The organism is Pseudomonas sp. SDO524_S393 (assembly GCF_054071875.1).
In genome coordinates this window covers 1-57,671 of the sequence record NZ_JBSVVZ010000005.1, presented here as the reverse complement: position 1 = coordinate 57,671, position 57,671 = coordinate 1, and the positions used below count along the sequence as shown (strand labels likewise).

The 57,671-nt window shown below is 62.0% G+C and carries 49 protein-coding genes (1 of these 49 running past the window's edge); 29 read left to right on the top strand and 20 right to left on the bottom strand.

Annotated elements, in window-relative coordinates; genetic code table 11:
- Positions 1-258: the final stretch of a D-hexose-6-phosphate mutarotase gene (locus tag ACW9IB_RS03940; RefSeq protein ID WP_457412464.1), read on the top strand. The gene continues 642 nt to the left of window position 1, outside the view; only the last 258 of its 900 coding nucleotides appear in the window; the start codon falls outside the window, past its left edge; the stop codon is at positions 256-258.
- A gap of 117 nt (positions 259-375) precedes the next feature.
- On the opposite strand, the gene ACW9IB_RS03935 is transcribed toward ACW9IB_RS03940, so the two are convergent.
- From ACW9IB_RS03935 to purE, 4 genes are all read right to left on the bottom strand, one after another.
- Positions 376-912: a DUF3299 domain-containing protein gene (locus ACW9IB_RS03935; RefSeq protein WP_016971682.1), complete on the bottom strand. Its 537-nt coding sequence runs from the start codon at positions 910-912 to the stop codon at positions 376-378.
- 78 nt (positions 913-990) lie between these two features.
- Positions 991-1,236, bottom strand: coding sequence for a GlsB/YeaQ/YmgE family stress response membrane protein (locus ACW9IB_RS03930; RefSeq protein ID WP_017253508.1), 246 nt, complete (start codon positions 1,234-1,236; stop codon positions 991-993).
- Between the two features lie 105 nt (positions 1,237-1,341).
- A complete protein-coding gene (locus tag ACW9IB_RS03925) occupies positions 1,342-2,427 on the bottom strand; it encodes a 5-(carboxyamino)imidazole ribonucleotide synthase (RefSeq protein WP_457412462.1) in 1,086 nt (361 codons plus the stop codon).
- An 11-nt stretch (positions 2,428-2,438) separates the two neighbouring features.
- Positions 2,439-2,930: a 5-(carboxyamino)imidazole ribonucleotide mutase gene (purE, locus tag ACW9IB_RS03920; RefSeq protein WP_003213411.1), complete on the bottom strand. Its 492-nt coding sequence runs from the start codon at positions 2,928-2,930 to the stop codon at positions 2,439-2,441.
- Positions 2,931-3,309: 379 nt separating this feature from the next.
- Between purE and ACW9IB_RS03915 the strand changes: the two genes are divergently transcribed.
- Positions 3,310-3,945 carry a hypothetical protein gene (locus tag ACW9IB_RS03915; RefSeq protein WP_457412460.1) on the top strand — a complete coding sequence of 212 codons (636 nt, stop codon included), beginning with the start codon at positions 3,310-3,312 and terminating at the stop codon, positions 3,943-3,945.
- Positions 3,946-4,001: 56 nt separating this feature from the next.
- Here the strand turns inward: ACW9IB_RS03915 and ACW9IB_RS03910 are convergent, their stop codons facing one another.
- Positions 4,002-4,913: a LysR substrate-binding domain-containing protein gene (locus ACW9IB_RS03910; protein WP_457412459.1), complete on the bottom strand. Its 912-nt coding sequence runs from the start codon at positions 4,911-4,913 to the stop codon at positions 4,002-4,004.
- A gap of 181 nt (positions 4,914-5,094) precedes the next feature.
- Here ACW9IB_RS03910 and aspA point away from each other — a divergent pair, with 181 nt between their 5' ends.
- The 7 genes from aspA to ACW9IB_RS03875 all read left to right on the top strand — a co-directional run bounded on the left by aspA (position 5,095) and on the right by ACW9IB_RS03875 (position 17,509).
- Positions 5,095-6,519: an aspartate ammonia-lyase gene (gene aspA, locus ACW9IB_RS03905; RefSeq protein ID WP_457365558.1), complete on the top strand. Its 1,425-nt coding sequence runs from the start codon at positions 5,095-5,097 to the stop codon at positions 6,517-6,519.
- Positions 6,520-6,987: 468 nt separating this feature from the next.
- Complete coding sequence (locus ACW9IB_RS03900) at positions 6,988-8,433, top strand: alanine/glycine:cation symporter family protein (protein ID WP_457412457.1); 1,446 nt, start codon at positions 6,988-6,990, stop codon at positions 8,431-8,433.
- A gap of 80 nt (positions 8,434-8,513) precedes the next feature.
- Positions 8,514-9,491, top strand: a complete 978-nt coding sequence (locus tag ACW9IB_RS03895; RefSeq protein ID WP_457412455.1) for an asparaginase — start codon at positions 8,514-8,516, stop codon at positions 9,489-9,491.
- Positions 9,492-9,598: 107 nt separating this feature from the next.
- Positions 9,599-14,200 carry a hypothetical protein gene (locus tag ACW9IB_RS03890; RefSeq protein ID WP_457412454.1) on the top strand — a complete coding sequence of 1,534 codons (4,602 nt, stop codon included), beginning with the start codon at positions 9,599-9,601 and terminating at the stop codon, positions 14,198-14,200.
- Between the two features lie 65 nt (positions 14,201-14,265).
- Entirely contained in the window at positions 14,266-15,258 is a 993-nt protein-coding gene (locus ACW9IB_RS03885; protein ID WP_457412453.1) for an AraC family transcriptional regulator, read from the top strand.
- 122 nt (positions 15,259-15,380) lie between these two features.
- Positions 15,381-16,421: a histone deacetylase family protein gene (locus ACW9IB_RS03880; RefSeq protein ID WP_457412451.1), complete on the top strand. Its 1,041-nt coding sequence runs from the start codon at positions 15,381-15,383 to the stop codon at positions 16,419-16,421.
- Positions 16,418-17,509, top strand: a complete 1,092-nt coding sequence (locus ACW9IB_RS03875; protein ID WP_457412450.1) for a polyamine ABC transporter substrate-binding protein — start codon at positions 16,418-16,420, stop codon at positions 17,507-17,509. The genes ACW9IB_RS03880 and ACW9IB_RS03875 overlap by 4 nt, the downstream gene beginning before the upstream one ends.
- A gap of 7 nt (positions 17,510-17,516) precedes the next feature.
- Here ACW9IB_RS03875 and ACW9IB_RS03870 read toward each other — a convergent pair whose 3' ends face one another.
- Both ACW9IB_RS03870 and pdxR read right to left on the bottom strand, forming a co-directional pair.
- Positions 17,517-19,811 carry a hypothetical protein gene (locus ACW9IB_RS03870; protein WP_457412448.1) on the bottom strand — a complete coding sequence of 765 codons (2,295 nt, stop codon included), beginning with the start codon at positions 19,809-19,811 and terminating at the stop codon, positions 17,517-17,519.
- A gap of 84 nt (positions 19,812-19,895) precedes the next feature.
- A complete protein-coding gene (gene pdxR / locus ACW9IB_RS03865; protein ID WP_457412446.1) occupies positions 19,896-21,440 on the bottom strand; it encodes a MocR-like pyridoxine biosynthesis transcription factor PdxR in 1,545 nt (514 codons plus the stop codon).
- An 87-nt stretch (positions 21,441-21,527) separates the two neighbouring features.
- On the opposite strand from pdxR, the gene ACW9IB_RS03860 reads away from it, so the two are divergent.
- The 5 genes from ACW9IB_RS03860 (at position 21,528) to ACW9IB_RS03840 (ending at position 27,794) form a co-directional block, all read left to right on the top strand.
- The gene (locus ACW9IB_RS03860; protein WP_457365549.1) at positions 21,528-22,166 is read left to right on the top strand and encodes an FMN-binding negative transcriptional regulator; all 639 of its coding nucleotides are present in this window, start codon (positions 21,528-21,530) and stop codon (positions 22,164-22,166) included.
- Positions 22,163-22,609 (top strand): N-acetyltransferase family protein, encoded by a 447-nt coding sequence (locus ACW9IB_RS03855; protein WP_457365548.1) that lies wholly within the window; start codon positions 22,163-22,165, stop codon positions 22,607-22,609. Before ACW9IB_RS03860 ends, ACW9IB_RS03855 begins: the two co-directional genes overlap by 4 nt.
- Before the next feature lie 10 nt (positions 22,610-22,619).
- Complete coding sequence (locus ACW9IB_RS03850) at positions 22,620-23,291, top strand: GNAT family N-acetyltransferase (RefSeq protein ID WP_457412445.1); 672 nt, start codon at positions 22,620-22,622, stop codon at positions 23,289-23,291.
- A gap of 218 nt (positions 23,292-23,509) precedes the next feature.
- A complete protein-coding gene (locus ACW9IB_RS03845; RefSeq protein WP_457412444.1) occupies positions 23,510-26,395 on the top strand; it encodes an autotransporter outer membrane beta-barrel domain-containing protein in 2,886 nt (961 codons plus the stop codon).
- A 109-nt stretch (positions 26,396-26,504) separates the two neighbouring features.
- Entirely contained in the window at positions 26,505-27,794 is a 1,290-nt protein-coding gene (locus tag ACW9IB_RS03840) for an autotransporter outer membrane beta-barrel domain-containing protein (protein WP_457412443.1), read from the top strand.
- A gap of 95 nt (positions 27,795-27,889) precedes the next feature.
- Here the strand turns inward: ACW9IB_RS03840 and oadA are convergent, their stop codons facing one another.
- On the bottom strand, positions 27,890-29,698 hold the full coding sequence (gene oadA, locus ACW9IB_RS03835; protein WP_457365543.1) for a sodium-extruding oxaloacetate decarboxylase subunit alpha: 1,809 nt from the start codon (positions 29,696-29,698) through the stop codon (positions 27,890-27,892).
- An 11-nt stretch (positions 29,699-29,709) separates the two neighbouring features.
- Positions 29,710-31,125, bottom strand: a complete 1,416-nt coding sequence (locus ACW9IB_RS03830) for an acetyl-CoA carboxylase biotin carboxylase subunit (RefSeq protein ID WP_457365542.1) — start codon at positions 31,123-31,125, stop codon at positions 29,710-29,712.
- A gap of 196 nt (positions 31,126-31,321) precedes the next feature.
- Here ACW9IB_RS03830 and ACW9IB_RS03825 point away from each other — a divergent pair, with 196 nt between their 5' ends.
- Positions 31,322-32,296: a LysR family transcriptional regulator gene (locus ACW9IB_RS03825; protein ID WP_457365541.1), complete on the top strand. Its 975-nt coding sequence runs from the start codon at positions 31,322-31,324 to the stop codon at positions 32,294-32,296.
- On the opposite strand, the gene ACW9IB_RS03820 is transcribed toward ACW9IB_RS03825, so the two are convergent.
- The 3 genes from ACW9IB_RS03820 to ACW9IB_RS03810 form a co-directional block, all read right to left on the bottom strand.
- Entirely contained in the window at positions 32,226-32,423 is a 198-nt protein-coding gene (locus ACW9IB_RS03820; protein ID WP_457365540.1) for a PA3496 family putative envelope integrity protein, read from the bottom strand. The genes ACW9IB_RS03825 and ACW9IB_RS03820 overlap by 71 nt on opposite strands.
- A 222-nt stretch (positions 32,424-32,645) precedes the next feature.
- On the bottom strand, positions 32,646-33,512 hold the full coding sequence (gene hexR, locus ACW9IB_RS03815) for a transcriptional regulator HexR (RefSeq protein WP_457365539.1): 867 nt from the start codon (positions 33,510-33,512) through the stop codon (positions 32,646-32,648).
- 162 nt (positions 33,513-33,674) lie between these two features.
- Positions 33,675-36,548 carry an EAL domain-containing protein gene (locus ACW9IB_RS03810; RefSeq protein WP_457412442.1) on the bottom strand — a complete coding sequence of 958 codons (2,874 nt, stop codon included), beginning with the start codon at positions 36,546-36,548 and terminating at the stop codon, positions 33,675-33,677.
- 279 nt (positions 36,549-36,827) lie between these two features.
- Here ACW9IB_RS03810 and uvrD point away from each other — a divergent pair, with 279 nt between their 5' ends.
- From uvrD to ACW9IB_RS03795, 3 genes are all read left to right on the top strand, one after another.
- Positions 36,828-39,014: a DNA helicase II gene (gene uvrD / locus ACW9IB_RS03805; RefSeq protein ID WP_457365537.1), complete on the top strand. Its 2,187-nt coding sequence runs from the start codon at positions 36,828-36,830 to the stop codon at positions 39,012-39,014.
- Positions 39,015-39,218: 204 nt separating this feature from the next.
- Positions 39,219-40,088, top strand: coding sequence for a Tim44 domain-containing protein (locus ACW9IB_RS03800; RefSeq protein ID WP_457365536.1), 870 nt, complete (start codon positions 39,219-39,221; stop codon positions 40,086-40,088).
- Positions 40,089-40,224: 136 nt separating this feature from the next.
- On the top strand, positions 40,225-40,632 hold the full coding sequence (locus ACW9IB_RS03795) for an SMI1/KNR4 family protein (protein ID WP_457365535.1): 408 nt from the start codon (positions 40,225-40,227) through the stop codon (positions 40,630-40,632).
- 114 nt (positions 40,633-40,746) lie between these two features.
- Here the strand turns inward: ACW9IB_RS03795 and ACW9IB_RS03790 are convergent, their stop codons facing one another.
- Complete coding sequence (locus ACW9IB_RS03790) at positions 40,747-42,510, bottom strand: cation:proton antiporter (RefSeq protein WP_457365534.1); 1,764 nt, start codon at positions 42,508-42,510, stop codon at positions 40,747-40,749.
- Positions 42,511-42,802: 292 nt separating this feature from the next.
- On the opposite strand from ACW9IB_RS03790, the gene ACW9IB_RS03785 reads away from it, so the two are divergent.
- Positions 42,803-43,288, top strand: coding sequence for an acyl-CoA thioesterase (locus ACW9IB_RS03785; RefSeq protein WP_457365533.1), 486 nt, complete (start codon positions 42,803-42,805; stop codon positions 43,286-43,288).
- An 83-nt stretch (positions 43,289-43,371) separates the two neighbouring features.
- Here ACW9IB_RS03785 and pdxY read toward each other — a convergent pair whose 3' ends face one another.
- A complete protein-coding gene (gene pdxY / locus ACW9IB_RS03780) occupies positions 43,372-44,244 on the bottom strand; it encodes a pyridoxal kinase PdxY (RefSeq protein WP_457412441.1) in 873 nt (290 codons plus the stop codon).
- 117 nt (positions 44,245-44,361) lie between these two features.
- Here pdxY and ACW9IB_RS03775 point away from each other — a divergent pair, with 117 nt between their 5' ends.
- Entirely contained in the window at positions 44,362-44,757 is a 396-nt protein-coding gene (locus ACW9IB_RS03775) for a DUF3301 domain-containing protein (RefSeq protein WP_457365531.1), read from the top strand.
- On the opposite strand, the gene ACW9IB_RS03770 is transcribed toward ACW9IB_RS03775, so the two are convergent.
- From ACW9IB_RS03770 to dksA, 4 genes are read right to left on the bottom strand one after another with little or no spacing between them, the layout of a single operon-like run.
- Positions 44,751-45,713: a CobW family GTP-binding protein gene (locus ACW9IB_RS03770; RefSeq protein WP_457412440.1), complete on the bottom strand. Its 963-nt coding sequence runs from the start codon at positions 45,711-45,713 to the stop codon at positions 44,751-44,753. The genes ACW9IB_RS03775 and ACW9IB_RS03770 overlap by 7 nt on opposite strands.
- 44 nt (positions 45,714-45,757) lie before the next feature.
- Positions 45,758-46,402 carry a DUF1826 domain-containing protein gene (locus ACW9IB_RS03765; RefSeq protein ID WP_457365529.1) on the bottom strand — a complete coding sequence of 215 codons (645 nt, stop codon included), beginning with the start codon at positions 46,400-46,402 and terminating at the stop codon, positions 45,758-45,760.
- A complete protein-coding gene (gene zigA, locus ACW9IB_RS03760) occupies positions 46,402-47,610 on the bottom strand; it encodes a zinc metallochaperone GTPase ZigA (protein WP_457365528.1) in 1,209 nt (402 codons plus the stop codon). Before zigA ends, ACW9IB_RS03765 begins: the two co-directional genes overlap by 1 nt.
- A 26-nt stretch (positions 47,611-47,636) precedes the next feature.
- Positions 47,637-48,041, bottom strand: a complete 405-nt coding sequence (gene dksA, locus ACW9IB_RS03755; RefSeq protein WP_457412439.1) for an RNA polymerase-binding protein DksA — start codon at positions 48,039-48,041, stop codon at positions 47,637-47,639.
- Positions 48,042-48,168: 127 nt separating this feature from the next.
- On the opposite strand from dksA, the gene ACW9IB_RS03750 reads away from it, so the two are divergent.
- Entirely contained in the window at positions 48,169-48,537 is a 369-nt protein-coding gene (locus tag ACW9IB_RS03750; protein WP_457365526.1) for a glutamine synthetase, read from the top strand.
- Here ACW9IB_RS03750 and ACW9IB_RS03745 read toward each other — a convergent pair.
- Positions 48,534-49,745, bottom strand: coding sequence for an N-acetylmuramoyl-L-alanine amidase (locus ACW9IB_RS03745; RefSeq protein WP_457365525.1), 1,212 nt, complete (start codon positions 49,743-49,745; stop codon positions 48,534-48,536). The two genes, ACW9IB_RS03750 and ACW9IB_RS03745, sit on opposite strands and share 4 nt — an antisense overlap.
- Before the next feature lie 128 nt (positions 49,746-49,873).
- On the opposite strand from ACW9IB_RS03745, the gene folE2 reads away from it, so the two are divergent.
- From folE2 to ACW9IB_RS03710, 7 genes are read left to right on the top strand one after another with little or no spacing between them, the layout of a single operon-like run.
- Complete coding sequence (gene folE2, locus ACW9IB_RS03740) at positions 49,874-50,770, top strand: GTP cyclohydrolase FolE2 (protein WP_457412438.1); 897 nt, start codon at positions 49,874-49,876, stop codon at positions 50,768-50,770.
- Positions 50,767-51,435, top strand: coding sequence for a metal ABC transporter ATP-binding protein (locus ACW9IB_RS03735; protein ID WP_457412436.1), 669 nt, complete (start codon positions 50,767-50,769; stop codon positions 51,433-51,435). The genes folE2 and ACW9IB_RS03735 overlap by 4 nt, the downstream gene beginning before the upstream one ends.
- Entirely contained in the window at positions 51,435-52,301 is an 867-nt protein-coding gene (locus ACW9IB_RS03730) for a metal ABC transporter permease (protein WP_457412434.1), read from the top strand. Before ACW9IB_RS03735 ends, ACW9IB_RS03730 begins: the two co-directional genes overlap by 1 nt.
- Before the next feature lie 11 nt (positions 52,302-52,312).
- A complete protein-coding gene (locus ACW9IB_RS03725) occupies positions 52,313-53,191 on the top strand; it encodes a metal ABC transporter substrate-binding protein (protein ID WP_457365521.1) in 879 nt (292 codons plus the stop codon).
- Positions 53,188-53,613, top strand: coding sequence for a phosphoribosyl-AMP cyclohydrolase (hisI, locus tag ACW9IB_RS03720; protein ID WP_457365520.1), 426 nt, complete (start codon positions 53,188-53,190; stop codon positions 53,611-53,613). The genes ACW9IB_RS03725 and hisI overlap by 4 nt, the downstream gene beginning before the upstream one ends.
- Positions 53,610-54,170 carry a gamma carbonic anhydrase family protein gene (locus ACW9IB_RS03715; protein WP_457365519.1) on the top strand — a complete coding sequence of 187 codons (561 nt, stop codon included), beginning with the start codon at positions 53,610-53,612 and terminating at the stop codon, positions 54,168-54,170. The genes hisI and ACW9IB_RS03715 overlap by 4 nt, the downstream gene beginning before the upstream one ends.
- Before the next feature lie 3 nt (positions 54,171-54,173).
- On the top strand, positions 54,174-55,511 hold the full coding sequence (locus ACW9IB_RS03710) for a dihydroorotase (protein WP_457412433.1): 1,338 nt from the start codon (positions 54,174-54,176) through the stop codon (positions 55,509-55,511).
- Here ACW9IB_RS03710 and ACW9IB_RS03705 read toward each other — a convergent pair.
- Positions 55,508-56,029 (bottom strand): DUF3617 domain-containing protein, encoded by a 522-nt coding sequence (locus ACW9IB_RS03705; protein WP_457365517.1) that lies wholly within the window; start codon positions 56,027-56,029, stop codon positions 55,508-55,510. The genes ACW9IB_RS03710 and ACW9IB_RS03705 overlap by 4 nt on opposite strands.
- 130 nt (positions 56,030-56,159) lie before the next feature.
- On the opposite strand from ACW9IB_RS03705, the gene cls reads away from it, so the two are divergent.
- Positions 56,160-57,599, top strand: coding sequence for a cardiolipin synthase (gene cls / locus ACW9IB_RS03700; RefSeq protein WP_457365516.1), 1,440 nt, complete (start codon positions 56,160-56,162; stop codon positions 57,597-57,599).
- Positions 57,600-57,671: the final 72 nt, after the last annotated feature.

Here is a 57,671-nt window from a genome sequence, read left to right as displayed (position 1 = left end):
TACCTCGACACGCCGTCCCAGTTGAACATCATCGACAAAGACTGGCAGCGCCGCATCCAACTGACCGCCGAGAGTTCGAACTCCACCGTGATCTGGAACCCCTGGACCGAACGTGCCAAGGCGTTCGACGACATGGCCGATGACGGCTGGCAGGGCATGCTGTGCATCGAGACGGCGAATGTGCTGGATGATGTGGTGGCCTTGGCGCCAGGCGAAAGCCACACCCTTGGTGTAAGCATTGCCGCCATTGCCCTGTAAACGCCGATAAAAATGTGGGAGCTGGCTTGCCTGCGATGCAGGCACCTCGGTGTATCAGTGATACCCGGATGATGCTATCGCAGGCAAGCCAGCTCCCACATGGGTTATATGCCGGGTTTAGAGATCCGACTCTTTGACTACCCGCACTTTTCCGGCATCCAACGCATACGCCGCGTCCGCCAGGTCGTTGTTGACCTTTTCAACCTTGAGGGTGCCGGTCACCCACAGCGGTGTATAGATATCATCCAGCTTCAGCCCCTTGGGGTAGCGCACCAGCACCAGTTGATTAGGCGGCGGTGGCGGCACATGGATGCACGCGCCCGGGTACGGCACGAGGAAGAACAAGGTGCTGCGGCCCTTGGCGTCGGTTTCCAGCGGCACCGGATAACCGCCAATGCGGATGTTCTTGCCGTTCATGGCCGCCACGGTCTTGGTGGAATACATCACCGCCGGCAGCCCCTTGCTCTGTTTCAAGCCACCTTTTGCGGTGAACGTGCCCTGGGCTTCGGGAGAGTTGTGGTCGATCTCGGGCATGGCTTCGAGGGCTTTCTGGTCCGAAAGCGGCATCAGGTCGAGCCAGTCGGTTTCCGGCAGTTCGCCGGCGTGTGCCAGGCCAGAGCCCAGCAGGAGGAGAGTCAATAGAAGACGGCGCATGGAGAGGCTCGACAAATACAGGTGGCGAGCATTCTAGCCCTCTGCGCCTGCGCAGCGCAGAGGGCTTTGTCGCTTAACTCATTTCTTTTTGATCAGGCCGTAGATCACCAGCAGCACGATGGCGCCGATCAGCGCGCCGATAAAACCGGCGCCCTGGCCCGCCTGGTAGATACCCAGCGCCTGGCCCCCGTAAGTGGCGACCAGAGAACCTGCGATACCCAGCAGGATGGTCATGATCCAGCCCATGCTGTCGTCGCCGGGCTTGAGGAAACGCGCCAGCAGGCCGACGATCAGGCCGATAAAGATGGTTCCGATGATACCCATGGCATTTCCCTCTGAATGTAGGTGAGCTATGCCAAAGCCTAGTCAGGCTTTGGCATCCTGCAATCAGAGAGACGACGGTTGCCAATGGTTCCCGTCGGACTTGGCTTATTGCCCGGCGATCAGCGCTTCAACCTTGAGGATCTGCGCTTCAAGCGTCGCGCGGTCCTTGCAACGCAGGTTGGCGTGGCCGACCTTGCGCCCGGCCTTGAAGGCCTTGCCGTAGTGGTGCAGGTGGCAGTCGTCGATGGCGATGACTTTCTCCACCGCCGGCACCGTGCCGATGAAATTGAGCATGGCGCTCTCGCCAACCTTGGCCGTGGAGCCCAGCGGCAAACCCGCCACCGCCCGCAGGTGGTTTTCGAACTGGCTGCACTCGGCGCCTTCGGTGGTCCAGTGCCCGGAGTTGTGCACGCGTGGGGCGATTTCGTTGGCCTTGAGGCCACCGTCGACTTCAAAGAACTCGAAGGCCATCACGCCGACGTAATCCAGTTGCTTGAGTACGCGGCTGGAATAGTCTTCGGCCAGCGCCTGCAACGGATGATCGGTGCTGGCCACGGACAGCTTGAGGATGCCGCTGGCGTGGGTGTTGTGCACCAACGGGTAGAAGCGGGTTTCGCCATCACGGGCACGCACGGCAATCAGCGAGACTTCGCCGGTGAACGGCACGAAGCCTTCCAGCAGGCAGGCGACGCTGCCCAGTTCGGCAAAGGTGCCAACCACATCGGCGGCGGTGCGCAGGACTTTCTGGCCCTTGCCGTCGTAACCCAGGGTGCGGGTTTTCAGCACCGCCGGCAGGCCGATGCTGGCGACGGCGGCGTCGAGGTCCGCCTGGGACTGGATATCGGCGAAGGCCGGGGTCGGAATGCCCAGGTCCTTGAACATGCTCTTTTCGAACCAGCGGTCGCGGGCGATGCGCAAGGCTTCGGCGCTCGGGTACACCGGCACGAACTGCGACAGGAAAGCCACGGTTTCAGCCGGGACGCTTTCGAACTCGAAGGTCACCAGGTCGACTTCGTCGGCCAGTTGGCGCAGGTGATCCGGGTCGCTGTAGTCAGCGCGCAGATGTTCACCCAGGGCGCCCGCGCAGGCGTCCGGCGCAGGGTCCAGGAAAGCGAAGTTCATCCCCAGCGGGGTACCCGCCAGGGCCAGCATGCGGCCCAGTTGGCCGCCACCGATTACACCGATTTTCATCGTCTACACCCTCAGGCGATGCGTGGATCTGGATTGTCCAGCACGCTGTCTGTCTGTTCAGCCCGGAATTTTTTCAGCGCCGCATGGAACTGCGGGTGCTTGGCGCCCAGGATGCTGGCGGACAACAGTGCAGCGTTGATCGCACCGGCCTTGCCGATCGCCAGGGTCGCTACCGGAATGCCGGCGGGCATCTGCACGATGGACAGCAGCGAGTCCACGCCCGAGAGCATCGACGACTGCACAGGTACACCGAGTACCGGCAGGTGGGTCTTGGCCGCACACATGCCCGGCAAGTGGGCAGCGCCACCCGCACCGGCGATGATCACCTCGATGCCACGGGATTCAGCCTCATCGGCATACTGGAACAGCAGATCCGGGGTACGGTGAGCGGAAACCACCTTCACTTCATACGGAATGCCGAGTTTTTCCAGCATATCGGCGGTGTGGCTAAGGGTGGACCAATCGGACTTGGAGCCCATGATCACGCCAACCAATGCACTCATCGTCGTGCCTCTTCTCTCTGGGCGCCCGCAGGCGCGTCAAAAAACAACAAGCCACGCGGGAAATCCGGCGTGGCTTGTTGTACGAAATTTGGCCGGTTGGACCGGCCGAAGGCCGCGCAGTATACCGTAATAATGCAGATAAACAGCCCCTTGGATGACCATCTGTCTAGCGCAGCGCTCAAAGTGATTTACTGACTCAAAAGTCAGCCGATTTCTGTTTAAACCCATAAAAAAAGCCACACGGATAACCGAGTACCTTACAAAACCAGGCACAGTTTCCCACTGACTGTTCAGACAATTTAGCACCTGATGAAAACGCACAAACGATACGCTTGTCCCTCGCAACTCAATTTTCAAACGAAACACGAGGGTTATATCCGTGAACACTCATTCCATCTTCGACTTCTATCGATTCGTTTCACAAGGCACTCCAACAATAACGGAAAAATCCGAGCGTCCCCCCAAACAACCAATCTATGTGAATGTGGTTTTCCACAAGGACTTGGGCCATACCACCGAGCGGGAATACGAGCAAACTCATTTAGCCCTGGCCAAGAAACATATTGAGAAAATTTCCGGCCGAGAAGTTGTTATTAATGTGGTTCGCGATCCGAAAATGCGGGACTTCAATTACAAATCGGACAATGATGTCGAATACGGTCTTCGCGAACACTGGAATAGAAACGAGCACCCAAGTCGCGATCACCAATCGAAAAAATCCAAGCTTGAGAAAACGTTATTTGTAACGCCGGATCATTTAAGATTCAGCGAACCTGCCAAGGCCGACCCCGGCCGTGAATTTGGAATGACTTCGCACAAAAATCCTCGAGGCGCCGCGCACGCACTTGGACTTTTGCTGGGTGCAACGCGTGGGGATGGGGATATCACCTATGACGGTTGGTGGAATGATACGTTTATGACATACAACGGCGAGTCCTTTCTGCGCGGTAATGACTTGAACTACTCCGACGCGAACAAAAAAAACATTCGCAACTACCTGGATAAGTTCGACTGAGCCATCCTCCCAGTCAATGTCAACAGGCCACAATTGCCCTGAGTTTCATCCGCCGTTCACAGTGTTGCGCTGGCCGCCCCACCTTCCAACTTGCGCCACAACAACCGCACGTTCGCCTTGCGTACCAGCGCACAGCGATACAGGCGGATCTCCAGCGGCACATGCCATTGCGGGCCACCGCATACCACCAGTTCGCCTCGGGCCAACTCCGCTCGCACACTCAACTGCGGCACCCAGGCGATGCCCAGGCCTTCCAGGGCCATGCTCTTGAGGCTGTCGGCCATGGCGGTTTCGTACACGGTGGTGAAACGCAGGGCGCGCTGGCGCAACAGCAAGTGCACCGAACGGCCAAGGAACGCGCCGGCGCTGTAGGCCAGCAGCGGCACGCTGCCCTCGCCTTCCAGGTCGAACAGCGGCTTGCCATTGGCGTCGGCGGCACACACCGGAAGCATTTCGGTATTGCCCAGGTGCAAGGACGGGAAAATTTCGGCGTCCATCTGCATGGCCGCGTCCGGATCGTAGAACGCCAGCATCAAGTCGCAGCCGCCTTCGCGCAAGGCGTGCACAGCGTCACCTACGTTAGTGGCGACCAGTCGCGTAGCGATGTTCAAACCTTCGTTGCGCAACTGCGCGATCCAGCGTGGAAAGAAGCCCAGTGCCAGAGAATGCGCCGCCGCCACTTGCATGACTTCGCCCTGGCCGCCCTCCAGGTGATGCAAGTGGCGCAGCACTTCACCGAGTTGCTCGACCACGGTGCGCGCGGTCACCAGGAACAGCTGTCCCGCCGCCGTCAGCTCCACCGGCGTGCGCGAACGGTTGACCAACGTCAGCCCCAGTGCGGCTTCCAGGCTGCGGATACGTCGACTGAAGGCCGGCTGGGTGACAAAGCGCCGCTCCGCCGCCTGGGAAAAGCTGCGGGTGGCCGCCAGGGCGCTGAAGTCTTCCAGCCATTTGCTCTCAAGGTTCATCACGTTCTCCCACGGTACGCACCATTTTGGCACACACGCCCGCCATGATAGCCGGGTCACACTCACATTATGCCGTTTATGCATAGGTCAGTGTTTAACAGCATTGGCCCTGAATCTTCCACAAGCCTAGCATTCACAGCGTTCCGGCAAAGCCCGGGTCCATATCGAGATGATTTCCGTCATGTCCTCCGCTGCATCATTCCGCACAGAAAAAGACCTGCTTGGCGTACTCGAAGTACCGGCTCAAGCGTACTACGGCATCCAGACCCTGCGAGCGGTGAACAACTTCCGTCTCTCCGGCGTTCCGATTTCGCATTACCCGAAATTGGTGGTCGGCCTGGCAATGGTCAAGCAAGCAGCCGCTGACGCCAACCGCGAGTTGGGCCAGCTCAGCGAAGCCAAGCACGCCGCCATCAGCGAGGCCTGTGCCCGTCTGATCCGTGGTGATTTCCACGAAGAGTTCGTGGTGGACATGATTCAAGGCGGCGCCGGCACTTCAACCAACATGAATGCCAACGAAGTCATCGCCAACATCGCGTTGGAGGCCATGGGCCACAACAAAGGTGAATACCAGTACCTGCACCCCAACAACGACGTGAACATGGCGCAGTCGACCAACGACGCCTACCCGACCGCGATCCGCCTGGGTCTGCTGCTGGGCCATGACGCGCTGCTGGCCAGTCTCGACAGCCTGATCCAGTCGTTCGCCGCCAAAGGCGAAGAGTTCGCCCACGTCCTGAAAATGGGCCGTACCCAACTGCAAGACGCCGTGCCGATGACCCTCGGCCAGGAATTCCGCGCGTTTGCCACCACCCTGGGTGAAGACCTGGCCCGCCTGAAAACCCTGGCGCCAGAGCTGTTGACCGAAGTGAACCTGGGTGGCACCGCCATCGGCACCGGCATCAACGCCGACCCGCGCTACCAGGCCCTGGCCGTAGAGCGCCTGGCCTTGATCAGCGGCCAACCGGTGGTTCCGGCGGCCGACCTGATCGAAGCCACCTCCGACATGGGTGCCTTCGTGCTGTTCTCCGGCATGCTCAAGCGTACCGCCGTGAAGCTGTCGAAGATCTGCAACGACCTGCGCCTGCTGTCCAGCGGCCCGCGCACCGGCATCAACGAAATCAACCTGCCGGCGCGCCAGCCAGGCAGCTCGATCATGCCCGGCAAGGTCAACCCGGTCATTCCGGAAGCCGTGAACCAGGTGGCGTTCCAGGTCATCGGCAACGACCTGGCCCTGACCATGGCAGCCGAAGGCGGCCAACTGCAACTGAACGTGATGGAACCGCTGATCGCCTTCAAGATCTTCGACTCGATCCGCCTGCTGCAACGCGCCATGGACATGCTGCGCGAACACTGCATTGTCGGTATCACCGCCAACGAAGCGCGCTGCCGTGAACTGGTGGAGCACTCCATCGGCCTGGTCACCGCACTGAACCCGTACATCGGCTACGAAAACGCCACCCGAATCGCTCGTATCGCCCTTGAAAGCGGCCGTGGCGTGCTGGAACTGGTGCGCGAAGAAGGCCTGCTCGACGACGCCATGCTCGACGACATCCTGCGCCCCGAAAACATGATTGCCCCGCGCCTGGTCCCCTTGAAGGCCTAAGCGCTTGTTGCACCGCTCACCAGGTTGAGGGACTAGACACCTCTCACCTTTTGAGGGCCTGAAGGCTCGCTCTTCAGGCCCTTTTTTTTGCCTGAAATACGCTCGACCGAACACCGAAGGACCTTGTGGGGGCCGGGTTTGCCCGCGATGAGGCCGGGTCAGATGACAGCACCGTTGCCTGACACACCGCTATCGCGGGCAAGCCCGCTCCCACAGTAAAACGGGGATCACCCGTCGCATTGGGTGAAACCTTTAATCAGCCCGGGCAGACGGATCACGTTCGCCTAGGTATAGTGCCGCCCCTCTTCGCGTCTGAGGCTGTCGGTAACGAGGCCCGGTACAGCGCGAAACCGCATGAATAACAACCCGCAAAAGGAACGGGGTCGAAGCGTCGCGCACTGCCTGGTGCCATGCGACATGCCGGACCGTCCTGCGTTTGCCATTAGAAAAATCAGCGAGGAACACTCCATGCTCGAAGTCATCAACGACTTCCTCTCAGGGAAAGTACTGATCGTGCTCATTGTCGGGCTCGGCGGTTATTTCACGATCCGCTCGCGTTTCGTCCAACTGCGTCACTTTTTCCACATGTTTTCGGTGTTTCGCGACAGCCTGAAAAACAGCTCCGACCAGCTCAGCTCGTTCCAGGCGCTGATGCTCAGCCTCGCCGGCCGCGTAGGCGCCGGTAACATCGCCGGGGTCGGCATCGCCGTGACCCTGGGCGGCCCCGGTGCCGTGTTCTGGATGTGGGTCACCGCGCTGGTGGGCATGTCGTCCAGCTTTATCGAGTGCGCCCTCGGCCAGCTCTATAAACGCAGCGATGCGGAAGGCCAGTTCCGTGGCGGCCCGGCTTACTACATCCAGCACGGCCTGCAAAAGCGCTGGCTGGGCATGGTCATGGCCTTCCTGCTGCTGGTGACTTTCGGCTTTGCCTTCAACGGCCTGCAAGCCCACGCCGTGACCCACTCGCTGAACAACGCTTTCGGCCTTGACACCACCTACACCGGCCTGGCCCTGGCAGTCTTGCTGGGCCTGGTGTTCATCGGCGGGATCAAGCGCATCGCGTCGATCGCCGACCTGCTGGTACCGGTCAAGACACTGATCTACATCGCCGTGACCCTGTACGTGATCGTGCTTCAGTTCGACCACGTACCGGCCATGCTGGCGACCATCGTCAAGAGCGCCTTTGGCCTCGACCAGGCCTTCGGCGGCCTGGTGGGCAGCGCGATCATCATGGGTGTGAAACGCGGCGTGTTCGCCAACGAAGCCGGCCTGGGCAGCGCGCCCAACGTGGCGGCAGTGGCGGCGGTCGAACACCCGGTGGCCCAAGGTGTGGTGCAAGCGTTCAGCGTGTTCCTCGATACCTTCGTGATCTGCACCTGCACCGCGCTGCTGATCCTGCTGTCGGGCTTCTACACCCCGGGCTTCGAAGGCGATGGCATTGCCCTGACCCAGAACTCCCTGGCCGCCGTCGTAGGCGACTGGGGCCGCATGTTCATCTCGGTGGCCCTGGCGTTGTTCGTGTTCACCTCGATCATGTACAACTACTACCTGGGCGAGAGCAACCTGCGCTTTCTGGTGGGCAACAACCGCAAGATGCTGATGGCTTACCGCACGCTGGTGCTGGTGCTGATCTTCTGGGGTTCCATCGAAAACCTGAGCACCGTGTTCGCCTTTGCCGACATCACCATGACGATGCTGGCGTTCGTCAACCTGTTCGCCCTGGCGTTCCTGTTCAAGATCGCCATGCGCATCCTGAAGGACTACGACGATCAACGCGCCTCGGGCATCAAGGTTCCGGTGTTCGATTCCAGCCAGTTCCCTGACCTGGACCTGGACCGCAAGGCCTGGCCGGCCAACCCGGCAACACCGGACGCAGCGGCTTCGGCAGCACTGAACGCTCAGACACAACGCTGAGCGCCGGTCGATAGATGACACGCCGCCCGGCCTTGGGCATGCTCTGGGCCCGGCGGCGTTTTTCGTTCAGGAGAATCTCAATGTCAGCATCCAACAACGTCATGGTGCTCTACACCGGCGGCACCATCGGCATGCAGGCCAGCGCCAACGGCCTGGCCCCGGCCTCCGGTTTCGAAGCGCGCATGCGCGAACAACTGGCGAACCAGCCGTTGCCGGCGTGGCAATTCCGCGAAATGGCGCCGCTGATCGACAGCGCCAACATGACCCCTGCGTACTGGCAGCGCCTGCGTGCGGCGGTGATCGAGGCCGTGGATCAAGGCTGCGATGGCGTGCTGATCCTGCACGGCACCGACACCCTGGCCTACAGCGCAGCGGCCATGAGCTTCCAGTTGCTGGGCCTGCCGGCGCCGGTGGTGTTCACCGGCTCCATGCTGCCGGCCGGTGTACCGGACAGCGATGCCTGGGAAAACGTCAGCGGCGCGCTGGCCGCCCTGGGCGCAGGCTTGGCGCCCGGCGTGCAGTTGTATTTCCACGGCGCGCTGATGGCGCCGACCCGCTGCGCGAAGATCCGCAGTTTTGGGCGCCATCCGTTTGCTGCCCTGCAACGTAATGGCGGTGTGGCCCGGGCGGACGCCATTCCGGCGGCCCTGGATTACCGACATCCCAAGACCCTGGCCACCGTCGGCGTATTACCGCTGGTGCCGGGTATTGCAGCCGTGCAACTGGATGCGCTGATCGACAGCGGCATCCAGGCACTGATCCTCGAATGCTTCGGCAGCGGCACCGGGCCCAGCGATAACCCGGCGTTCCTGGCCAGCCTGCAACGGGCGCAGGCCAATGGGATCGTGGTCGTGGCCATCACCCAATGCCATGAAGGCGGCGTGGAGCTGGACGTCTACGAAGCCGGCAGCCGTCTGCGCGGCGTCGGGGTGTTGTCCGGCGGTGGCATGACCCGCGAGGCCGCGTTCGGCAAGCTCAATGCGCTGATCGGCGCCGGACTCGACACCGCGCAAGTGCGCCGTCTGGTGGAACTGGACCTGTGCGGCGAGTTGCAGTGAATACCCGCCTTACATAAGCACCACCGCACCCGGTTCGACGCTTCCTAGCATGGCAACGCCCAGGTTTTTAATGGGTCTGTTGCCATTCTTTCGTGCAAGGAAGCGTCATGACTGCATCCCCTTCAACCGAACCTCATCAAAGCCTCACTGACGCGCTGATCGCGCAAATGTCCACTGGCCCCGCGTTTCGCGAAGTGGCCGCCACCTTGCTGCGTGAGCAATTGCAGGCGCTGTACCCCACGCTCGATATCGACCCGAATACCGCCGTCGTCGGTACTCCGCTGTGGGACATCGAGGATGACCAGGTCGTACCGGCCGGCCGCCATTACCAGGTGCTTACCGACGTGCTCGCCGTGCAATCCGTGTTGGCAGTGCCCACGCTCTACATCGAAGGCCAGCATTTTCTGACCCAACTGCCCGTTATTGAGCCAGCGATCCACCTGCCGGTGCGCATCCTCGATATCGCCAGTATCCTCAATACCCTGGCACCCGTGATGTTGCGCGGCTACCAACAGGCCCAACTGGAGTACTGGAACACCATCGAAAGTGACAGCGGCCCACGCTGGCACGGGTTATCGACCATGCTGCGCGACCACTGGAACCTGATACAAGTGCCTGGCTGGACCACGGCTGATTGCCAAATGGCACGCCAGCTGTTTCAAACCCCGGACGCGGCCACTCGCAAGCAACAAAACCCAAATGGCGTTCGAGCCTATGTGGTGGATGTCGACCAGATTGATGACGCGGGCAATACTTCCCACCTTGATGAAAACCTGATCAGCGTGCTTGTCGGCAAACCGGAAGGCACCGAGGTGGTCCTCACCCATTCGTTGATGTCGGGTTTCAAGAAGTACCGGTCCCTCGACGAACTGGGCAAGGACCTGTCACTGCCGGTGATGTACAAAAAACTCGAGTGGCGCCTGGTCGAACCTGATGGTGATTTTTTCGACTACCTGGCCAGTGCTTTCATCGGCATCCAGACCAAGGCGATCGGGGCTATCGACTTTTCCTACCTGCGCGAGCCGAACGTTTCACAGCACGTCCTGGCGCAACCGCCAACCCCCCGCGCCAAACGAAGCGCACCGGCCCTGCTCGATTACATCCAAGCGCTCCCCGAGTGGCTCACCAGCGCCACTGCGGCAGACCAGGCGGCGTACTCACGCCACCTCAAGGACCTGGCAGCCCTGCATAACGCCAACGAGGGCCGTACTTATGACGAAGGCATCAGCCCTCTCCCTCAATACACGCTCGAACGGCTCAGCGCGGAAATGCTCAAGGACCACCCCGACGCACTCACGCAGTGGCTGAGCGACCTCGACATCGTCGTGCGCAGCCCCGTGGTCTGGGGCACATTCGCGGTGCCGGGGCAAATCGACACCACGGTGTTCAGCCTGGTGGAACTGGCCCTGCAAAACCTGATTGCCTTGCCACTGGGCATCAAGTCCCTGCGCCTGCGAAACCCACACCCGCTGCCGGACTGGCTGACCGTCGAGTACCTGGAAGGCTTGATCAGCCGCGTGGACATCGGCAGCACCTACCTGGCGCTGATACGCCGAACGCTGCTGGATAACGCTCAAGAGTCCGCACGCCGGCGCTCGCTCTACGCCCAGCACTTGCGCATTCAACTGCCGTTACTGGCTTTGCAGTGCAAGTTGCGCCACGAAAATGGCATCGATGAACAAGGCTATGCGTATGTAAAGGCCGTGACACAGGCCGAGACCGCCGAACGCCAGGTACAGGGCCAGCGCATTGTGATGCGAGCGCTGGCGTTCGTGCCGACCCGTCGGCAGGGCAACATTGCCGACCAGGTCACCAATATGTTCGTGATCGGGCCGGAAGACCCGACCGCCGGCCCCTGCCTGCTGTACCGGCCGCTGCTGGACAAACCCCTTTCCCAGTTCCCTTCGCAAAACAACCTGCTCTATGCCTTGCAGCAGTCCAGAAGCCTGCGCGATTCGGTGCTGGCGTGGCTGCCGGATGACGTGCGCGATGATTATGCCCAATACGTGTTTCCCGGCGACCTGCCGTCGCCCTGGGCCGTGGTCGAATTCCTGGCAGACCCGTTCAAGCTATGGATCATGGGCGGGCCGCTGGCGCTCGGCCAGGAGGCTATCGAGGGCGACCTGCCCGGCGTACTGTACGATGCCAATGCCAACGCCCTGATCACTCTCGCCGACCGGCAATCGGTGTCCAACGCCGAAGCGCGCTGGGCCACGTTCAAACGCGCCGGCTGGCTGATCTTCAATAGCGCACTGCCGTTTCTGGGGCGCACCGTCGGTGCGGCGGCCTGGATCTGGCAAATCATGGATCAGCTGCAAACCGTGGTCGACACCCGGGAGCATCCCGAGCAGCGATCCACTTGGGCCGCACTCGCCGAATTGCTGCTCAATCTCGGCACGGCCCTGACCCTGCACAGTGTTACCCGCACCACACCACGCCGACTAACGCCCGGCAACACTGTGGTGGTGCCAAAACAACCCTCCCCTCCAACGCCCGTCAGCATCACTCGACTGACGCCGATTGCTTCAGACGCGCTGATCGCCCATGACCAGCCCTTGCACGTCAGCGGCGCAATCAACCGGGCACCTGCCCGCCTGGCCACCGTGCTGGACAGCTTCATGGTGGTCAAACCCGACGCGCTGGGAGAAGTACACAACGAACCTGGGGCTTATCATTTTCTGTATGGCGCCGGGCAAAGCTGGTACGCCCCGGTGGCACATCGCTGGTTCAAAGTGTTGGTCGACGAAAACGACGATGTACAGATTGTCGACCCCGCGCAACCCAGTCGTACCGGCCCACTGTTGATTCACAACAGCAGCGGTCAGTGGTTTATCGATACCCGCCTGCGTCTGCGGGGAGGCGGTCCCAAGCTCCTGACCGCCAAGGCCCGCGCGCAGGCCAGTCAAAAGGCGCAGAAATTGCGCGAGCGCCTGGAGGCCTTCGAAAAAGGTAAACGGGCGGCCCAGGACGAGCTGCAACGGGCCCGGCAGGCATTGGACACCGGCCCCTCCACCTCGGCTGATGCGCTCAGGCACGCCTATATCCAGACCCTGGAGACCCAGCGCACGGAGTACGAGTCGGCCCTGCAGATGCTCAAGGAAATGAATGTCCATGAACCCAGCGCAGAGTACGCGCCCAAGGCCCTCAACTACATCAAGGCCCAGGCCGGGCTGACCCAGGCCGCACTCAGCGATATTCTCGCCCGCTTCACACCCAAATGGCGTTCTGTGCACGATCAGATACAGCGCCAGATCGAAGTGCCGCAAGAGCGCTACATCGAGGACTTCCGCGAACTGCGCGAATTGGCCGGCAAGCTGCTGGTGCAATTGGAATACATGCACGGCCGCTTCACCGAACTCAAGGGTCTGGCCAGGGATGGTGCGCTGCTACTCAATACCCTCAAGGGCTCGATGCCGGTCTACACCCCCGACGACCTCAAGGCGATACGCATATCACTGACGCGCAACCTGTGCCTGCCCGAGACAAGCATCAAGAGCACGCCGCAAGCCTGGTTGGCGATTGACCAGATTGTCGACACCGCCGACATCGCGATCCAGTGCCTGCGCGACACCCTGGAGGAGCGCAGTGACCGACGCCTGGACGAACGCATTGATACCTTGAGCAGCCTGATCGAACAGTTTCAATTACTGGACGAGCGCCTGCAGGATTTTCCCGTGGAGTTCTCCGAACAAGCTATCACCGATCAACTGCTTGAATTGCGCGGGGAACTGAGCGAGTTCCAGCACCGGGCCACCAGCAACCTCGGCATGCTGAGCCTGGAAAGAACCGCGCTCAGAAACCGCCCCACCCCGCCGTCCACGCCGCCGCGCCCCAGGAAACAATTTATCCACACCCGCTACAACGGCCTGCTGATCGGTGAGCCGCGCTTGACCGACTTGGGCCTGGAAACCGGCCTGGTGGATATTCGCTCACCCCTGACCCAGCAGGTGCTGGCCACCTATCATGAAAAAACCAAGGGCGTCTGGGTCGTACGCGACCGCACCCCGCCGCCGTCGGCCGGGCCCATTGCCGTGGATGTGCAGCAGAGCATCAGCCAGGGCCAGCACCTGTTGAGTGAGCTGCCCGCATTTCTCGCACGGGCCCGTACCCACGCCAACCTCGCTGATCGTGCACCGTTTGGCATCGAGCACTTGTACCACCAGCATGCCAGCAGGCTGGAGTTGGCCCGTCACTCGATCGAACAGGCCCTGACGCAGCGCAACATCACCGACAGTGACGCCTTGTCAGCACCGGCCAGCGCCGTGATCAAAGCCCTCGACGGCGCCTTGGCCGACCTCTATCAGCAGAGCAATCAGCTGGTGCAACGCACGCTCAAGCTGCGGCCACCCACCGTATCGGGGGTTGAATGGCTCAAGCGACACAATGTGATATCCATCAAGAAAAGCGTGGCCCGCCGTCGCATCAAGTCCATAAACCCGGACTACCTGGATGAATACACCATCAGCGATCGCGTTACGGGGCAGGTGCTGTGGTACGCACACTTTCACTACAGCACCCACTGGACGCCCGATAAAGCCTACGTGTCTGCCCGCCTGAAAAACCCGGCGGAGCATGCGCTGGGCAGCGCCGCCGACTCACCCGATGGTCTGAGCCGGGCACAGACCGTCGCGTTCTATCGCAGCGAGATCAGCCTGGAACAGGCACGCGAGCTATTTTTCGAGCGGCCCAAATCCGGATCCGGCAGTTGACGCGCCCCCGGCAAGCGGCATGCAACTTGCTGCATCGGGAGCACACTCTGGCACCGGTTTGCGCCATGCTGCATTCACACTTGACCACCCTCAACGCCGTATCCCTGGTCCTGGCCACCTTCGAGGATCAGGGCCTGGCGAACGATGTATTGCTGGCCGGCAGTGGCATTGGCATGGCCGACCTGCACCGGGCCGACACGCGTATCACCACCTGCCAGGAGATGCGCGTGTGCGCCAATGCCGTGGCCCTGCGTCAGGACATCGGCCTGGAATTGGGCCAGCGCATGCACGTGTCGTGTTACGGCTTGCTCGGGTATGCACTGCTCACCAGTGCCACCTTAGGTGACGCTTTGCGCCAGGCACTGCGCTACCCGGCGCTGTTGGGAACACTTTTCGAACTGAGCCTGGTGGAAGACGGCGAGCACATCTGGCTGACCGCCGGCGACTACCGGGAAAACCCCGAACTGGCGGCCTTCAACGTGGAGTTTTGCCTGGTGTCGATGAAGGTCATTTGTGACGACCTCCTCGGACGCCCCTTACCGTTGCGGGGTGCCAGCTTCGATTACGCCGCGCCGAATTATCACGCACGCTATGCCGAACGCTTCGACTGCCCGGTGCAATTCAACGCACTGATCAATGGGTTTTCCTTCGATAAACAGTGGTTGCAGCAACCCCTTCCCCTGGCGGATGCCATCACCCACCGGGCCATGGTCGAACGTTGCCGCAAACAGAACTCCGAGTTCACCGGGCGCCAGGCCTGGCTCAATCGCGTGCGCCAGTTACTGGCCGATCAGCTGCATGCCGCCCCCGGCCTGGATGGCTTGGCGGCGCAGATGAATTGCTCGGCGCGTACCCTGCGACGTCACCTGCACGCACTGGGTTGCAGCTACCAGCAATTGCTCGACGAATTGCGCTTCGAGCAAGCCAAGCAATGGCTGGCGCAGGACCAGATGCCCATTCATCAAATTGCCGAACAGCTGGGCTTCAGCGAGACCGCGAGCTTTCGCCATGCATTCGTGCGCTGGAGTGGGGTGGCGCCCAGCGTGATGCGCCAATAACGGGCGAATTACGGTCACGTTCTTTGGCCACATTTATCCCCTTCTGGCCGCTCCGGCCATTCTCTTGAGCGCCCCGCCCCGCAACACTTGAGGCCACAACAATGAGCCTGCGGGGAGTACCCATGCTGACGATCTATTCGGACGATCACCATCTGCACCACGGACGCTGTGAACTGATGGACGGGCAACTGATGCCCTGCTTCGAAATGCCGTCCCGTGCCGACCACGTGCTGCAACGGGTCAAGGACCGCGCACTGGGCCCGGTGCAGCCCCCGCAGGATTTCGGCCTGGCGCCGCTGCAACGCATCCACAGCCGCGACTACCTCGACTTCTTCAAAGGCGCCTGGGCACGCTGGACCGAGTTCGGCGAGGACGGCGACTTGCTGCCCTACACCTGGCCCGCACGCACGCTGCGCCGCGTGCTGCCCACCAGCCTGCACGGCCAGCTGGGGTATTACAGCTTCGATGGCGGCGCACCGATCACCGGCGGCACCTGGCAGGCGGCTTACAGTGCGGCGCAGGTCGCACTCACCGCGCAACAGGCAATTCAGCAAGGCGCCCACAGCGCGTTCGCCTTGTGCCGGCCACCGGGGCATCACGCCGCCAGCGACTTGATGGGCGGTTACTGCTACCTCAATAACGCGGCCATCGCGGCCCAAGCGTTTCTCGACCAAGGCCATCGGAAAGTCGCGATCATCGATGTGGACTACCACCACGGCAACGGCACTCAGTCGATCTTCTACGCACGCAATGACGTGCTGTTCACCTCGATCCACGGTCATCCGGAGGCAGAGTTTCCGTTTTTCCTCGGCTATGCCGACGAACTGGGCGAAGGGGCCGGGGAAGGCTTCAACTTCAACTACCCGCTGCCGGCCGGCTCCGGCTGGGACACCTGGAGCGCGGCCCTGGAAGAGGCCTGCCGCGAGACAGAGCGCTACGACGCCGATGTCATCGTAGTGTCCCTGGGCGTGGACACCTTCAAGGACGACCCCATCTCCCAGTTCAAGCTCGACAGCCCGGATTACCTCGCCATGGGCGCACGCATCGCACGCCTGGGCAAGCCCACGCTGTTCGTGATGGAAGGCGGCTACGCGGTAGAAGAAATCGGCATCAACGCCGTCAACGTACTCGAAGGTTTCGAACAAGAAGGAGCTGCCCGATGAAGATGCTCACCTCCCTGCTCTTGTGCGCCGCCGTACTGAGCGGCGCGGCACAGGCCGAAGAAAAACCCCTCAAGGTCTATAACTGGTTCGACTACATCACCCCCAAGGCACTGGAAGATTTCAAGGCGCAGAACCCGAAGATCAAGCTTGTGTACGACATCTTCGACACCAACGAAGCCCTGGAGGCCAAGCTGCTCACCGGCAACTCCGGCTATGACGTGGTGGTGCCGTCCAATGTGTTCCTGGCCAAGCAGATCGAAGCCGGCGTGTTCCAACCCCTGGACCGCAGCCAACTGCCCAACTGGAACCACCTCGACCCCAAGCTGATGAAGTTGATCGAGGCCAACGACCCGGGCAACAAATTCGCCGTGCCCTACATGTACGGCACCATCCTGATCGGCTTCAACCCGGACAAGGTCAAGGCGGTGCTGGGAGCCGATGCACCGGTGGACAGCTGGGACCTGATCTTCAAGGAAGAGAACATCAGCAAGCTCAAACAGTGCGGTGTAGCCCTGCTCGACTCGCCCTCGGAGATCCTGCCGCTGGCCTTGCAGCACCTGGGCCTGGACCCCAACAGCAGCAACCCCAAGGATTACGTCAAGGCTGAAGCGTTGCTGATGAAGATCCGTCCGTACATCACCTACTTCCATTCCTCCAAGTACATGGCCGACATCGCCAATGGCGACATCTGCGTGGCCGTGGGTTACTCGGGCAGCTTCTCCCAGGCCGCCAACCGCGCCAAAGAAGCCAAGAATGGCGTGACCGTGGACATGCGCCTGCCCAAGGAAGGCGCACCGATCTGGTTCGACATGCTCGCCATTCCCAAGGGCGCGCAGAACCCGCAGGACGCCTACACCTTTATCAACTACCTGCTGCAACCCCAGGTGATCGCGCCAATCAGCGACTTTGTCGGCTACCCCAACCCGAACAAAGACGCCACCGAACAGGTCGACCCGGCGATTCGCAACAACCCCAACCTGTACCCGACCGAGGCGGCCATGGCTAGGCTCTACACCCTCAAACCCCTGGGCCGTGACGCTGAACGTGCCCGCACCCGGGCCTGGACCAAGATCAAATCTGGCACCTGAGACCGGCTCAAGACGCCAGAAATAACTGGCGCCCCGAGGCATTGGTGATCGACGCACGGTAGACCTTGCGCCCGGTTTCACGCTCGTACTCGCGGCCCAGCCTGCGCTGGGCCGCGATCTTGAGATGGGCCGCCGTGGGCTGGCCGTCTGCGGTCTCAGGGGTGGGATAGTGAAAGTGCGCGTACCACAGCGGCCGTTCGCCGTCGGTGAGGTCCAGCACTTCGTATTCCTGCAAATAGTCCACTACGCCGTCGATGGTTTCCGGCACTCGGCCCTGAATCCGGCGGATGCGAATCACCTGTTGAGCCAGCAAATACTGCACGTCGCCGAGTGTCGGGGTGAGGGTGTGCCGAGCCATTTCGATGCGCAGGTAACGGCCATGGGCACGCAACTGCCGCGCCTGGTCCTGCAACTGGGCGATCAAGGGGGCGTCGCTGTTGGCGCGGTGGATCGCTTTGGCGGCTTCGTCAAAACGACCGGCACTGCGCTGCAGGTCCTCCTCCACTTCCACGGCCAAGGTGCCCGGGGTCTGAGACTGTCGAGTCGCGTCACCGAGCAACTTGGGCAGAGTGGCACTCAAGGTGGTGCCTGCGCTGATCGCGCGGCGTGCCGCAGGGCTCAACTGACCGGCGTTGCGCCGCAACCTGGGCGCGCGTTGCAGGCGCCAGCGGCCCTGGGTATCCGGGCTGATGCCGGGGCCGCAGGCGGTCGGCTGTTCGTGCTGGTCGACGATCTGGTGTTGCACGACATTGACGTTCAGGACAGGCGCAAACCGGATATTCGAAAGCACGTTGAAGTGGTTTTCATCCTTGTTGTAGATCAACGCACCGCCCTGCCTGTACAGCCCTTTATGCACCCCCTCCTCGATCAGCTCACCCGGCGTGGGGGAAGGGGGACGTTGCAACGCGACCAACCGTTTGCCTTGGGTGACCGACAAGGCCTTGCGCGCCCCGGCCCAGGCGGTATCCAGGCGCTTGACCCGAGGATGCGCCACCGCAACATCGCCAGGGTGCCTTGTGCCAGGGCACACCAGCAGGATCGCCAGGTTGCGCAGCAGGCTGACTTCGCATCGCCAGGTCCGCGTGGCTTCGCAGAAGCCTTCAAGGTTGCCGCCCACTTGCTTGAGACGGGCCAGGGTCTGCAAAGGCGATTCAAGCAGCGTCGACCAGCGCGCCACTCCGGCGCTGTACAGCACGCTGAACGGCTCGGCCAGTGGCGCTCCGGCAGCGGGCGCCGACGACACTTGCTCGATCACCAGCGGTTCCTCTGGCCGCAACACCACCCAGGGACCCTGGGTGTTTGCCGGGGGGCCCAGCAGATAGCCGTCGCCCTCTTGCAACGGCATGAACGCCACCGGCACACCTCGCAAGCGACGGTGCGGGGCGAACCTGTTCACCGCCGCACGCACCGTTCGGTAGCCTTCATGGGTGACATTGGCTTCGTTGCGCAGGCTGTATTCCAGTGTCAGCCGACGCAATTGCAAAGCCAGTTGCCGAGCGAATAACGCGCTGTGCCGGGCATCCGGTTCCGCGTCCGCGTCCAGCACACTGGCGCCACGATGCTTTTCATGAAACCGCGCCAGCGCCTCAAGCCATTGGCTATAGGCCAAGCGGCCCGAAGGTGAGGCGTTTTTCAGCCACGCGGGCAACTGTTGCTCCAGCTCGAACCGCAAGCTGTCTTGCTCCAGGTGCGGCTCAATGAAATCCGTGAAACCCGACGCCCAGGCCAGTTGCCGGTCCAATGCCGCGAGTTCGGGAAACTCGCTGGGGTCGATCCAGGCGATGCGCTGCAAGGCCGTTTCCAGCGCCCCCAAAGCCCACTCCTCGAAGACGTTATGTTCCAGACGCTCTGCGCCGCCCAGCAGCGCCGTGGCGTCATCCACAATTTCCAGCCCCCGGGCCAGGGTGAACATCCATGACGTATCGCTGCCCCGCGTCATGACCAGCGTCAGGCAGCCGTGTCGATTGGCGAGGTAAACCTGCGGCGAACGCACGCCCAATTGTTGCTCGCGTTCGCCACTGTCGGGGTAATCCAGCACGGCCGTGACCATGGCCCGCGCGGTGGCGTCGTCCAGCGCCCTGCGGGCGGTGCGCAGCCGCCGCTCCAGTTGCTGCGCCAGGGAACGCCAGCGGCTGAACCCTCGCGTATCGGGGCGGGTGAAGAAATCGATCAGGCGCTCGCCATAGTGTTCGAGCACCGCCTGATAGTGTTGGTCGAGCCGGGCTTGGGTGATGCCCAGCGATTGGAGGGTGGGGCGCAGCGCGAACATCTGGCCGAGCTGCAATCTGAACGGATCGAACATGATGATTACCTTGAACGCCGGTCGCACCATGCGCCCGGCCATGGGTATTCAAGGTAAGGCTGCGCACCGCGCAGAGGTGTGTAGTTAGTTGACACGCCCCCACGCCTGACGCAGCCGGGCAAGCGCCAGGGCAATGCCCGCCTCGGGTACGGCGGCGAACCCCAGTACGAGGCCGGCGCGCTGGTCCTCGGGAGTGGTGGATTGCGCCAACCAGTAGGTGCTCAAGCCGTTGACTTCGACGTCCACCGCATGCGCTTGTGCGAGCAACTGCTGCTCGCGGGCCAGGCTGTCGACGCGTACCGTCAGGTGCAATCCCGCGGCGACGCTGGGCAGTGGCCCCACGCCCGGTAGCCCCTCGGGCCAGCCGGCCAGCAAGGCATTGCGCCGGCTCAATGCCGCGCGGCGCATACGCCGGATGTGCCGCTGAAAATGCCCGGCAGCCATGAACTCGGCCATCACCGCCTGGGTGCTGACCTCGGAGTGGCGCATGTCCACGGCGCGACGCCGGGAGAACGCATCCACCAGGCCCGGCGGCAATACCAGGTAACCCAGACGCAAGGCCGGGAACGCCACCTTGCCGAACGTCCCGACGTAGAGCACCCGTCCACCACGATCCAAGGCTGCCAACGGCGCCAGCGGCGCGCCGCTGTAGCGGTATTCGCCATCGTAGTCGTCTTCGATGATCCAGCCGCCAGTCCGCTCGGCCCACGCCAGCAATTCCAGGCGTCGTGCCAGGCTCATCACCACCCCCAGCGGATACTGATGGGACGGCGTGACGTAGGCCACATGGCAATCTTGCAGGCTGTTCAACACCTGGCAGTCGATGCCGTCGTGATCCACCGGCACGCCATGCAGCCGCGCACCTGCCAGGGCAAAGGCGTGACCGGCAGCGCGATAGCCCGGGTTTTCCACCGCCACGCCATCGCCCGGCTCGACCAGCAACTGTGCACAAAGACTGATCGCCTGTTGTGCACCACTGGTGATCACAATTTGTTCAGCGGTGCACTGCATGCCCCGCGAACTGCGCAGGTAAGCCGCGATCAACCCGCGCAAACGGCTGTCACCTGCGGGGTCGCCATAGCACAGCTGTTCCAGGTCCGGCTTGCGCCAGAACGCCCCGTTGAGCTTGGCCCACACGTCAAACGGAAACAGATCGAATGCCGGAACGCCCACACGAAAGGCGCGCGGCGGCCCTGCCGGCGGCTGTGGCAGGTGGTTGTTTTTTATCCGGGCCAGGTTCCCGCTGTGGATAACTTCACTGTCCAGGTCTTCCGGTAATTTTCCCCATTTTGTGGATAAAGCTGGGGATAAGCCTGTTGAAAACCCTGTGGACAGTTTTGTGGATAATTTTTTGTGCGTGGGCAGTTGGGCGACATAAGTGCCATCCCCGACCCGGCTTTCGATAAACCCTTCCGCATACAACTGGTCGTAGGCCCGCACCACGCTGTTGCGCGAAATCGACAAGGCCGCCGCCAGGTCGCGGGTGGCGGGCAAGCGCGTACCGCTGACCAACCGACCATCCAACACCCGTTGGCGCAAGGCTTCGTAGAGTTGGCGCGTGAGCCCTTGGCGACGATCCAGCTCGATTCCGGCGGGGTTGAAGGACAGTGGTGGTGTGATCGGCGGCATATTGGACCTATGAAATTGGCCACTGATGGCTCTTACAACGAACCATTAGCCTGCCTAGGATGCAGGCATTCGCCAAGGAAAATATTCATGTACACACCCCGCGCCTTTGCCCTCGACGACTTGCCTGAACTGCACCAATTGATCCAGCACACACGTCTGGCACAGCTGGTGACCTTTGGCGAGCAAGGCCTGCAAGCCAGCCACTTGCCGCTGCTGCTCAACCCCGATGAGGGCCCGAACGGCACACTCTACGGGCACCTGGCCAAGGCCAACCCGCAGTGGAAAGACCTGCAGAACGGCAGCGAAGCGCTGGTGATCTTTGCCGGTGCCGAAGCCTACGTCAGTCCGGCGTTCTACCCGGCCAAGGCCGAGCACGGCAAAGTCGTGCCCACCTGGAACTACATCGCCGTGCATGCCTACGGCAAGGCCGAGGTGTTCAACGACGCCGAGCGCCTGCTGGCGGTTGTCAGTGCCTTGACCGATCGCCACGAAAGCGAACGCGCCCAGCCGTGGAAAGTCAGCGACGCGCCGGCGGACTACATTGAGGGCATGCTCAAGGCCATCGTCGGCTTCGCCCTGCCCATCGAGCGGCTGATCGGCAAACGCAAACTCAGCCAGAACCGCAGCGCGGCGGATATCGCCGGCGTGCGCGAGGGCCTGGCCGCCAGCCACGACGTGCGCGACCAGACCCTCGCGCGCTTTATTCCCCAAGGAGTTCCAGAATGAGCCAGATCGACATTCGCCCGGTCACCGCCGCCGACCATGCCGCGTGGCTGCCACTGTGGCAGGCCTATTTGAAGTTCTACGAAACCACCCTGCCGGACGCGGTCAGCCAGAGCACCTGGCAGCGCCTGATCGATGCCAGCGAGCCGACCCATTCGGCACTGGCCTGGCAGGACGGCAAGGCGGTGGGCATGGTCAACTTCATCTACCACCGCTCCAACTGGAGCATCGAAAACTCCTGCTACCTGCAGGACCTGCTGGTGGTTCCGGCGCAACGGGGTACGGGTGTGGGTCGCAAGCTGATCGAGTTCGTCTACGCCACCGCCAAAGCCGACGGTTGCGCCAAGGTGCACTGGCTGACCCACGAGACCAACGCCACGGCGATCCAGTTGTACGAGCGCATCGCCGAACGCCCGGGCTTCATTCAATTTCGCAAAGGCCTCTAAGGAGCACAGCATGTCCACCTCCCTCGCCGACTGGAAAGGCGTCCCGGCGCCCACCGTCCAACTGCTCGAAGGGCGCTTCATCCGCCTGGAAAAACTCGACCCTGCCCGCCACGGCGACGACCTGTTCCAGGCCCTGCAAGGCCCCGGCGCCGACCCCAAGCTGTGGGACTACTTGCCTTACGGGCCGTTTCCCGAGCGCAGTGCCTTCAATGACTGGCTGAACAACCATGCCCAGCACAGCGACCCGTATTTCTTCAGCGTGATCGACCGCACGACCGGCCAGGTGCAGGGCATCCTCAGCCTGATGTCCATCGTCCCGGCCCAGGGTCGCATCGAGATCGGCCACGTCACTTTCGGCGCGCCGATGCAACGCTCGCCAAAAAGCACCGAGGCCGTGTATCTGCTGGCCAAACACGCTTTCGAACAGGGCTACCGCCGCCTGGAATGGAAGTGCAACAACGGCAACGCCCGCTCCAAATATGCGGCCGAACGCCTGGGCTTCAGCTTCGAGGGCGTGTTCCGCCAGCATATGGTGGTCAAGGGCCAGAACCGCGATACGGCGTGGTATTCGATTATCGACTCGGAATGGCCGAAGGTTGGGGCGGGGTTCGAGGAGTGGTTGTCGGAGGAGAATCAGAACGGCTCAGGCCAACTGAAAACCCTGGCAGAGTGCCGGGGCTGAATTTCACCAACGACACAAACCAAATGTGGGAGCGGCGGTTCGACGCTTCGACTTGCTCGCGAATGCGGAATGTCAGTCGCCTTATGTGTATCTGTCACTCCGTATTCGCGAGCAAGCCCGCTCCCACATGGATCTTCATCTGTCACCTCTCCGACATATTCCTGTAAACACCCTTCGCTATACAGGTCGCCTCGTTTCCCATAACAAGGCCGTCCGCCATGCCCCCGTCGCCCCAGCGTCTCGCGCTTGCCATCACGTTATTGGCCGCCAGCGGCTTCGTTGAAGCAGACCCCGCGCCGCCCAAACGGCTGCAGATAGATACACCGACCACCACCGGGCAAACCCTGGGCAGTAACGATTCATTGACCACCTCGGCGCCGGGCAGCATTACCACCTCGGGCGTGGCTGTGACATTGAAGGACGGTACCAGCGGCAGCGGCGTGGTGATCACCAACGCGGGCAAGCTGGTGTCCAGCGGCGGACGTGGCATCGACAGCTCCGGCACGCTCACCGGCGCGCGTAACTACAGCATCTACAACCTGGCCGGCGGCTTGATCCAGGGCGCCAACGATGCGTTGCGCATCAACAGCAACTTCGCCAGCGGCAGCCTGTTGATCGACAACAGCGGCACCATCCGCTCCGCCACCGGGCAAGGGCTGGACCTGGATGCGATCCGCAGCAACAACGTGACCACGACCATCATCAACCGCGCAGGCGGCCTGATTCGCGGCGATGCCAGCGACGGCATGAAGACCGGCGCCAATGCCACCATCACCAACTATGGCGAAATCTCCACCGGCAACACCTTCTCCCGCGACGACAAGTTCGACGGTGTCGATATCGACTCCGCCACCGGCGTGACGGTGACCAACTACGGGCTGATTTCCGGCGGTCGCCACGGCATCACCACTGACCTTGGCGCCGCGCTGACCAACTACGGTACCGTGATTGGCCGCAACGGCTCGGGCTTCGGTTCCGACGGCGACGGCACGGTGATCAACCACGGCACCATCACCGGCGCCTTCTCCGGCCTGCAACCGGACGGCGATGGCGACGGCGTGGACATCGACAAGATCGCACATATCGAAAACTACGGAATCATCCAGGGCGTCGGCGCCGGTGGCGTCGACAAAAACGGTTTCGCCAACGGCAGCGAAGGCATCGCCCTGGGCGGCGGCACGGTGTACAACGCCAAGGGCGCCTTGGTCAGCGGCGCCAACAACGCGATCCTGGTGGACGACGGCAGCGATGGCCCGGGGCTTGCCGCCACCACCCTGGAAAACCACGGAGTGATCCAGGGCCTGAGCGGGTTTGGCGTAAAGTTCGTGGGTAACTTCGCCGACACCGTGATCAACGGCGGCACCATCAGTGGCAGCAACGGTCTGGCCCTTGACCTGGGCGGCGGTGACGACAAGCTGTTGTTGCTGGCGGGCAGCCGCTTTGTCGGCGTGGTGGACGGCGGCGCCGGGAATGACCGGCTCACCATGGATGACGCGGCCGGCGGCAGTTTTGGCGACAGCCGTAACTTCGAATGGCTGGACGTGAAACAAGGCACCTGGACCCTCACCGGCAGCGGCGACTTCAGCGACGGCGGTGAGATTTTCAGCGGCGCAAAACTGATCAACCAGGGCGGCATTGCCGGCACCGTGACCGTTGACAGCGGCGGCGTGTACGCCGGCAACGGCAGCGTGGGCAGTCTGGTGGTCAACGGAACATTGCAAGCCAACCTCGACCAGGGCCCCGCCACCATCACCCGCGACCTGACCCTGGGCAACGGCTCGACCCTGGCGATCAGCGGCGGCGTTCCCGGGCAGGGCCACTACACCCTGCTGCAAGCGGGCAGCATCAATGGCCGGTTCGGCACGGTCACCAGCGACTACGCCTTTGTGACGCCGACCCTGACCTACAGCGCAACCCAGGTCGACCTGAACTACACGCGCAACGACGTGAACTTCAACCACTTCGCCAGCAGCGGCAACGCCAGCAGCGCGGCCAATGGCCTGGCCAGCCTGGGCAAAGACACGGCGCTTTACAACGCGCTGGTCAGCACCACGAACGCCACAGCCGGTGCCGCCATCGAGCAACTGGCCGGCAGCAGCACCGCCAACCTCACTAACGCCACCCTCGGTGCCAGCGCCCAAGTAGGCAGCAGCATGCTCGCAGCCATGCATCAATTGGGCGGCGGTGCCGGCCTGATGGTGGGGCTCGACAGCCGCGACACCCCCGTACTGGCCGCCACCGGCGTACCCGCCGAAGCGCGCAACCTCAATGACCCGAACGCCCGTGGCCGTCTGTGGCTGCAAGGTATCGGCAGCTACGGCAAGCTCGACGGCGACCACGGCAACAGCGGCCTGACCCAACGCACCAAAGGCAGTGTGCTCGGTGCAGACTGGGCGCTGGATGGCGAGTGGCGCCTCGGCGTGCTGGGTGGCTATTCGAAAACCGACCTGGACACCACCGGCGTCGACGGCAGCGTCGACAGCTGGCATGCCGGCGTCTACGCCTTGCGTCAAAGCGGGCCGCTGGCCTTGCGGCTCGGCGCCGCCTACAGCGGGCACCAGGGCGACAGCAAACGGACGGTGGCTTTCAACGGCTTCAGCGACCGCCCCAAGGGCGACTACAACGCCAACAGCCAACAGGCTTTCGCCGAACTCGGTTACGCCATGGGCAGCGGTCGCTTGAGCGCCGAGCCGTTCGTCAATCTCGGTTACCAGCGCTACCAGCGTGACAGTTACAACGAAAAAGGCGGCGCTGCCGCGCTGCATGTCGACGGCCAGACCCAGGACAACATCAACAGCACCCTGGGCCTGCGCCTGGCGCACCTGAGCCAGTTGGACAATGGCATCAGCCTCACCCCTCGGGTGAGCGCGGGCTGGAAGCACACCTATGGCGATGTCGACAGCAGCACCCGCCAGGCTTTCCTGGCGGGCGGCAGCGCGTTCAACGTCGAAGGCAGCGCCCTTGACCGCGACAGCCTGCTGCTGGAAGCCGGCCTGGATGTGGGCGTCTCGGCCCGCCATACCCTGGGCCTGGGCTACAGTGGCGAGATCGGCAGCAACAGCCGCAACCATGCCTTGATAGGGCAATGGCAGATGAGTTTTTAATCGCGCCCAACTAACGACAACTCCTGCAAGTCAGGGGCCGATGACCTGACAGTTATCCCCCTGGCACCTCGCTAAATTCCCGGCCTCATCCACAAGAGGTTGGGAATTCATGCCCATTACGCCCCGCAAACTCATACCCGTCATAGGCTTTGCATTAGCCGTGAGCATTCAATACGCACAGGCACGAGGCGATATCTCGTACCTGCCTTATTGGGGCCTCGATTATGAGGCGCCTGCCGATGAGTGGCGCTCCGCGCCCCTCATTGAAGCCAGCCCGCTGGACGGCTACCTCACTCGACAAGCCACGAGCTACAACGGTTTGCAGGTCGCCCAGGTGCTCGAACCGGCGCTGACCCGCTTGCTGGAGTCCGGTAGGCTGACCTCCGAACAGATCAAAGCGCTGGAAAAAATCGACGATGCGCTCAAGCAACAACCGGGTGCTTACGGAGCCGCCCTGGAACAACTGGCCGGCAGCCAGAATGCCAACCTCGCGGCCGCTACCCACAACACCACCCAGCATCTGAGCAACCAGGTCATGGCGGTGCTGCGCGATCTGCCGACCGACGACGACGGGCACTTCTGGCTCAAGGGCCTGAGCCATGAAGGCGGGCTCGACAGCCAACCCGGTACCGCAGGCTTGAACCTGGATACCCAGGGCCTGTTACTGGGGGCCGACTGGGCGCTGGACTCCGCCTGGCGCGTCGGCGTGCTGGGGGCAAAATCCAGCAGCAAGCTGGGTGCACGACGCTTTGACGCCGCGCTGGACAGCTGGCACCTGGGCGCATATGCCGTACGCCAGGACGGCCCGCTGGCCCTGCGCCTCGGGGCGATCTACAGCAGCCATGCCGGAGAGAACAAGCGCACGGTCGAGATCCTGGACCACAAGGAGTCGCTCAACGGTCGCTACGACGCCAACAGCCAGACTGTCTTCAGCGAAGCGGGCTATCAGCTGGGCGGTGGTGATTTCAGCCTCGAACCCTTTGTCGGCGTGGGCTACCAGCGCTATCAGCGTGACGCCTACCGGGAGAACGGCGGGCCGGCGGCGCTGGACGTTCGCGCCCAAACCCAGCAGAACCTGAGCAGCACCCTGGGCTTGCGTGTGGCCAACCAGTTCCGGTTCGACAACCACATGAGCCTCACACCCTACCTGAGCACGGGCTGGAAGCACCTGTACGGCGATGTGGACAGCCAGGTCCGCCAATCTTTCCGGTACGGCGCCGGACAGATCGACGACTTCACCGTCCAGGGCGTGTCCCTGGACCGCAACAGCCTCAACCTGCAGGCCGGGCTCGACCTGGCGCTCTCGCGCCAACACAGCGTGGGCCTGGCCTATACCGGCAGCGTCGGTACCCACAGCAGCGGCCAGGGCGTGAGCGGGCAATGGCGGATGGCGTTCTGACCCGGCGCTTCAACTGACCGGATCCATAAATCACAGGCGAAAAAAAAGGGGGCACCTGCCCCCCCGAGGATTAAGCGGTAGTGTCGAAGGCTGGATCAGCCTTCGATTTCAATCAGGATTTCACCCGGGTTCACTCGGTCGCCCTTGACCACGTGAACAGCGGTGACCTTGCCGGCAATGGCAGCCTGCACTTCGGTTTCCATCTTCATGGCTTCGGTGATCAACACCGCCTGGCCGGCCTTGACCACGTCGCCTTCCTTGACCAGTACATCGACGATGTTGCCCGGCATCGCCGTGCTGACATGGCCCGGTGCGGTGGCGTGCTTGCGGTTGCTGCTGCCGCCGCTGACAAACTCGTTGAGCGGTTCGAACACCACTTCTTCCGGCATGCCGTCGATGGACAGATAGAAGTGACGCTTGCCTTCGGCCTTGACGCCCACACCGGTGATATCCACGCGGTAGCTTTCGCCGTGCACGTCAATGACGAACTCGGTCGGTACGCCTTCGCCACCGGCACGGGCCACGCCGCCGGCTTCAGGAATCGGCAGCAGCACTTCCGGTGCCAGGGTGCCGGCGTCACGCTCTTCGAGGAACTTGCGCCCGATGTCCGGGAACATGGCGTAGGTCAGCACGTCTTCTTCAGACTTGGCCAAGGCGCCGATCTCGCCGCGCAGCTTGGTCATTTCCGGCTTGAGCAAGTCGGCTGGGCGTACGTCGATCACCTCTTCGCTGCCGATGGCCTGGCGACGCAGTTTCTCGTTCACGGTGCCCGGCGCCTTGCCGTAGCCGCCTTGCAGGTACAGCTTCACTTCGTTGGTGATGGTCTTGTAGCGCTCGCCGGCCAGCACGTTGAAGAACGCCTGGGTACCGACGATCTGCGAGGTCGGGGTGACCAGTGGCGGGAAGCCCAGGTCTTCACGCACCCGCGGGATTTCGGCCAGCACTTCGCCCATGCGGTTCAGCGCGCCCTGTTCCTTGAGCTGGTTGGCCAGGTTGGAAATCATCCCGCCCGGCACCTGGTTGACCTGCACACGGGTGTCGACGGCGGTGAACTCGCTTTCGAACTGGTGGTATTTCTTGCGCACCGCGTAGAAGTACAGGCCGATTTCCTGCAACAACTCCAGGTCCAGACCGGTATCGAATTCGCTGCCTTTGAGCGCTGCAACCATCGACTCGGTGCCCGGATGGCTGGTGCCCCAGGCGAAGCTGGAGATGGCCGTGTCGATATGGTCGGCACCGTTTTCCACAGCCTTGAGCTGGCACATCGCAGCCAGGCCGGCGGTGTCGTGGGAGTGAATGAACACCGGCAGGCTCTGCTCGGCTTTCAGCGCCTTGACCAGCTCGCCAGTGGCGAACGGGGTCAGCAAACCGGCCATATCCTTGATCGCGACCGAGTCGCAGCCCATGGCTTCCATTTGCTTGGCCTGGGCCACGAACGCTTCGATGGTGTGCACCGGGCTGGTGGTGTAGGCGATGGTGCCCTGGGCATGCTTGCCGGCGGCTTTCACGGCTTCGATGGCCACACGCAGGTTACGCACATCGTTCATGGCGTCGAAGATGCGGAACACGTCGATGCCATTCACGGCCGCCTTGGCCACGAACGCCTTGACCACATCATCGCTGTAATGGCGATAGCCCAGCAGGTTCTGACCACGCAGCAACATTTGCAGGCGGGTGTTGGGCAACGCGGCACGCAGTTTGCGCAAGCGCTCCCACGGATCTTCTTTCAAAAAGCGTACGCAGGCGTCGAAGGTCGCGCCGCCCCAGACTTCCAGCGACCAGTAGCCGACTTTGTCGAGCTTGTCGCAGATCGGCAGCATGTCGTCGGTGCGCATGCGGGTGGCCAGCAGCGATTGGTGAGCGTCGCGCAGGATGGTGTCGGTGACAAAAATCTTCTTGCTCATTCTTATAGTCCTCACAGGCCTGCGTGGGCGGCGATGGCGGCGGCGATGGCCAGGGCCAGCTCTTCGGGTTTGCGCTTGATCGAGTAGTTGGTCAGCTCAGGATGGCTTTCCACAAAGCTGGTATTGAATTGGCCGCTGCGGAATTCCGGGTTGCGCAGGATTTCCTGGTAGTAGGCCGCAGTGGTCTTCACACCTTGCAGGCGCATGTCGTCCAGGGCACGCAGGCCGCGGTCCATGGCTTCTTCCCAGGTCAACGCCCACACCACCAGTTTCAGGCACATGGAGTCGTAGAACGGCGGGATGGTGTAGCCGGTGTAGATCGCCGTGTCGGTGCGCACGCCGGGGCCGCCGGGTGCGTAGTAGCGGGTGATCTTGCCGAAGCTGGGCAGGAAGTTGTTCTTCGGGTCTTCGGCGTTGATGCGGAACTGCAACGCGAAACCACGGTGCTGGATGTCTTCCTGCTTGACCGACAGCGGCAGGCCCGACGCAATGCGGATCTGTTCACGCACGATGTCGATGCCGGTGATTTCCTCGGTGATGGTGTGTTCCACCTGCACCCGGGTGTTCATCTCCATGAAGTACACCTCGCCCTCGGCGAGCAGGAACTCCACGGTACCGGCGTTCTCGTAACCCACGGCCTTGGCCGCGCGTACCGACAGGTCGCCGATGTAGGCGCGCTGTTCGGGAGTCAGCTGCGGGCTGGGGGCAATTTCGATGAGCTTCTGGTTACGACGCTGGATCGAGCAGTCACGCTCGAACAAGTGCACCACATTGCCGAAGCTGTCACCGAGGATCTGCGCCTCGATGTGCTTGGGATTGACGATGCACTTTTCCAGGAACACTTCCGCCGAACCGAATGCCTTGGTGGCTTCGGAAATGACACGGGGGAAAGCTTGTTCGAGTTCTTCGCGACTGTTGCAACGACGAATACCGCGACCGCCGCCACCGGAGGTGGCCTTGAGCATCACCGGGTAACCGATGCGGTCGCCCTCGCTCAGCGCTTCTTCGATGCCGGAGACATTGCCTTCGGTGCCGGGCGTGACCGGCACACCGGCCTTGATCATGCTGCGGCGCGCTTCGGTCTTGTCGCCCATGCGGCGAATCACTTCAGCGGACGGGCCAATGAACTTGATCCCACGTTCGGCGCAGATGTCTGCCAGTTCGGCGTTTTCCGACAGGAAACCATAGCCCGGGTGCAAGGCGTCGCAACCGGTTTCCACGGCCAGGTTCACCAGCTTGCGCGGGTTGAGGTAACCCGCCAGCGGCTCGGCGCCAATGCTGTGGGCTTCGTCGGCACGTTTGACGTGCAACGCGTGGCGGTCGGCATCGGAAAAGACCGCGACCGAGCGAATGCCCATCTCGGCGCAGGCACGCACGATTCGTACGGCAATTTCACCACGGTTGGCGATCAGGATCTTTTTTATCACTTGGAAATTCCCTTGAGCCGATTGCTGCGTTTTTCGACCCGATGGAGCCGGGTCGGCGCGTGACTAAATGTTTCATGACAGTCGCGAGACACACACTAAGCCGCGCAAGGGATTAACAAAAATCAATAATTATTGGGTCATGCATAAGTAAAGACTTATAGTTCGCCGAACGGCTTGGCTCGATAGGGTTATAGAAATGCGTAAGTCATTGATGCGTATGACATTGCGTCAACTGCAGATTTTCAACGAAGTGTGCGATTTGCGCTCATATAGCCGTGCAGCCGAGGAAATGTCTCTCACACAACCGGCGGTTAGCCTACAAATTCGCCAGCTGGAAGAGCTGATTGGCCAGCCGCTATTCGATTACGTAGGCAAAAAGCTCTACATGACCGAGGCGGCCGAGGCTTTGCAACGGGCCAGCCGGGATATTTTCGGGCGCCTGGAAAACCTCGATATGCAGCTCTCTGACATGCAGGGTTCGTTGCAAGGCCAGTTGAAACTCGCCGTAGAATCCAGCGCCAAATATTTCGTGCCGCACCTGTTCGCCGCGTTCAAGCGCCAACATCCGGAAGTGCAACTGCACCTGACGGTGGTCAATCGCGCCCAGGTGATCCGTCGGCTGTCGGACAACCGAGACGATATGGTGATCATGTCCATGGTGCCCCAGGACATGGGCCTGGAATTCCTGCCGTTTCTCAACAACCCAATCGTCGCCGTGGCGCCGCCCGACCACCCGCTGAGCCTGCAAGGCCCACTGCGCCTGCAGGACCTGGAGCCTTACACGCTGCTGCTGCGCGAGCCCGGTTCCGGTACGCGGTTGGCGTGCGAGGAATACTTCAAGGAGAAACGCGTGCACTTCACCCAGACGGTGGAAGTGGCCTCGGCCGAGGCGCAGCGTGAATGTGTATGTGCGGGACTGGGCGTGGCCCTGCTGACCCGCCACGCGGTCAACATGGAACTGGCCACCGGCGGGCTCAAGGAGCTGCCGGTGGAAGAGCTGCCTCTGTACCGCAGTTGGTGCCTGGTGCAGGCCAAGGCCAAACGCCTGTCACCGGTGGCCCATGCGTTCCTGGGCTTTATTCGCAGCGAACGGGTGCAGATCAGCGCGCTGGCTGAGCGTTTCGCTGGGCAGCCAAGGGTGCCTGCCAATGGAGTTCCGGGTAGTCGGTGATGCTCTGGAGCAACTGGCGCTCCTCGCAACGGTCTTCGATTGCGCGACGGAACGCCATGCGGCGCTGGTCTTCCTGCTGACGACGGGTTTTGACGGAGCTGTTGCTGTCTTCGTAGTGCCGGGCCATTTGGAGTCTCCCAATGCGAGTACGGGAGTTCAGGATGGCTTTGGGGGGTTACGGTTTGGCGGCGCGGGGATGACAGGACGATGAATATTCCGGGGTTGGCGCAAATCCCGTGTGGGAGCTGGCTTGCCTGCGATAGCGGCGGATCAGTCACTGCAGTGGCAACTGACAGACCGCTTTCGCAGGCAAGCCAGCTCCCACATTTTGACCGAGTATGGCCTTGGATCAGTCGTCGAGGGCCTTGACGGCCTTGGGCGACAAGCGAAGGCTGCGCAGGCTGCGCTTGACGCTCTTGAGGTGGTTGACGAGGCTCGGCCCGCGCGCCATGGCCACGCCCATGGCCAGCACATCGATCACTACCAGATGGGCGATACGCGAGGTCAGCGGCGTATAGATCTCGGTGTCTTCATGCACGTCGATTGCCAGGTTGACCGTCGACAACTCCGCCAGAGGGGTCTGGCTTGGGCACAGGGTGATCAACGAAGCGCCGCTTTCACGCACCAGGTTGGCGGTGATCAGCAGGTCTTTGGAACGCCCGGACTGGGAAATGCAGATCGCCACGTCTGTCGGTTTCAGGGTCACCGCCGACATCGCCTGCATGTGCGGATCGCTATAGGCCGCTGCGGTCAGCAGCAGGCGGAAGAACTTGTGCTGGGCATCGGCGGCCACCGCGCCGGAAGCGCCGAAACCGTAGAATTCGACGCGCTGGGCCTGGGACATGGCCGTCACGGCCTTTTGCAGTTCCACCGGGTCGAGTTTCTCGCGCACTTCCATGAGGGTGTGCAGGGTGGTATCGAAAATTTTCAGGCTGTAGTCGGCGACGGAGTCGTCTTCATGAATCGCAAACTGCCCGAAGCTCGCGCCGGCGGCGAGGCTCTGGGCCAGCTTGAGTTTCAAGTCCTGGAACCCGGAGCAGCCGATGGCGCGGCAGAAGCGCACGATGGTCGGCTCGCTGATCCCGACGCTGTGGGCCAGGTCGGCCATGGAACTGTGCATCACAGCCGCAGGGTCAAGCAGCACGTGATCGGCAACCTTGAGTTCCGATTTGCGTAACAGGTGGCGCGACTGGGCGATATGTTGCAACAGGTTCAAAGGGCAGGACTCTTGTTATTGGCAGGTGCCAGGGATGTAGCAAGCTTGTAGTTATACTACAAGAATTGCCGTTTTGCCCGTCCAATGCATCACTAAATCGCGCTGCCCGCCACTGAATCAAAGGGCAGCCAGTTTGTAGCCACACGGGCGGCGCGGGTGTCTCTAAGGAAAATCTGCATTTTTCCGTAACAATTGCGCCAGCCCTTCGGGCGGCATCGGCCGGCTGATCAGGTAGCCCTGAACCTCATCGCAGCGCTCTGCTCGCAGGAAATCCAGTTGCTGCTGGTCCTCCACGCCTTCGGCTACCACCTTGAGTGCCAACCCGTGCGCCATGGCGATGATTGCCCGGGTGATCGCGGCGTCTTCACGGCCCTGGCCCAGGCCGCGGATGAAGGTCTGGTCGACCTTCACGTAATCCACGGGAATGCGTTTGAGGTAGCTGAGGGACGAGTAGCCCGTGCCGAAATCATCGATCGCCAGTTTCACGCCCAATTCCCGCAGTTGCTGGAAAGTGGTGATGATGTGTTCGACGCTGTCGAGCAACTGGCTTTCGGTCAGCTCAAGCTCCAGATATTGTGGGTCCAGGCCGGTTTCTTCCAGCACCTGACGCACCAGGCTGACCAGCTTGCCTTGGCGCAACTGATGCACCGAGAGGTTTACCGACACACGAATGGGCGCCAGCCCCTGACGCTGCCATTCACACGCCTGCCAGCAGGCCTGGCGCAGCACGAATTCGCCCAGCGGCACGATCAGACCGGTTTCTTCGGCCAACCCGATAAAGTCGCCTGGCGGCACCATGCCCCACTGGGGGTGCTCCCAGCGGATCAGCGCCTCAGCGGCATTGAGCTTGCCGGTGGCCAGGCACAGCTTGGGTTGGTAGAACACACTGAGTTGGCGTTCTTCGAGGGCTTTACGCAGGTGGTTCTCCAGCTGTAAACGCTCCAGGGTGCTGGCTTGCAGGCTGTCGGTGTAGAACTGGAAGTTATTGCCGCCCAAGTGCTTGGCGTGCTGCATGGCGATATTGGATTGGCTGACCAACGCAGAAATTTCCCGCGCGTTATCCGGCAGCAGGCTGACCCCCATCGACGCACTGACTACCAGCTCATGCCCCTCCACCGCCACCGGCACGTGCAGCTTGGCCAGCAAGCGTGTCGCCACCCGTGCCAGGCTCGACAGGTTGCCGTAGGCATCGAACAGCACCGCGAACTCGTCGCCGGACAGCCGCGCAATGGTGTCCGCTTCGGGTAACGCGTTGATCAATCGACGGGCCATTTTTTGCAGCAACTGGTCGGCCACTTCATGGCCAAGACTGTCGTTGAGCAGCTTGAAACGATCGAGGTTGATATGCAGCAATGCCAGGCTGCGACCGCCCTGGCGTACGCGTTGATGGGCTTCGCGCAGCCGTTCGCGGAACAGCGAGCGATTGGCCAGGCCAGTCAGTTCGTCGTAGTGGGTGAGGTAGCGCATGCGCTCCTCGGACTCGCGCCGTGCCGACAGATCGGCGAAAAAGCCGACGATATGGCTAATTTTCCCTCGAACATCACGCACCACATTCAGTTGCAGCCATTGCGGATAGAGTTCGCCATTTTTGCGCGTTTCCACCAGTTCACCCTGCCAGGTGCCGTGGCTGAGCAACGCCTGGCGGATCACCGGGAAATGACGCCGTGCATCGCGACTGCAAGGCAACTCCACGACATTGCGCCCCAGCATGTCGTCGATCTCGAAGCCGGTGACGCGACTGAAGGCCTGGTTGACCGCGATCAGCACGTAGTCCGGATCAAGGATCACGATGCCCTCGCTGGCAGCTTCGAACACCGTCGAGGCCAGCCGCTGCTGTTCTTCCAGGGCCTTGCCGGCGCTGATGTCGCGGCGCGTGCCGAGCATCCGCGTGACCCGTCCGCCGGGCGCCCGTTCTACCGCGCGGCCACGGTCTTCGATCCATACCCAATGCCCGTCGCCGTGGCGCACGCGGTACTCCACCTGATAGTCCTCGCTGCGGCCCTTGAGGTGTTCCACCAGCGCGCGCTTGAGCAGCGGCAGGTCTTCGGGGTGCAGACGCGGCTTGAGGTGGCTGAGCATCGCCGTCACGTATTCGGGCTCCAGGCCGAACAGCTCCTTGAGTTGGGTGTGATGGACCTCGTCGGTTTGCAGATTCCAGTCCCACAGCCCCAACTCGCTGGCCTGCAAGGCCATGGCCAGGCGTGCTTCGCTTTTGTTCAGTGCTAGGCTGGCGGCGTCCAGTTCCTGGCTGCGTTGCGCCACACGATCCTGCAGGCCGGCTTGGGCGTCGCGCAGCTCCTGCTCGACCTGGCGGCGTTGCTCGACTTCACGCACCAGTTCCTGATTCAGCTGTTCGCTGCGCTGCTGCGCCAGTTGCAGGTGCTCGATCAAGGCCTGGTTCTGGAAGCGGCGCAGCAAACCGCGCTGGATCAGGCGGTTGACTTGCCACGCCACCAGGCTCAGGGACGCCAGCAGGATCAGGCCGAGCACGCCCCAGCCACGCTGCTGCGGCTCGCCGCTCCAGAACAGGTAGAGGATGGCCGGCACCAGGCAGGGCAAGGTAAATGACAGGAACGCCGGCAGGCTGACGGCATAGGCCACGCTGGCCGACAGCGTCGCTGCGCCGATCAGTCCGAACACCCAGGCCTGCTGCATGAAGCTGTCCGTCGGCACCAGGGCGATGGCGGCAACGGACAGGGTCAGGCCGCTGGCCGCCGAGCCCAGCATGAACATGCGCCGCCAGACCGGCTGCGCCTGACGGCTGGGCATGGCCGAGTCGAACGCCGCCACCTGGATCACGCGCATGGCCACGAGGGCGAGCAGCCAGACCAGCCAGACACTGTCCAGCAGATATTGCCGGGGGTTCCACAACAGCCAGGCGCAAACCAGGCCGTTGATCAGCATCAGCAAGGTGGGCAGCAGCGAGCCCTGATACAGCAAGCGTGTACGTTCAACCGCCATCTCGGTGGCGTAGTGTTTGCGGATGACCTGCGCAGGCGCCGTCGAGGGGCCGAACAGGTCGGAGCTGTGGGTCATAGGCAGTGTTCTTATAATGGTGAGCCCGAAACGTCGACGGAGCATACACAAGCGAACGCGCAGGCCAAACTGCCCAACGTCATAAAAAGCCTGCCATGACCGAGCGCAAACTACGGTGCCAGACAGCCTGAGTGAGACACTGCGCGGCCTGCGGCCCCTGACCGACCGGTCATCACCCACGCAGGATTGTTTGTCGACCTCGGACCGCCGGGAATGTTTTGCATCGACCACCCGGCATCGGGATTTGCCCCACTTCTCCCGGGGCCATAGAATGCGCCGATGCGCAATGATGACCTCTCCCTTCTGCTGAACTCCCTCAACGATGCCCAACGCCAGGCCGTAGCAGCCCCCGTTGGCCGTCAGTTGGTCCTGGCCGGTGCCGGCTCCGGTAAAACCCGCGTGCTGGTGCACCGTATCGCCTGGTTGATCCAGGTCGAGAACGCGTCCCCGCATTCCGTTCTGTCGGTAACCTTTACCAACAAGGCCGCCGCCGAGATGCGCCACCGCATCGAACAGCTGATGGGCATCAACCCGGCCGGCATGTGGGTGGGCACCTTCCACGGCCTGGCGCACCGCTTGTTGCGGGCCCACTGGCAGGAAGCCGGCCTGAGCCAGACGTTCCAGATTCTGGACAGTGACGACCAGCAACGCCTGGTCAAACGCGTGATCCGCGAGCTGGGCCTCGATGAACAACGCTGGCCCGCCCGCCAGGCGCAGTGGTTCATCAACGGCCAGAAAGACGAAGGCCTGCGCCCGCAGCACATCCAGGCCAGCGGTGATTTGTTCCTGGCTACCATGCGCAGCATTTATGAGGCGTATGAGGCGGCCTGCGCACGCGCCGGGGTGATCGACTTCTCCGAGCTGCTGCTGCGCGCCCTCGACCTGTGGCGCGACCACCCGGGCCTGCTGGCCCATTATCAGAAGCGCTTCCGACACATCCTGGTGGACGAGTTCCAGGACACCAACGCCGTGCAATACGCCTGGTTGCGCTTGCTGGCCAAGGGCGGCGACAGCCTGATGGTGGTGGGTGACGATGACCAGTCGATCTACGGTTGGCGCGGCGCGAAAATCGAGAACATCTACCAGTATTCCGAAGATTTCCCGGACGCTGTCACCATCCGCCTGGAGCAGAATTACCGCTCTACCGCCGGGATTCTCAAGGCCGCCAACGCCTTGATTGCCAACAATGCCGGGCGCCTGGGCAAGGAACTGTGGACCGACGGCGGCGAAGGCGAAGCCATCAACCTGTATGCGGCGTTCAACGAGCACGATGAAGCGCGCTACGTGGTGGAAACCATTGAAAGCGCGCTGAAAACCGGCCTGGCGCGCAGCGATATCGCGATTTTGTATCGCTCCAACGCCCAGTCGCGGGTACTGGAAGAGGCCCTGCTGCGCGAACGCATCCCGTATCGCATTTACGGCGGACAGCGCTTCTTCGAGCGTGCCGAAATCAAGAACGCCATGGCCTACCTGCGCTTGCTGGAAGGTCGCGGCAACGATGCGGCGCTGGAGCGGGTGATCAATATCCCGGCCCGCGGCATCGGTGAAAAAACCGTCGAGGCCATCCGCGATCACGCGCGCCACGCCGATGTGTCGATGTGGGAGGCCATGCGCCTGCTGATCGCCAACAAGGGCCTCACCGGCCGTGCTGCCGGCGCGCTGGGGGCGTTTGTCGAGCTGATCGAGAACCTGGCAGCCAAATGCGCAGAAATGCCGCTGCATTTGATGACGCAGACGGTGATCGAACAATCCGGGCTGATTGCCTATCACGAAGCGGAAAAAGGCGAGAAAGGCCAGGCCCGGGTAGAAAACCTCGAGGAACTGGTAAGCGCCGCCCGCGCCTTCGAAAACACCGAAGAAGACGAAGAGCTGACCCCGCTCGCGGCATTCCTCGGGCATGCGTCGCTGGAAGCCGGCGATACCCAGGCCGATGAGCATGAAGACAGCATCCAGCTGATGACTTTGCACAGCGCCAAGGGCCTGGAATTTCCCTATGTGTTCCTGGTGGGCATGGAAGAAGGTCTGTTCCCCCACAAGATGAGCCTGGAAGAGCCCGGCCGCCTTGAAGAAGAACGTCGCCTGGCCTACGTGGGCATCACCCGCGCCATGCAGAACCTGGTGATGACCTATGCCGAAACCCGACGCCTGTACGGCAGCGAGACCTACAACAAGGTGTCGCGCTTCGTGCGTGAAGTACCGAAGGGGCTGATCCAGGAAGTGCGCCTGTCCAACAGCGTCAGCCGTCCGTTTGGCGGCGGCCAGCAGCAGAATTCCAGCAGCCTGTTCGCGGGCTCCGAGATTCCGCAGACGCCCTTCAGCCTGGGACAGCAGGTCAAGCATGCGATCTTCGGCGAGGGCGTGATCCTCAACTTCGAAGGCACCGGTGCCCAGGCGCGGGTCCAGGTGAACTTCGCCGAAGGCAGCAAATGGCTGATGATGGGCTACGCGAAGCTCGAAGCCGTTTGATCGTTGATCGTTCCCGGGCGCAGCCAGGGAACGATCACTGGAGCTGCCCTTGTATTTCAGGCACGCGGGCCAATATCTGTAATTAGTCCTACAGACCATCCTGAATCGGTCTTACGCAAAAGCCCGAAACATTATGTCGCTAGCTACTGTCACTGCACCTGTGCAACATGGCGCGCGTGCAATCCACAAATGGGAATTCCCTTTATGAAACGTTTTCTTAGCATCGCCATGGCGTTGTGCATCGGCCTGACGATGAGCCTCGACGCCAACGCCAAACGCTTCGGTGGCGGCAAAAGTTCGGGCGCAGCACCCACTCACCAGACCAGCCAAATGGCGCCATCCGCCGGTGGCATGGGCGGCGCAGCCGCAACCGCTGGCGCGGCCGGTGCCGCTGGCGCTGCTGCCAAGGCCGGCGGTGCTTCGCGCTGGTTGGGCCCTCTGGCCGGTATCGCGGCCGGTGGCCTGCTCGCTTCCATGTTCATGGGCGGCGGCTTCCAGGGCATGCAAATCTTCGACATCCTGATCATGGCGGTCATCGCCTTCGTGATCTTCCGTTTCATCGCCGCCCGTCGCCGCAAGCAGCAGGAGCACCTGGCTCCAGCCGGCGCGCCGATGCAGCGTGAAGTGTTCGAGCAAAAGCCTGCCATGGGTTCGATCTTCGGCGGTTCGGCTGCACCTGCCGCCCGTCCGGTGATCAACGCGCCGGCCTGGTTCAATGAAGAGCGCTTCGTCGAAGCGGCCCGCGGCCACTTCCAGTCCCTGCAGCAACACTGGGACGCCAACGAAATGGACAAGATCGCCGAGTTCGTGACTCCGCAATTGCTGGAGTTCCTCAAGCGCGAACGCGCTGACCTGGGCGACGGCTTCCAGTCGACCTACATCGACGACCTGCGCGTACAGCTGGACGGTGTGGATGATCGCGCCGACAAGACCATCGCCACCCTGACTTTCAGCGGTGTGTCGAAGACCTCGCGTTTCGACCAGGGCGAAGTGTTCAGCGAAAGCTGGAACATGGAACGCCCACAAGGCGAAAACCAGCCTTGGCTGGTCGCCGGTATCCGCCAGAACGGCTGAAACCCGCACGTGTGAACAAGCAGTAACCAAAACCCCGGACATGTTCCGGGGTTTTCTATTTCACGGTTGCACTTATAGCGAGCTACTGTATAAAACGCCCCTATAAACCGCGCCATCTAGCAAGAGGATCCCGGCCGTGGAAGAAATCATCGAACAATTGCGTGAAGCCAACGAACCGGTCCCGGTTCCTCTGGAGTTGCCCGACGAAGATCAACTGGTTGAAATTGAAGAAGAGCTCTTCATCAATATCCCCTTCGTCTTCAAGGAATTTCTGCTGACCGTCAGTGATGTGGTCTATGGCAGCCTCGAACCGGTGACCGTCACCGACCCAGGCTCCCATACCTACCTGCCGGAAGTGGCTGCGACGGCATGGGACCTGGGTGTACCTCGCGAACTGATCCCGCTGTGCCAGGACGGTGATGACTATTACTGCGTGGAAGAGGACGGCACCGTGGTGCTGTGGTCCGCCGAAGAAGAAATCGTCACCGAAGAGTCATGGGAATCGGTGTGGCACTGGGCGCGGGATGTTTGGCTGGAAAGCTGATCCCTGGGGCAGAGCCTCAATGTTGTGATCCATGCCTGAGGGTGCGGGCTCGTTGTTTGAGGGGCTGCTTCGCAGCCCAGCGCGAGCAAGCTCGCTCACTACAGTGAAAACGCCTTAGTGCTCTGGGGTGTCCTTATGGTTATCCAGCGTCTCCAGCAAGGCGACCTGCATCCGCGTATGCACGCGGATGAACCACCGCCAGAGTACGGCCGCCACCGCCGCAGTCACCATAGCGATCAGCACCAGCAGTTTGTTGGTCGGCAGAATACTCGCCGACAAGGCCGCCAGGAGCAGGAAAATCACCAGCAGCGACAACAACGGGATCAGCTCGGCGATCACCCTTCGTACGCGCTGAGTATGTCGGCCGGCCATTTCCGGTTTCACGCTCATTTCCGCCAGCAACATCGACAGCGCTTTGAGCTTGCGGTACGCCGCAATCAGGAATGGCAACGACACCAGCAACGCCCCGCCCCAGATCAACGCTTTCTGCCAGCTGGGATCGCTGATCCAGCCTTCCAGATACTCACCGATACGCACCGCGAAAAAGCTGCCGGCCAGGAAGATCGCCACTACCAGCGCCAGGTTCACGCCCACTTGCAGGATGATCTTGCGGATCATCGACGCCAGCATCGCGCCCTCGCCCTGGGGCTGTATGCTACGCAGCCATTCGCCATACAGGCCGAACACTCGGCTCATGCGCTTGGGCATCACCGCTGCAATCTTCAACGACAGCGGATCGGCACCACGAATCAGGTACGGCGTAAGCAGCGTGGTGATCGCCGAAACCGCCACCGCCACCGGGTACAGGAAGTCGCTGGTCACCTGAAGCGTCATCCCCAACGCCGCGATAATGAAGGAAAACTCGCCTATCTGTGACAGCCCCATCCCAACCCGCAGCGACGTGCGGCCATCATTGCCGGCAATGAATGCCCCCAGGCCACAGGACAGCATCTTGCCCAACACCACGGCCACGGTGATCACCGCAATCGGCCAGGCGTATTGCACGAGGATCTGCGGGTCGATCATCAAGCCGATGGCGACAAAGAAGATCGCGCTGAACATGTCGCGAACAGGCTCGATCAGGCGTTCGATCTTAATCAACTGGCGCGACTCGGCCATGATCGCACCGATCAGGAACGCGCCCAGCACCATGCTGTATTCGAGCTTGACCACCAGCAGACAGAAACCGAAACACAGGCCCAGTACAGTGACCAACAGCATCTCGTTGCTTTCGAACTTGGCCACATAGGCCAGCAGACGGGGCACCAGCAGGATGCCAATGACCAGCGCGACGATCATGAACAGCGAGAGCTTGCCGACCGTGGAGAACACCTCACCGGAACTGACCGTGCCGCTGACCGCGATGCTCGACAGCAAGGCGATGATCCCGATGCCGAGGATGTCCTCGACGATCAATACGCCGAAGATCAACTGGGCGAAGCGCTGGTTCTTCATCTTCAGGTCATTGAGCGCCTTGACGATGATGGTGGTGGAGGAAATCGCCAGGATCGCGCCGAGGAACAGCGAGTCCATGGTGTTCCAGTCGAACCAGCGGCCGATCTCGTAGCCGATCCAGATCATCAGGATGATTTCCAGGAACGCTGCGATGAACGCCGTGGCGCCCACCTTGAACAATTTGCGCAGGCTGAACTCCAGGCCCAGGCAGAACATCAGGAAAATCACCCCCAGCTCGGCGAGGGTCTTGATGGTGTCTTCGTCGTGGATCAGGCCGAAGGGCGGCGTATGCGGGCCGATGATAAAGCCGGCGACGATGTAACCCAGCACCACCGGCTGCTTGAGGCGGTGGAACAGAATGGTGACCACCCCTGCCACCAGCATGATCACGGCCAAGTCCTGGATAAAGCTGATGGCGTGCATGGCGAGGGGCTCCTTGAGGGTACTGGCGCTTTTCCCACTTCCGCCCGCGCCGTTGAATAATCGCAATTAACGGAAGGAAAAGTCGGCCTTGATCGTAAGAAATACCCTGAGACGGGCCTTTGAAGGTTAACACCGCGACTTCCGACAGAAAGCCGGTGCAATATATGGAAACAGAACGGTCCGGGCGTGACGACAAGCCGCCTGCCGGCGTCCCGTTAGGGATGGCGCTGCAAAGATTCCAGCACCCGCAGAGGTGCCTCCCCAACCAATGCCTACAACCCGTGAGTGTGCTATGGAACCCGGAAACGCCCAGCTGTCGATGACGGTACTGATGACCCCTGATATGGCCAATTTTTCAGGCAACGTACACGGCGGCACCTTGCTCAAGTACCTCGATGAAGTGGCCTACGCCTGCGCGAGCCGTTATGCCGGTCGCTATGTCGTGACCTTGTCCGTAGACCAGGTCATTTTTCGCGAGCCGATCCATGTCGGCGAGTTGGTGACCTTCCTTGCATCGGTCAACTACACCGGCAACACGTCGATGGAGGTGGGCATCAAGGTGGTGACCGAGAACATCCGCGAACGCTCGGTGCGCCATACCAACAGCTGCTTCTTTACCATGGTGGCCGTGGACGACCAGCGCAAACCCGCCGCCGTGCCGCCCCTGCAACCGCAGAACAGTGAAGACAAACGCCGCTTCGTACAGGCCCAGCAACGCCGGCAGATTCGCCAGGAGCTGGAGAAGCGCTACCAGGAAATCAAGTCCGACACGCTGTAAGTTTCGAACTGTAAATCGGAGCAAATGTGGGAGCGGCGGTTCGACGCTTCGACTTGCCCGCTCCCACATGGGTTTGTGTGTGCTTACAGACCGATTGGCGTGGCTTCGAACCGTACGCGCGGATGCGCGATACGGTCCTGGGCACGCACCAGTTCCAGCTCGTAACTGGCGCAGGCCTGGGTTTCCAGCAGCACCTCATGCACGGCTGCGGCGGTAAATTCAAACGCGGCCAGCAGGCTGTCACCCAAAAGCACCCTTGCCAGAAACAGACCTGACGTCAAATCGCCCACCCCCACCGGCTGGCGAGGGAACGCCAGCAGCGGCCGACGCAGGTGCCAGCTGCCCTCCGCCGTCACCAGCAGCATCTCGAAACCCTCGGGCAGCTTGCCCGGGTAATCCAGATGCTTCACCAACACCGCTTTCGGCCCGCGTGCCAGCAACGCCTTGGCCATGGCCAGGCAGTCGAACAGTGATTGCGGCTTGCGTCCGGCGAAGCTGTCCAGCTCCAGTTGGTTAGGGCACAGGAAGTCGGCCACTGCCGCGGCCTCATCCAGCAAAAAGTCGCTGACGTCCTGGGGCACGATGCAGCCTTTTTCAGGATGCCCCATCACCGGATCACACAGGTACAGCGCCTTGGGGTTGATCGCCTTGATGCGTGCCACGCCGGCCAGAATCGCGCGGCCCTGCTGCGCACTGCCCAGGTAGCCGGACAGCACCGCGTCGCAGTTGCCCAATTCGCCTATCGCGGCAATGCCTTCAACCAACGCCGGAATCTGCTGCGGCGCGAGGACTTCTCCGGCCCACTGGCCATACTGGGTATGGTTGGAAAACTGCACCGTGTTCAGCGGCCAGACGTTCACCCCGACCCGTTGCATGGGGAACACGGCGGCGCTGTTTCCGGCGTGGCCGAAGACCACATGAGACTGGATCGCAAGCAGATGAGGTGTGCGTTTCATGCGGGAGATTTCCGTAAAGCCATTGAAATTCTGGCCGCGCAGTATGCGACTAAACGCAGCCTGTACGACAGACCGGCGACACAGTTAAGCTGCTCTCACTTTGTTGGAGTTCATCGCATGCTGACCCTGGGAAACATCTTCGTGTTGATGCTGCTGGCGACCGGCGCTGCCTGGGTGTGGCACAACCACGGCCTGCGCGAGCGCGCGCTGGAGCGGGTCAAGCAGCATTGCGCCAAGCTGGATATCGAACTGCTGGATGGCGCCGTGGCGCTCAAACGCATCGGTTTCGTGCGCGATGCCAATGGTCGGCGGCGTCTGGCACGCATCTACAACTTTGAATTCACGGTAACCGGGGAAACCCGCCACCCCGGGACCATCACCCAATTCGGCGCCCATAGCGCGCAGATCGAGCTGGCGCCCTACCCGTTCGAGATCAAAACACCGTTGCCCAGCGCCGAGGTGATCGAGCTGAGCCAATGGCGCCAGGACCACGGCACCAAGCACCGTCAGTAACGGCAAGCCGCCAATGCGCCCTGCAAGGCGGCCATCTCCTGAGGCTCGCTGAAAATCAATTCGATGCGTGAATCGCGGCGCCATTCGCTGGGCTGCCAGACCAGCGAGCAATTATCCACAGCGTTGGCCGACACCCACCCCTCCGGGCTGTGGATAACCAGTTTGGCGCGATGCCATTCAAGACTGGTCAGCCATTGATGCACGCGGGCAGTGTCGAATTGCTGGCTCGGATGCCAGCGCCAGCCGATGCTCCACCCCTCCTCTTGCGCCTGGCTCAGGCAGATTGGCAACGTGGGATCGCCCCAGATGGCGGGTAGTTGCCCGAGAGCCTTGGGCACCTCAAGGTTATCCACAGCGCCGCCCGCCTTGGCATCCAGGCCCGGTAGTTGCGCCAGCGGCAATTGCGCCTGGCGGGTCCAGTACAACGGACAATCGGGCAGTTGCCGCTCGATGGCCAGCCGCTGTGTGGCAGCCAATGTTTCGTCTTTGTTCAGCACCAGCAGACCAGCACTGGGCAGGGCTTCACGCTGTGTTTCAGGCAAGGGCTTGCCCGCCGCCAGGGCCTGGGCGTCCAGCACCAGCACACAAGGTTGAACCGCCAGGACGGTCTGCCAGGGAGCCTCGCGCAACTGCCTGAGCAACTGTGCCGGGTGGCCCAGACCCGAGGGCTCGATAAACAGCCGATCCGGTTTGGTCTTACGCAGCAAACGGCCAAGGCCGACCTGGAAAGGTGCACCATTCACACAACACAGACAGCCACCCGCCACTTCGCCCAGGGCAATGCCATCGTCATCCTGGGTCAGCAGGGCCGCGTCCAGGCCGATCTGCCCGAACTCGTTGATCAACACCGCCCAGCGCTCGTTGGCCGGACGCTGGGCAAGCAGGTGCTTGATGAGGCTGGTCTTGCCGGCGCCCAGAGGGCCGGCAATCACATGGGTGGGAATGTTCTGCAGCATGAGGGGCGTCATTCGGACCGTGTAGAGAGCTAGATCCTACGCGGTTATGCCAACCAATCCAGCGTGAGAATCAGCCGTCGTTCATCTGGCTTCAGGGCCGGCGAACGGTGGATCAGGCCATGGCTCTCATTGCCCTGCCATTTTGTCCCCTTGAGCAACGCCACTTCACCGCAGTGAATCTGTTCGATACGGTCGATGGGCTCGGCATCCGGCTGGCCCAGCGTGCGACGATCCATCACGCCCTCTCGCAACCATTGGCTACCGATGCCGGCGTAAGTGGTGATCAGCCGCACCGGCACGTGGTCGACGTGAAAACGCGGGCACATGGCTTTGTCCAGCAGCCGCAGGCGCACACCGATGCGCTTGGCACCCAACAGGCAAGCAAAAGCGCTGACCAGCCACGATACATCGGCGATAAACCCTTCATAGCCCTCAAGATCGCGGCAACTGGACGCCAATCCCTGCAAGTTGGGCACCGCATCTTCAGTGTCGAGTTCAATGACCATGGCGTCCGCCAAGGGCTCGTTGAGCGCCACCAGCAAGGCGCCAAATTCGGCGATATGCAGAGGCAATTGGCGCTGCCACAGTGCCAGGTTCACACCGTCCTCGAGGATATCGGACAAGGCCAGTGGGGTTTCACCGCGGGTCTGGCGAATCACGGGACGCAGGGGAATGACCGGGGCCAGCATCAGGCGGCTGCCTCCTCATACCAAGGGCCAAAAGGATCGGCCAGCAAGCGCCAGCCTTCGACGCCCTGGGCCATTTCTTCATCGTTGAGCAAGCACGCGTCCAGCTCCGCACGCAGTTGGGCGAAGTCGATGTTTTGCCCGATAAACACCAGTTCCTGACGGCAGTCACCGGTGCTCAGTTGCCAGTTGCCCATGATGGCCGCGACGCTTTCTTCGTCCTGAGGCCATTGGCTTTTCGGCACGAAGCGCCACCAGCGCCCGGCAAACCCGTGGCGCATCAAGCCGCCGGCCTGGGACCAACTGCCCGCGTCGCGGTGTTTGCTGGCCAACCAGAAAAAGCCTTTGGAGCGCAGCAGTTTGCCGTTGACCCACGGCCGGTCGATAAAGTCGAAGAAGCGCTGTGGGTGAAACGGGCGGCGCGCTCGGTAAGCGGTGGAGGCGATGCCGTACTCTTCGGTCTCCGGCACATGTTCGCCGCGCAATTCCTGCAACCAGCCCGGTGCCTGGGCGGCACGCTCGAAATCGAAGCGGCCGGTGTTGAGGATCTTGTTCAGCGCCACCTCACCCATGACCATCGGGATGATTTCCGCCTGGGCGTTCAGGCGCTCGAGGATGGCCATCAGCTCTTCGCGTTCGCGGCTGCTGATCAGGTCGATTTTGCTGATCAGGATCACATCGGCGAATTCGATCTGCTCGATCAGCAGGTCGGTGATGGAACGCTCGTCGTCTTCGCCAAGGGTTTCACCCCGTGACGCCAGGCTTTCGGCGGCCTGGTAGTCGAGCAGGAAATTCATGCCGTCGACCACGGTGACCATGGTGTCCAGACGGGCGATGTCGGCCAGGCTTTGCTCGTTTTCATCGCGAAAGGTGAAGGTTTCCGCCACGGGCAAGGGCTCGGAAATACCGGTGGATTCGATCAGCAGGTAATCGAAGCGTCCTTCTTTGGCGAGTTTTCCGACTTCTTCGAGCAAGTCTTCACGCAAGGTGCAGCAGATGCAGCCGTTGCTCATCTCCACCAGTTTTTCTTCGGAGCGGTTGAGGGTGACATCGCGCTGGACTTCGCTGCCGTCGATGTTGATTTCACTCATGTCATTGACGATCACGGCCACGCGCAGGTTGTCGCGGTTGCGCAAAACGTAGTTGAGCAGTGTGCTTTTGCCGGCGCCGAGGAAGCCGGACAGCACGGTAACGGGGAGACGATGGGGCATCAGATATTCCTCACAGGGGTGGCCGGTCAAATCGCCCGTTTATGGCGTTCGCGCAGCTCTTCACGTTCTTTGGCTTCGATGCACAGCGTGGCGGTAGGGCGCAGCAACAAACGCTGCAGGCCGATGGGCTCGCCGGTTTCGCGGCACCAGCCGTATTCGCCACGGGCCAGCCGTTCCAGGGCATCGTCGATCTTGTCCAGCAGCTTCTTTTCGCGCTCCAGCAGGCGCAGTTGCCACTGACGCTGTTCTTCGGCACTGCCGATGTCCGCCGGGTCGCTGTTGGTTTCCTGCTCGCGCAGCCCCAGGAACTCGGCGTCGATGCGGTCTTGCAGCTCATTGCGCTCGGTGAGCAACAGCGTGCGGAAGAAACCCTGCTGAGCGTCATTCATGTAATCGGCTGGCGGTTGGGACAGTAGGTCTTGTTCAGTCATGGGAACGGTTCACGGGTCAGGCTGTGCTTTTAATGTTATAGTATAACAATACAAATAAGCCAATCCCCCCTTGCTCCACACGACGAAGGGCGCAATGCTTGACCCTCTTCCGGCCCCGAGAAGTCCTATGAGATATCTGTTGTGTGCCCTGTTACTGGCAGCGGCAGAGCAAGCCAGTGCCCAGGCGCCGAGCCTGTTGGCTGATTGCACGCGCAGCGCCAATCTGCTGGCTTGTGTGGATCCGCTGGGCAATGCCTACAGCGTGGCGACCGTGGGCAACACCACGTATCTGCGGGGTTTCGAGGTGATCGGCAAACGCTATTGGGCACAGACCAGCAGCCGCTATGGGCAACTGACGTTCTTTACCGGGCTGGCGTCCGATGGCGAAGCGTGGGTCGGCTACACGCGGCGTGTGGGCTGGACCACCCTCAACCGGTTTTCCAGCTCCGGTGGCACCAGCGCCAGGTTCACTTGTAGCCGTATCACCGGCTGTTAAGCCTGACCGCTCTTCTGTTCCTGCACCCACGCCATGTAGCTGTTGACCGGCGGATTCTTCTGGAAGTAGCTTTTCAGGCCTTCGAACAGACCATCCGCTACAGCCTGCTGATGACGCGCCGTCACCAACCGCTGGGCGTCCCGAGTGTTGGAGATAAATCCGGTCTCCACCAGGATTGACGGCACATCCGGTGACTTGAGCACCGCGAAGCCCGCCTGCTCCACACGCTTCTGATGCAAGCTGGTGATGCTTTGCAGGCTGCCCAGCACCGAACTGCCCAATTGCAGGCTGGAGGCGATGGTGGCGTTCATCGACATGTCGAGAATCACCCCCGCCAGCATCGGATCCTTGTCCTTGAGGTTGAGCAAGGTGGTGGCGCCCAGCAGGTCCGCGCCGTTTTCACGCTGCGCCATGAAACGTGCAGTGGCCGAGGTGGCCCCGCCCTCGGACAGCGCAAACACGGAAGCTCCCGAGGCCGTCAGCCGTGGCGCGGCGTCGGCATGCACCGAAATGAACATATCGGCCTTGTGCTGACGGGCGATGTCCACACGCTTGCGCAGCGGTACGAAGAAGTCGTCATTGCGCACCAGCTTCACGTCAAAACCCTTCTCGCGCTTCAAGCGCTTGGCCAGCAATTGGGCGATGGACAACACCACATCTTTTTCGCGCTGGCCCTTGGAGCCCACGGCACCCGGGTCTTTGCCGCCGTGCCCGGGGTCGACCACCACAATAATGTCGCGCTTCGGATGCGCCTTATCCACCGGCGCCACCAACGGCTTGGGTTCAGCGGCGATTTGCCGGGGCGCCTGAGTGGCGCTGGTCAGGTCCAGTACCAGGCGGTGACCCTGGCCCTCCTGGGGCGGCAGCAAGAAACTGTTGAGCTGCATCGGTGCTGCCAGGTCCAGCACGATGCGCGTGTCACCCTTGCCGAAATGCCCGGAGCGAATCGAGGTGATTCCGCTGTGTGCGAGGTTCAGCTGGCTGAAATCACCGCTGAGGCCGGCGCCGCTCAGGTCGATGATCAGGCGCTCGGGCGCGGCCAGGGTAAACGTCTTGTACTGCACCGGGCCGCTGAGATCGAACACCAGCCGCAGTTTGTCATCCGAACGCCACAGGCGTGCATTGCGGATCTGCGTGGCATGGGCCGCAAAGGGCAACGTAAAGAAAGGGCTGGCCAGAAGCAGGTTGAGAAGCTGACGTCTGTGCATGACATATACCGCGAATAGAGGAGCGTCCCTGCTCGACATGACTGAAAAAAGACAGAAGCAGAAAAATAATCGTCGACTTAATAGTTATAATATAACATGTCTTTTTATTTCCAACGATGGACCTGCTCATGAATGCGCTGACTCTGCCGGATATCGCCGCGCAGGCTTCACGCCAAGCCTTGCCACTCGACTGGGTGGGCATGTGCGGCATCGCCCTGCCCATTCTGCTCGACGGCCAGCGCCTCACCGCCACCGCCGATGCCGGCGTAAGCCTGGACGACGGCACCGCCCGTGGCATTCATATGTCACGCCTGTACCTGGCGCTGGAGATGCTCGACCAACAGCCCCTGACGCCTGCACTTCTGCGTAATGTACTGCAGCGATTTCTCGACAGTCATGAAGGTTTATCTAATAACGCCTACCTGCGGATTCACACCGATCTGCTGCTCAAACGCTCCGCCCTGGTCAGCCCTCTGGCCGGCTGGAAAGCCTATCCGGTAAGCATCGAGGCGCGTCTCAGAGATCAGATGTTCCACGTGGAACTAAAAATTGACGTTACTTATTCCTCAACGTGCCCGTGCTCGGCCGCCCTTTCCAGGCAGTTGATTCAGCAGCAATTTCTCGAAGACTTCGCCAACACGCCGCTGCAGCACGAAGACGTTTTGACCTGGCTCGGCACCGCCAATGGCATCGTCGCCACGCCCCACAGCCAGCGCAGCACCGCACAGTTGCTGATCGAACTGGACGGCGACCAACCCGACCTGCCCATCCTTGAATTGATCGATGAGGTCGAAGCCGCCCTCGGCACCGCCGTGCAAACCGCGGTGAAACGTGCGGATGAACAAGCCTTCGCCCTGGCCAACGGGCAGAACCTGATGTTCTGCGAAGACGCCGCCCGCCGCCTGAACCTCGCCTTGAAGCGCCTGGATGCCGTCAAAGCCTTCCACCTGAAAGTGATCCACGCCGAAAGCCTGCACGCGCACGATGCCGTGGCTGAAAGCCGCTGGACGAGACCTTCTGCATGATCACGTGCACCGCTTTACGTTGGGGCGCCCCGGGCCAACCGCTGACGCCCGCCCTTGACCTCACCCTGGAAAAAGGCAGCCTCACCGGCATCATCGGCGCCAATGGCACGGGCAAGAGCAGCCTGCTCAAAGTCATTGCCGGGCTGCAAAAGCCACTGGCGGGAAAAGTCCACGTGGAGGTTCCACGTCGGGGCGGCCTGTCGTTCCTGCCCCAGCAGCAGCACCTCGACCGCCAATTTCCCATCAGCCTGCAAGAGCTGGTGGCTGCCGGGTTCTGGGGTACACAACTCACGCCGCCGCAACGCACTGAACGTCTGCAAGCCGTACTGGAAGACTGGCGCCTCAGCGGCCTGGAGCAACGTCCGTTGATGGCCTTATCCGGCGGCGAACTGCAACGCGCCCTGCTCGCGCGCATGAGCCTGGCCGAAGCGCCGGTGCTGCTGCTCGACGAACCCCACGCGGCCCTCGACGAAGAAGGCCAGGCACTGTGCTGGAAACACGTGCATGCCTGGCATGATCAAGGGCGCACGGTGGTCATCGTTTGTCATGACCTCGCCTCCGTTCGCCATCACACCCAGCAAGTGGTGCAGATCAAAAACACCGGCTGTGTGTTCGGGCCCAGCAAAGAGCTGATCCGCCCCCTGCCGCAGATGGCGGTAGCCTGATGCATTTCACTGCCCATCTGTGGATGCCGTTCCACGACTTCGTCTTCATGCGCCGCGCATTGATCGGCGGCCTCGTGCTCGCGTGCAGCACCGCGCCGCTGGGCGTGTTCCTGATTTTGCGGCGCATGAGCCTGATCGGCGACGCCGTGGCCCACGGCATTCTGCCCGGCGCAGCGCTGGGTTTCTGGTTCGCCGGCATCAGCCTGCCCGCCCTGACCATCGGCGGCCTCGGCGCCGGCCTCGGCATGGCCGGGTTGTCGGCCTGGATCACCCGCCGCACCGGCCTGCGCGAAGACGCCAGCCTCGCCGCCATCTACCCCATTTCCCTGGCTGCCGGCGTACTCATCCTCGGCATCGCCGGTAAGCGCCTGGACCTGCTGCACCTGCTCTTCGGCTCGGCGCTGGCGGTGGATGAAACCACCCTCACCGGCATGCTCTGGGTGTCGGCGTTCAGCCTGATCGCCATGGCCGTGATCTACAGACCGCTGCTGCTGGACACCCTCGACCCGCTGTTCCTGCAAACCGTCAGTCGCCTCGGGCCACTGGCCCACGGCCTGTTCCTGACCCTGGTGGTGCTGAACCTGGTGATCGGCTTCCAGGCCATCGGCGCCTTGATGGTGGTGGGTTTGATGATGTTGCCGGCCATTGCTTCACGCTTCTGGAGCCGGCGCCTGCCGGTGTTGATCGCGGTATCGGCGGTGCTGGGATGCCTGTCGGTGTGGTTGGGTTTATTGCTGTCGTTCTACTACTCGTTGCCCAGCGGCCCGGCGATCGTGCTGGTGGCTGGCGCCGGGTATCTGCTGTCCGTGGTTTTCGGCCCGGTGCACGGCTTGCTGCGCCGCCCGCCCTCTCTTACATCCCAATGAGGTGTTTCACGATGCGCGCTTTACTCGTGCTGTTCAGTCTTCTGCTACCGCTGTCGATGGCGCAGGCTGCCGACAAACTCCAAGTGGTCACCAGTTTCAGCATTCTCGGTGACATCACCCACCAGATCGGTGGCGATCACATCCAGATCAGCAACATGGTCGGCCCCGACGCCGACGCCCATACCTATGAGCCGACGCCGGATGACGCCAAGGCGCTGCTGAAAGCCAAGCTGATCATCAAGAACGGCCTCGGCTTCGAGCCGTGGCTGGACCGTCTGGTCACCAGCACCGAAACCAAGGCTACGGTAGTCACGGCCAGCAAAGGTGTGATCTCCCACACCATGGAAGAAGACGGCGAGACCATCCCGGACCCGCACGCCTGGCACAACCTGGCCAACGCCGAAATCTATGTGAATAACATCACCAAGGCACTGGTGGCGGCCGACCCGACCAACAAGACGGATTACCTGCGCAACAGCCAGGCCTACCTGAAGGAAATCTACCGCCTGCTGGCCGAAGCCAAAACCAAGTTCGGCGCGCTGCCAGCGGGCAACCGCCGCATCGTTACGTCCCACGATGCCTTCGGTTACCTGGGCCAGGCCTATGGCATTCAATTCCTGGCGCCACAGGGCCTGTCCACCGAGCGTGAACCGTCCGCTGCCGAAGTCGCTGCGCTGATCACCCAGATCCGTAAGGACAAAGTCAAAGCCGTGTTCATGGAAAACATCAAGGACGCCCGCCTGCTCAAGCAAATCGCCGACGAAAGCGGCGCACAGATCGGCGGCACGCTGTACTCCGACGCCCTCGCCGCCGAAGGGCCGGCCAGCACCTTCACCGGGCTGTTCGAATACAACCTCAACACCCTGTGCGCCGCGCTGAGCAAGCCATGACCCTGAGCATGCTCGATCTGGAAGGGGCTGCCCTGGGCAGCCGCTTTCCACTCGAACAGGTACTCGACGCCCTGCCGTGGAACAGCGATGGCCTGATTGCCGCGATCGCCCAACAACATGGCACTGGCGAGGTGTTGATGCTGGCCTGGATGAACCGCCAGGCCCTCAACGAAACCCTTGCCACCGGCCAGGTCTGCTACTGGTCACGCTCGCGCCAGCAACTGTGGCGCAAGGGCGAAAGCTCCGGTCATTGGCAACAGTTGGTCGAAGCGCGCCTGGACTGTGACGGCGACGCCGTGCTGCTGATCGTCAACCAGCAAGGCCCGGCCTGCCATACCGGTCGAGCCACCTGTTTCTACAACGCCATCGACGGCGACCAGGTCCACATCATTACCGCGCCCCTGAAGGAACCCGCAGCATGATCCGCAAAAACCCCTCCGGCGACCTGCCAGTCATTGCCGAATCGGCCTACGTCGACAAGACCGCCATCATCTGCGGCAAAGTGGTCATCGGCGAAAACGTGTTCGTCGGCCCCTACGCCGTGATCCGCGCCGACGAAGTCGATGCCAACGGTGGCATGGACCCGATCATCATCGGCGCCAACTCCAATATCCAGGACGGCGTGGTCATCCACTCCAAGTCCGGCGCGGCGGTGACCATCGGCGAGTTCACCTCCGTCGCCCACCGCTCCATCGTCCATGGCCCTTGCACCGTTGGCGACCGCGTGTTCATCGGCTTCAACAGCGTGCTGTTCAACTGCGCCCTGGGCAACGGCTGCGTGGTGCGCCACAACTCGGTGGTCGATGGCCGCGACTTGCCTGCCGCCTTCTACGTGCCCTCCACCACCCGCATCGGGCCCAACACCGACCTGTCGCAGTTCCCGCCGGTGAGCGTCAGCGCCTCGGAGTTTTCCGAAGACGTGGCGCGCACCAATGTCGACCTGGTGCGCGGTTACAAAGCCCTGCAAAACGAGTTCTGAACCATGAGCCGCCTGCTGATCCGCAACGCCCGCCTGGTGAACGAAGGCCGGATATTCGACGCCGATGTACTCGTCGCCAATGGCCGCATCGAAAAAATCGCCAGCAGCATAGAAGGCGTGGACACGGCGGTCGCCATCGACGCCCAGGGCCAATGGTTGCTGCCGGGCATGATCGACGACCAGGTGCATTTCCGCGAACCCGGCGCACCGGACAAAGGCAGCTTCTACAGCGAGTCCCGCGCGGCCGTGGCCGGCGGCATCACCAGCTTCATGGACATGCCCAACACCAACCCGGCCACGCTGAACCTGGACGCCCTGGCCGATAAAAAACGCCGTGCCGCGCTGCACTCGGTGGCCAACTACGGCTTTCACTTCGGTGTGAGCAATGACAACCTCGACACCGTCGCCGCCCTCGACCCGCGCGAAGTGGCCGGGGTCAAAGTGTTCATGGGCGCCTCCACCGGCAATATGTTGGTGGACGACCCGCGCATCCTGGAGCGCCTGTTCACTGAGGTGCCGACCATCCTGCTCGCCCACTGCGAGCACACGCCAAGCATCCAGGCCAACGAACAGCGCCTGCGTGAGCGTTTCGGCGAGCAAATCCCCGCCGTCGCTCACCCACTGATCCGCGATGCCGAAGCCTGCTATCGCTCATCGTCCCTGGCGGTGGAACTGGCCAAGCGCCACGGCACCCGCCTGCACGTCTTGCACCTGACCAGCGCCCGCGAGCTGGCCCTGTTCGAAGACAAGCCCCTGGCCGAAAAACGCATCACTGCCGAGGTCTGCCTGCACCACCTGCTGTTTGACGACCGCGACTATGTGCGGCTGGGCCACCAGATCAAATGCAACCCGGCGATCAAGACCCGCACCGACCGCGACGCCTTGCGCCAGGCACTGCTGAGCGATCGGCTGGACGTGATCGGCAGCGACCATGCGCCCCACACCTGGGCACAAAAACAGCTGGCCTACCGCGAAGCGCCGTCCGGCTTGCCGCTGGTTCAACACGCCCTGCCGGCGTTGATGGAGTTGGTGGCGGATGGGGTGCTGCCGCTGACCACCCTGGTAGAGAAGATCAGTCACCGAGTGGCCGACCTGTTCGCCATCCCGGATCGGGGTTATCTACGCGAAGGGTATTGGGCCGACCTGGTGTTGATCAAACCTGAGCCCGAGGGTAAACCCGTCAGCAGCCAGCCGATCCTGGCGCGCTGTGGCTGGACACCCTTCGCCGAGCGCAGCTTTCGCCACAGCGTCAGTACCACGTTGGTGTCCGGTCACCTGGCCTGGCACAACGGTCAGGTGATCGACAGTTGTCAGGGCCTGCCCCTGCACTTTCTGCGTTAGGCGCGAGGCTTGACCGTACCGCAATCGTTGCCCAGCCACTGGGCATGGCTGTCCAGGCTGCCCTTCTGCTGAATGCCGGTGGCATTGAAGGTGCCGTTGACGGTGGTGGTGAATTCTTTCTGGCTCTGGAACGTCGCCACGCCGGTACCCTGGGCTTTCGGGCAGCTGAAACGGAATTTCCACTGGTTACCGGTCTTGTCGGTCACTTCCTGCTTGCACCCCGACTGCGGGTCGGTGAGCGGGATCGAATCGGAGGCGACCTGGGCAGGCGTGAGACACACCTGCACGCCTTTACCGGCCATGGTGATGCCCTGCTTTTCCAGCATGGCGCGTTGTTCGGGGGTCATTTGTTGCTTGAGCTGACCGAGGATCAGCGACAGGTCCGGCAGGTCCTGGTTATCGACTTTCATGTTGCTGGTGGTCAACTCCCACAAGCCCGGCGCCAGCATCTGCGCCTGCGCCGCCATCGGCAGCGACACACCCATAACCATGGCTAAACCAAACAGACGAGCATTCATCGGGTAACTCCTGGGCGATTGTTGGCGTTAGACGCTGCGAAGGCGCCAGTGTTGCATGGCAAATAAAATAGCGACATTCCTGACCGAACATGGTCTGTTAGGCACTGGACCGTCAGGAGTCATGTCGTTCATGGATTTTTTTGGCCCGCACCTGCTCGCCTATTTCATTGCCACCCTGCACTTTTTCGGCACCCTCGCCGCGATCCACGCGGTGCTGACCGTCAGGACCGCCCAAGGCTCGATCGCCTGGGCCCTGTCGCTGATGTTCATGCCTTACCTGACGCTCATCCCCTACCTGATCTTCGGCCGCAGCACCTTCGATGCCTACATCCAGGCACGTCGCCAGGCCAACCAGGAAATGCACACCGCCATCACCGAATTGAACTGGCGCCCATGGGTCGAGGAAGCCCTGGCCGCGCGCAACTCCAGCGCCTATACCTCCCTGCGCGCCATGCCCAAACTGGGGCGCATGCCGTGCCTGGCCAACAATGAAGTGCGTTTGCTGATCAACGGCAATGCCACCTTCAGCGCGATCTTCGAGGCCATTCGCAACGCCAGGACTGCCGTGCTGTTTCAGTTTTTCATCATCCATGACGACGAACTCGGCCGCCAACTGCACACCCTGCTGACGGAAAAGGCCGCCGAAGGTGTGGCCATTTACGTGCTGTATGACCGCATAGGCAGCCACGCCCTGCCCCATCGCTATGTGCAATCCCTGCGCGATGCCGGCGTGCAGGTGCATGCGTTCGCCACACGCAGCGGCTGGCTCAATCGCTTCCAGGTCAACTTCCGCAACCATCGAAAGATCGTGGTGGTGGACGGCCTCACCGGGTTTGTCGGCGGGCACAACGTGGGCGACGAATACCTGGGCAAAAAACCGCCTTTGGCGCCGTGGCGCGATACCCACGTGCACGTCACCGGACCCGTCGTGGCGTGCCTGCAGGAATCGTTTGCCGAAGACTGGTTCTGGGCGGCGCGGGAACTGCCGCCGCTGATCCTGCCGGACGCCTATCCCGAGGACGGCGTACTTTGCCAACTGCTCGCCAGCGGCCCTGCCGACCCCTATGAAACCTGCTCGCTGTTTTTTGTCGAGGCCATCCACGCGGCGACTGAACGGGTGTGGATCACCAGCCCTTATTTCATCCCCGATGAAGCGGTGTTCGCTGCCCTGCGTCTGGCGGTGCTGCGCGGCGTCGACGTGCGCCTGCTGTTGCCCTCGCGCCCCGACCACCGCGTGGTGTACGCCGCTTCGAGCCTTTACGCCAACGAAGCCCTGCGCGCCGGCGTGCGGGTGTTTCGCTATACCCCGGGGTTTCTGCATCAGAAGGTGGTGTTGGTGGACAGCGAAATCAGCGCCATCGGCAGTGCCAACATGGACAACCGCTCGTTCCGGCTGAATTTCGAAGTGATGTTGCTGACGGTGGATGAAGCCTTCGCCAGCCAAGTGGAGCAGATGCTGTTGGACGACTTCGACCAGGCCCATGAGGTCAGCCAGGAAGAAAGCCGCCAAACCCACCGCCTGCAACAGCTGGGCATGCGGGTGGCGCGCTTGATCTCGCCGATTCTCTAACTGCCGAAACACAACCCATGTGGGAGCGGGCTTGCTCGCGAATGCGGTGGATCAGTCAACTGATGCGTTGCT

Bases quoted from the DNA above. Each gene is read 5' to 3' on its own strand.
- ACW9IB_RS03935 (WP_016971682.1), bottom strand. From the start codon at position 912: ATGCGCCGTCTTCTATTGACTCTCCTCCTGCTGGGCTCTGGCCTGGCA.
- ACW9IB_RS03930 (WP_017253508.1), bottom strand. From the start codon at position 1,236: ATGGGTATCATCGGAACCATCTTTATCGGCCTGATCGTCGGCCTGCTG.
- ACW9IB_RS03925 (WP_457412462.1), bottom strand. From the start codon at position 2,427: ATGAAAATCGGTGTAATCGGTGGCGGCCAACTGGGCCGCATGCTGGCC.
- purE (WP_003213411.1), bottom strand. From the start codon at position 2,930: ATGAGTGCATTGGTTGGCGTGATCATGGGCTCCAAGTCCGATTGGTCC.
- ACW9IB_RS03910 (WP_457412459.1), bottom strand. From the start codon at position 4,913: ATGAACCTTGAGAGCAAATGGCTGGAAGACTTCAGCGCCCTGGCGGCC.
- aspA (WP_457365558.1), top strand. From the start codon at position 5,095: ATGTCCTCCGCTGCATCATTCCGCACAGAAAAAGACCTGCTTGGCGTA.
- ACW9IB_RS03900 (WP_457412457.1), top strand. From the start codon at position 6,988: ATGCTCGAAGTCATCAACGACTTCCTCTCAGGGAAAGTACTGATCGTG.
- ACW9IB_RS03895 (WP_457412455.1), top strand. From the start codon at position 8,514: ATGTCAGCATCCAACAACGTCATGGTGCTCTACACCGGCGGCACCATC.
- ACW9IB_RS03890 (WP_457412454.1), top strand. From the start codon at position 9,599: ATGACTGCATCCCCTTCAACCGAACCTCATCAAAGCCTCACTGACGCG.
- ACW9IB_RS03885 (WP_457412453.1), top strand. From the start codon at position 14,266: ATGCTGCATTCACACTTGACCACCCTCAACGCCGTATCCCTGGTCCTG.
- ACW9IB_RS03880 (WP_457412451.1), top strand. From the start codon at position 15,381: ATGCTGACGATCTATTCGGACGATCACCATCTGCACCACGGACGCTGT.
- ACW9IB_RS03875 (WP_457412450.1), top strand. From the start codon at position 16,418: ATGAAGATGCTCACCTCCCTGCTCTTGTGCGCCGCCGTACTGAGCGGC.
- ACW9IB_RS03870 (WP_457412448.1), bottom strand. From the start codon at position 19,811: ATGTTCGATCCGTTCAGATTGCAGCTCGGCCAGATGTTCGCGCTGCGC.
- pdxR (WP_457412446.1), bottom strand. From the start codon at position 21,440: ATGCCGCCGATCACACCACCACTGTCCTTCAACCCCGCCGGAATCGAG.
- ACW9IB_RS03860 (WP_457365549.1), top strand. From the start codon at position 21,528: ATGTACACACCCCGCGCCTTTGCCCTCGACGACTTGCCTGAACTGCAC.
- ACW9IB_RS03855 (WP_457365548.1), top strand. From the start codon at position 22,163: ATGAGCCAGATCGACATTCGCCCGGTCACCGCCGCCGACCATGCCGCG.
- ACW9IB_RS03850 (WP_457412445.1), top strand. From the start codon at position 22,620: ATGTCCACCTCCCTCGCCGACTGGAAAGGCGTCCCGGCGCCCACCGTC.
- ACW9IB_RS03845 (WP_457412444.1), top strand. From the start codon at position 23,510: ATGCCCCCGTCGCCCCAGCGTCTCGCGCTTGCCATCACGTTATTGGCC.
- ACW9IB_RS03840 (WP_457412443.1), top strand. From the start codon at position 26,505: ATGCCCATTACGCCCCGCAAACTCATACCCGTCATAGGCTTTGCATTA.
- oadA (WP_457365543.1), bottom strand. From the start codon at position 29,698: ATGAGCAAGAAGATTTTTGTCACCGACACCATCCTGCGCGACGCTCAC.
- ACW9IB_RS03825 (WP_457365541.1), top strand. From the start codon at position 31,322: ATGCGTAAGTCATTGATGCGTATGACATTGCGTCAACTGCAGATTTTC.
- ACW9IB_RS03820 (WP_457365540.1), bottom strand. From the start codon at position 32,423: ATGGCCCGGCACTACGAAGACAGCAACAGCTCCGTCAAAACCCGTCGT.
- ACW9IB_RS03810 (WP_457412442.1), bottom strand. From the start codon at position 36,548: ATGACCCACAGCTCCGACCTGTTCGGCCCCTCGACGGCGCCTGCGCAG.
- uvrD (WP_457365537.1), top strand. From the start codon at position 36,828: ATGCGCAATGATGACCTCTCCCTTCTGCTGAACTCCCTCAACGATGCC.
- ACW9IB_RS03800 (WP_457365536.1), top strand. From the start codon at position 39,219: ATGAAACGTTTTCTTAGCATCGCCATGGCGTTGTGCATCGGCCTGACG.
- ACW9IB_RS03790 (WP_457365534.1), bottom strand. From the start codon at position 42,510: ATGCACGCCATCAGCTTTATCCAGGACTTGGCCGTGATCATGCTGGTG.
- ACW9IB_RS03785 (WP_457365533.1), top strand. From the start codon at position 42,803: ATGGAACCCGGAAACGCCCAGCTGTCGATGACGGTACTGATGACCCCT.
- pdxY (WP_457412441.1), bottom strand. From the start codon at position 44,244: ATGAAACGCACACCTCATCTGCTTGCGATCCAGTCTCATGTGGTCTTC.
- ACW9IB_RS03775 (WP_457365531.1), top strand. From the start codon at position 44,362: ATGCTGACCCTGGGAAACATCTTCGTGTTGATGCTGCTGGCGACCGGC.
- ACW9IB_RS03770 (WP_457412440.1), bottom strand. From the start codon at position 45,713: ATGCTGCAGAACATTCCCACCCATGTGATTGCCGGCCCTCTGGGCGCC.
- ACW9IB_RS03765 (WP_457365529.1), bottom strand. From the start codon at position 46,402: ATGCTGGCCCCGGTCATTCCCCTGCGTCCCGTGATTCGCCAGACCCGC.
- zigA (WP_457365528.1), bottom strand. From the start codon at position 47,610: ATGCCCCATCGTCTCCCCGTTACCGTGCTGTCCGGCTTCCTCGGCGCC.
- dksA (WP_457412439.1), bottom strand. From the start codon at position 48,041: ATGACTGAACAAGACCTACTGTCCCAACCGCCAGCCGATTACATGAAT.
- ACW9IB_RS03750 (WP_457365526.1), top strand. From the start codon at position 48,169: ATGAGATATCTGTTGTGTGCCCTGTTACTGGCAGCGGCAGAGCAAGCC.
- ACW9IB_RS03745 (WP_457365525.1), bottom strand. From the start codon at position 49,745: ATGCACAGACGTCAGCTTCTCAACCTGCTTCTGGCCAGCCCTTTCTTT.
- folE2 (WP_457412438.1), top strand. From the start codon at position 49,874: ATGAATGCGCTGACTCTGCCGGATATCGCCGCGCAGGCTTCACGCCAA.
- ACW9IB_RS03735 (WP_457412436.1), top strand. From the start codon at position 50,767: ATGATCACGTGCACCGCTTTACGTTGGGGCGCCCCGGGCCAACCGCTG.
- ACW9IB_RS03730 (WP_457412434.1), top strand. From the start codon at position 51,435: ATGCATTTCACTGCCCATCTGTGGATGCCGTTCCACGACTTCGTCTTC.
- ACW9IB_RS03725 (WP_457365521.1), top strand. From the start codon at position 52,313: ATGCGCGCTTTACTCGTGCTGTTCAGTCTTCTGCTACCGCTGTCGATG.
- hisI (WP_457365520.1), top strand. From the start codon at position 53,188: ATGACCCTGAGCATGCTCGATCTGGAAGGGGCTGCCCTGGGCAGCCGC.
- ACW9IB_RS03715 (WP_457365519.1), top strand. From the start codon at position 53,610: ATGATCCGCAAAAACCCCTCCGGCGACCTGCCAGTCATTGCCGAATCG.
- ACW9IB_RS03710 (WP_457412433.1), top strand. From the start codon at position 54,174: ATGAGCCGCCTGCTGATCCGCAACGCCCGCCTGGTGAACGAAGGCCGG.
- ACW9IB_RS03705 (WP_457365517.1), bottom strand. From the start codon at position 56,029: ATGAATGCTCGTCTGTTTGGTTTAGCCATGGTTATGGGTGTGTCGCTG.
- cls (WP_457365516.1), top strand. From the start codon at position 56,160: ATGGATTTTTTTGGCCCGCACCTGCTCGCCTATTTCATTGCCACCCTG.